This is a genomic window from Clostridia bacterium (assembly GCA_017438525.1).
Taxonomy (GTDB): Bacteria; Bacillota; Clostridia; order Oscillospirales; family RGIG8002; genus RGIG8002.
This window is the reverse complement of record JAFRVI010000048.1, coordinates 1-42,571: the sequence shown is the minus strand read 5'-3', so window position 1 is coordinate 42,571 and position 42,571 is coordinate 1. Positions and strand designations below refer to the sequence as shown.

The window sequence follows — 42,571 nt, the reverse complement described above, 5'->3', positions numbered from 1 at the left end:
TTTTGCGCGCAAAAAACGACGGAGGGAGGGAAAAGCCGCCGCGCGCTCCGCGGCGGCTCTTTGCCGCGCTCACGAAAAAACTTCTCAAAAAATCAAAAATATCCTTCAATATGGGTTGCATATTTATAGTAGAGATGATAAAATAATACCGTATATATTCCAGAAGGTGAAATGGATGAAAAATGTACTCGTTCTCTTCGGCGGAAGGTCGACTGAATACCACATCTCGCTGCTTTCGGCGGCGTTCGTGCTGGACGGCTTCCCGCGCGACAGATACAACCCCGTGCCCGTCGGCATCGCGCACGAGGGCGACTGGCTGCTCTACCGCGGGAGCACCGATAAGCTCCGCGACCAGAGCTGGATAAACGACGAAGGGAACCTGCCCGTCAATCTCTCCATGTCAAGCGCGCGCCCCGGCCTTATCACCGCGGACGGCGAATACATACGCATCGACGCTGCGTTCCCGATCCTGCACGGCTCGGGCGGCGAAGACGGCTCCGCCGCCGGACTGCTCGACCTCGCGGGGATCCCCTGCGTCGGCTGCGGCGTAGGCGCGTCCGCCGTCTGCATGGATAAGTATTACGCCAACTGCGTTATGGACCGCGTCGGCATCCCTCACGCGAAGTGGGATTCCTTCACGCTCTCCGAGTGGCGCGCCGATACCGGCATAACGAAGCGCCTCATCGGCAAGCTCGGCATGCCGGTCTTCGTCAAGCCGTCCAACGGCGGCTCCTCCGTCGGCGTCATCTGCGCGAAGGACGAGACCGCGCTCGCCGCTGCGATCGAAACGGGCTTCACCTATAACGAACGCGTCGTCTGCGAAGAGGCGATAGACGGCATGGAGATCGAGGTCGGCGTGCTGGGCGATCCGCCCCGCGCCTCCGTCTGCGGCCAGGTGCCGAACACCGGCGACCTTTACGGCTACGCATCCAAGTATTTCGACGGCACCGAGGTCATCGTGCCCGCGCTCATCCCGAAGGAGAAGGCGGACGAGGTCCGCGCACTGGCCGTTCGCGCCTTCAACGCGCTCGGCTGCAAGGGCATGACGCGCGTCGACTTCTTCATCAGGCGCGGCGGTCAGGTCATAGTCAACGAGCTGAACACCATCCCCGGCTTTACGAGCGCGAGCATGTATCCGCGTATGTGGGCGGCGGCGGGCGTTCCGCTTGCGGAGCAGATAACCGAGATAATCGAAGAGGGCCTTCGCCGCGAGAGGCCGAAATACGACTTCCCCGACCCGATGGGCGAATAGGAGAGACTGATGGACGACAGAGCTATCGGCGTATTTGACTCCGGCATAGGCGGCCTGACGGTCGCCGCGGAGATAAAGAAGCTCCTCCCGAACGAAAAGATAATATACTTCGGCGATACCGCGCGCGTGCCCTACGGAACACGCGGCGACGGGATAATCAGGGAATACGCGCGGCAGGACTGCCGCTTCCTGATGAAGCGTTCCGTCAAGGCCGTCGTCGCCGCCTGCGGCACCGTCAGCTCGGTCGCGCTCGACGCTGTCGCCGCCGAAGCGGACGTGCCCGTCTACGGCGTAACCGAGCCGGCGGCGAAGTACGCCGCGGAGAAGTATCCGCGCGGACGCGTCGGTGTCATCGGCACCCCCGCCACCGTCGAAAGCGGCAGCTTCGCGAAGCTGATAAAGCGCTTCGCGCCGGAGTGCGAGGTCGTTTCGGCGGCCTGCCCGCTCTTCGTGCCGCTGGTCGAGAGCGGAATGCTCGGGGGTCCCGCCGTGGAGCTTATCGCGAAGGAATATATCCTTCCGCTCGGCAGTCCGGACGCGCTCATCCTCGGCTGCACCCATTTCCCGCTGCTCGCTCCCGTCATCTCGCGTCTGCTGCCGGATACGGAGCTTATCAGCACCGGCGAATGCCTCGCGCGGCGTCTCGCTTCCGAGCTTGAGACCGGCGTCGGCGGCGCGGACGAGTATTACGTCAGCGACATCGGCAGAGGAACACGCGAGCTTGCCTGCCGCATAATGGGCGGCGAGGTCGAGCTCATCACCGCTTCGGCGGAATAACCTACCCTTAAGGAACACCTATGAAAAACGATTACATACTCACCCTTACCGGCGCCCAGAACTGGGACGGCGACACGGATACGACGGAAATGCGTACCGACTGCTCGCTCTCGGCGGAGGACGGCGGCTACGTCATAAGATACGAGGAGATCGCGCCCTTCGGCGACAAGGTCACCACGGAGTTTTCCGTCCGCGGAGACGTCGTCACGATGCAGCGCGGCGCGGACGAGGCGGGCAAGATGGTCTTCGAGAAGGGCCTGCGCCACACATGCTGGTACTCCACGCCGGTCGGCCCGTTCATGGTCGGCATCTGCACGCAGTCCGTCGAGTCGGAGCTTTCCGGCGAAGGCGGCTTCATCGACCTCGGCTACACGATAGACATAAACTCCGCTCTGCGCGCGCAGAACAGGATAAGCATAAAGCTCAGAAAGGCAGCAAGAGATAATGAACGCAATTTCAAAAGCTGAAGCGCAGGCGGTATCGCTTATAAACTCCGCGGCGGCGCTGGCGTTCCCGGAAGCGCCGGAGCTGCCGGCGTTCTCCGTCGAGAAGCCCGCCAACGCCGCGTTCGGCGACCTCTCGGTCAACGCCGCGATGGTGTGGGCGAGGGCGCTGCACGCGTCTCCCCGCGACATAGCCGCGAAGCTGATAGATAAGTCCGATTTATCGGACACGTTTTTTGATACCATAACGGTCGCCGGAGCCGGCTTCATAAACTTCACCTACTCGCCCGCGTTCTTCCGCGCGGTGCTCGCCGAGGCGCTCACGCAGGGCGCCGGCTACGGCAGGAGCGAGCGTATGAAGGGGCTGAAGATCATGGTGGAGTTCGTCTCCGCCAACCCGACCGGCCCGATGCACATCGGCAACGCCAGAGGCGGAGCCGCCGGCGACGTGCTCGCGGAGCTGCTTTCGCGCTGCGGCGCGGAGGTGACGCGCGAGTTTTACGTCAACGATTCGGGCAACCAGATCGAGCGCTTCGGGCTCTCGCTTGAGGCGCGCTACCTTCAGCATTTCGGGCAGGACGTTCCGGTGCCGGAGGACGGCTACCACGGCGACGACATCACCGCGCGCGCCGGGGAGTATATCGCGCTTCACGGCGACGACGTGCTGACCGCCGAGCCGCAGCTGCGCCGCGACGCGCTCGTCGCATACGCGCTCGAGAAGAACATCGACCTGATTCGCGAAACGCTCCACGGCTACCGCATCGACTACGACGTCTGGTTCCGCGAAAGCTCGCTCTACCGCGACAAAATAACCGACAAGGTCATCTCGATACTGACAGAAAATGGCCTGACTTACGAGAAGGACGGCGCTCTCTGGTACGCCGCCTCCCGCCATTCGCCCGAGGAGTGCCCGGAGGACAAGCGTCTGAAGGACGAGGTGCTCATCCGCACGAACGGCAACTGCACCTACTTCGCCGCCGACGCGGCCTACCACTACAACAAGTTCGCCCTGCGCGGCTTCGATAAGGTCATCAACGTCTGGGGCGCAGACCACCACGGCCACATCGCGCGTCTGAAATACATCCTCGACGACCTCGGCCTGAACGGCAGCGAAAACCTCGAAGTCGTGCTCATCCAGCTCGTCCGGCTGATGCAGGACGGCAAGCCGGTGAAAATGTCCAAGCGCACCGGCAAGGCGATATCGCTTTCCGACCTGCTCGAAGAGACCTCCGTCGACGCGGCGCGCTTCTTCTTCAATATGAAGACGCCGGCGACGGGCATGGATTTCGACCTCGACCTCGCGATCGAGCAGTCGGCGCAGAACCCGATATTCTACGTGCAGTACGCGCACGCGCGCATATGCAGTCTGCTCGCCACCCTCGCGGGCGACGGCTACGTCCTCGCGGAAGGCGAAGTCCCCGCGGCGGACGGACTGACCAGCCCGGAGGAAAAGGCGCTGCTGATGCTGCTCGCGGAGTTCCCGACCGTTATCTTCGACGGCGCGGAGAGCCGCGATCCGTCCGGCGTCACCCACTACGCGACGCAGCTCGCGTCCGCGTTCCACAGCTTCTACAACGCCCACCGCATCCGCAGCGGCGAGAAGGAGCTGATACTCCCGCGCCTCGCGCTCGTCACGGCGGTGCGGCAGGTGCTTGCCAACGCGCTCGACATCCTCAAGGTCGACGCGCCGGAGAAAATGTGAGGACGATATGAAACAAACCCCTATGATACTTGACGGCGGCAGCGGCGCCTGTCTGATACAGGCGGGAATGCCCGCCGGCGTCTGCCCCGAAAAGTGGGCGCTCGACAACCCCGCCGCGCTGACGCAGCTCCAGCAGAACTACGTCGCCGCCGGCAGCGACGCCGTCTACAGCTTCACCTTCGGCGGCAACGCCGTGAAGCTCGCCGCGCACGGACTTGAAGGCGAGTGCGAGCGGCTCAACGAGGAGCTCGTGAAGCTCTCGAAGAACGCCGTCGGCTCCGCCGCGCTCGTCGGAGGCGATATCGGCCCGACCGGACTGCTGCCCAAGCCCTTCGGCGACGCGGATTTCGACACGCTCTACTCCGTCTTCGCGCAGCAGGCGAAGGCGCTCGAACGCGGCGGCGCGGACTTCATCGCCGTTGAGACGATGATGTCGCTGACCGAAGTCAAGGCCGCGGTGCTCGCCGCGAAGGCGTCCACCGACCTGCCCGTCTACGCCTCGATAACCTGCGGCTCCAACGGCCGCACGCTGACCGGCTGCACGCCTTCGGCGGCGCTCGTGACGCTGCAGGCGAACGGCGCGGACGCGTTCGGGCTCAACTGCTCGCTCCCGCCGGAGCAGATGTACGCGCTTTTCCCCGAGCTGATAAAGCTCGCGAAGATACCGCTGACCGCCAAGCCGAACGGGGAGTACCCCGACTCCGACGGCGTCAGACACAGCGTCGCGCCGGAGGCGTTCGCCGCCGATATGAAGCGGCTCGCCGAGCTGGGCGTCGCCGCGATGGGCGGATGCTGCGGCTCGACTCCGGAGCACATTTCCGCGCTCTCCGCCGCCGTCTGCGACGTCGAGATAGAGACGGCGAAGGGCGAGGGCGAATACCTCGCACTCGAGCGTCAGATATATCCGCTGCCGTCCGCTGAGGAGCTCGCCGCCTGCGGAGTTTACTCCGCGATGTCGCTGCTCGACGCGGTGGACGCGGGCGAGAAGATCATCCGCGTCAGGATCGACTCGCCTTCGGACGCGGAAACGCTCTCCGATATGCTGCTTTACGCGAACGCGCCGGTCTCGGTCGTTGCTTCGGACGTCGAATCCGCGCTCCGCGCCGCGGGCGTATGCCCCGCGAGATTCCTGCTCGATCCGTCGGGCACGGTCTCTTCGCAGGAGGCCGCGCAGCTCACGCGCCGCCTCTTCGCTTCGATAGCGTAAAATAATATTTGAATATACAAAAGAAGGGAATGGTAGGAATGATCAACGCGGATTTCTCGCAGAAGTTCGGCAAAGAAGCGCTCACGTTTGACGACGTTCTGCTTATACCCGCCAAGTCCGAGGTGGTGCCGAAGGAGGTCAGCGTTTCTACGCGTCTGACCAACGCCATCCGCCTGAACACGCCGCTTATCAGCGCGGCGATGGACACCGTCACCGAGGCGCGTATGGCGATAGCCATGGCGCGTGAGGGCGGCATAGGCATAATTCATAAGAATATGACGATCGAGGAGCAGGCGGACGAGGTCGACAAGGTGAAGCGCAGTGAAAACGGCGTCATCGTCAACCCGTTCTACCTCTCTCCCGACCATTACGTTTACGACGCGGACGAGCTTATGGCGAAGTTCCGCATCTCCGGCGTGCCTATCGTCAAGGCGGGCAAGCTCGTCGGCATAATCACCAACCGCGACCTTAAGTTCCTGAAGAACTACAATATGCGCATCGAGGAGGTCATGACGAAGGATAACCTCATCACCGCGCCCGTCGGCACGACTCTCGAGCAGGCGCAGGAGATCCTCTGCGCGCACAAGGTCGAGAAGCTGCCCCTCGTCGACGAGGAGGGACGCCTCAAGGGCCTTATCACGATAAAGGACATCGAGAAAGCGGTGCAGTACCCGAACTCCGCGAGGGATTCGCAGGGCAGACTGCTCTGCGGCGCGGCGATAGGCGTCACCGCGGACGTGCTCGACCGCGCCCGCGCGCTGATAGAAGCGGGCGTCGACGTGCTTGTGCTCGACTCTGCGCACGGGCATTCCAAGGGCATTCTCGAATGCGTCGGCAAGGTCAAGGAAGCGTTCCCCGACTGCCAGCTCATCGCCGGCAACGTCGCCACCGCCGAAGGCACCGAGGACCTCATCAAAGCGGGCGCCGACTGCGTCAAGATCGGCATCGGCCCCGGCTCGATATGCACCACCCGCGTCGTCGCGGGCATCGGCGTTCCGCAGATCACCGCGATCTACGATTCCGCCTGCGCCGCCGCGAAATACGATATCCCCGTCATCGCCGACGGCGGTATCAAGTACTCCGGCGACGTCGTCAAGGCGCTCGCTGCGGGCGCGTCCGTCGTAATGATCGGCTCGCTGCTCGCGGGCTGCGACGAGAGCCCCGGCGAGAGCGAAGTCTTCCAGGGCAGACGCTTCAAGGTCTACCGCGGCATGGGCAGTATGGCGGCGATGTCGAAGGGCAGCTCCGACCGCTACTTCCAGCAGGGCTCCACGAAGCTCGTGCCGGAGGGCGTCGAGGGCCGCGTCCCCTACAAGGGACCCGCCGCGGACACCGTCTTCCAGCTCATCGGCGGCGTGAAGGCCGGCATGGGCTACTGCGGCTGCAGGGACATCCCCGCGCTGCACAGCGACAGCCGCTTCGTCCGCATCACCGGAGCGGGCCTCAAGGAGAGCCATCCCCACGATATTTATCTGACCAAGGAAGCGCCTAACTATTCGGTCAATCCGCAATAAGTGATATTAAGAAGGAGGAAGAATATAAATGGATAAGAATCAGGCGTTGAAATACACTCTCGAGCAGATCGAGAAGAAATGCGGCAAGGGAGCCGTCATGAAGCTGGGCGACACGCCCGCGATGAACGTTGAAGCCATCTCCACCGGCTCGCTCGGGCTCGACCTGGCGCTCGGCGTCGGCGGAATGCCCCGCGGCAGAATAATAGAAATATACGGACCGGAATCCTCCGGCAAAACGACTCTGGCGCTGCACGTCATCGCCTCCGCGCAGAAGGCGGGCGGCGAAGCGGCGTTCATCGACGCGGAGCACGCGCTCGATCCTGTTTACGCCAAGGCGCTGGGGGTCGACACCGACAACCTCCTCGTTTCTCAGCCGGACTACGGCGAGCAGGCGCTCGAGATCGCCGAAATGCTCGTCCGCAGCGGCGCGATCGACGTCATCGTCGTCGACTCCGTCGCCGCGCTCGTTCCGCGAGCCGAGATAGAGGGCGATATGGGCGACGCGCATATGGCGGTGCAGGCGCGGCTTATGTCTCAGGCGCTCCGCAAGCTCGCCGGCGTAATTTCCAAGACGAACACGATACTTATTTTCATCAATCAGCTGCGCTCTAAGGTCGGCGTGGTCTACGGCAACCCCGAGGTGACGACCGGCGGCGCCGCGCTGAAATACTACTCCACCGTCCGCATCGATATCCGCCGCGCCGAGCAGATAAAGAACGGGCTTGAGCTCGTCGGCGCGCACACGAAGGTGAAGGTAGTCAAGAACAAGGTCGCCCCGCCGTTCCGCAACGCCGAATTCGACATACTCTACGGCAAGGGCATCTCCAAGGAGAGCGAACTCGTCGATATCGGCGTGCGCGTCGGCGTAGTCGAGAAGAGCGGCACCTGGTTCTCCTATAACGGCGCCCGCATCGGCCAGGGCAAGGACAACGCGAGGATATTCTTCGTCGAGCATCCCGACATGGCCGCCGAGGTCGAAGCGAAGATCCGCGAGAAGATCCTCGAGGGAGCTTCTCCCGTGGCGGAGGAGTCCAAAGCGCCGCTGGCTCCCGTTTCCGGCGGGATCGGAGCCGGCGTTGAAGAAGAGTAATCAATGATATGAGAGTTTCTCTCAAACGCCTCGGCAAAAAGCCGTTTTTCGCCGTGCTGACCGAGGAGGGCGAACCGCTCGGGCTCGTCGACTTCGAGAGCAAGGGGCGGCTGCGGCTTTCAGACGGCTGCGAAGCGGACGGGGCGGAGCTCGAGGCGGAGATCGCGGAGAGCGAGAAGCGCATCGCGCGCTCCCACGCTTATTTCCTGCTTTCGCGGCGGGACTACTCCACCGGCGAGCTGATCAAGAAGCTGACCGAGCTGCCCGTCAGCGAAGAAGCGGCGGAGCACGCCGCGGCGCATCTGACCGAGCTCGGCTACGTTCGCGACGGCGAATACGCCGCGCGCGTCGCCGCGCACTACGCGGCGGCAGGCAACGGACCGCTGAAGGTTTCCGCGGAGCTGCGCCGGCGCGGCTTCGACTCCGCGACGGCGGAGGAGGCACTGGCGGCGCTCGAGGAGAGCTTCGACTATCCCGAAAGCGCCCGCGCCGAAGCGGAAAAGAAATTCGGCCCGCTCGGCGAGCTTTCATGGGAGCAAAAAGGGAAGATAACCGCGTTTCTCGCCCGCAGGGGCTTTACCTACGACCAGATAAGCCGTGCGCTTGGATGACCGTGAGAGGCTGAAAAAATCACAAAAGGTGATACTATGAACCTTCCGAATAAACTGACGGTGTTGAGAGTGATACTGATACCGGTCTTCGTCGCAGTGATCTTCATCACGGCGATACCGTATCGTTTTCTTATTGCGGCGGCGCTCTTCGCGCTCGCGTCGCTGACCGACCTGCTGGACGGCAAAATCGCGCGCAAGCGCGGACTCGTTACCGATTTCGGCAAGCTGCTCGACCCGCTCGCCGACAAGGTCTTCGTGACCGCGGCGCTTTTCTGCATAATATGCATAACGGAACATCCTACTTGGCGGATGCTGCTGACGATAGCGACGATAATAATCGTCGCGCGCGAATTTCTCGTCACGTCGCTGCGCCTGCTCGTCGCGAGCAGGGGAGTCGTCATCCCCGCCGCATATATGGGCAAGGTGAAAACGACGCTTCAGATGATCGCGATAATCTGCATCCTGCTCGAAACGCAGTTCGCCTGCGAATTGAGGGGGCTGATGTGCTTCGAGCACTGGATCGGCTATATCACGCTCGCCGCGGCGGTCGTTGCGACGATAATTTCCGGCTGGCAGTACGTTGCCGCCTACGGTTCATATCTTGACCCTCGGAAGTAGGGTTCAGATAGATAATTGTAATTTTGCTTCCATGGAAGCGGAAGAGGAGCTGACAACATGGCACAGAAAATCAGAACGGCGATAATCGGCACCGGCGGTATCGCCAACGGCAAACACCTCAAGGGCCTCAGAGCAGTAAAGGACGTCGAGGTCGTCGCGATCTGCGACATTATCCCCGAGAGAATGACCGAAACGAAGCAGAGATATCCCGAGCTCGCGGGCGCTGCCGAGTACGTCGACTACAAAGAGCTGCTGAAGGACGAGAGCATCGACTGCGTACACGTCTGCACGCCGAACCGTTCTCACGCGTTCATCACCATCGACGCGCTGAACGCCGGCAAGCACGTCATCTGCGAGAAGCCCATGGCGACCTCCTATGAGGAAGCGGTCGCGATGTGCGAAGCGGCTAAGAAGAACGGCAAGCTGCTGACCATCGGCTATCAGAACAGACAGACCAAGGAGCAGATCTACGCTCACAGGCGCGTCGAAAACGGCGAGCTCGGCGAGATCTACTTCGCCCGCGCCCACGCGCTGCGCCGCAGAGCGATCCCGAACTGGGGCGTTTTCCTCAAGGAAGACGAGCAGGGCGGCGGACCGCTGATCGACATCGGCACCCACGCGCTCGATCTGACGCTGTGGCATATGAATAACTACCGTCCCGTCATGGCGGTCGGCCAGACCTTCAAGAAGATCTGCCGCGACGGCAAGAACACCGGCAACATCTGGGGCGGCTTCGACGCCTCCGAGTTCACGGTCGAAGATTCCGCGTTCGGCTTCGTCAAGATGGAGAACGGCGCGGTCATCAGCATCGACTCCTCCTGGGCGATCAATATGCTCGACACGCGCGAAGCGATCTGCACCCTTTGCGGAACGAAGGGCGGCATCGACTTCACCGACGGCGTCCGCATCAACAAGGTCGTCAACGACGCCATGACGATCGAGAAGCCCGACCTCAGCGAGGGCGGCGTCGCCTACTACGACGGCTTCGCGGGCTTCGGTCCGGACGAGGCGGAGTCCAACACCTTCTACGGCGCTGTACGCGGTGAGAACGAGCTGCTGGTCAAGCCGGAGCAGGCCGCGGTCGTCACCCGCATCCTCGAGGGCATCTATAAGTCCGCGGAGACCGGAAAGCCCGTCTTCTTCACCTACGACGACTAAAGCGAGGTAGAGATATGTATCTTGGCATTATCGGATGGTTTGATGAAAACAGCTTCCGCAACGCTGCGGAAAAGGGCATCTCCGCCCTTGAGTTCGATATCAACGACAACTACAGAGTTCCCGAATTCACCGCCGCCGTTCCGCAGATAAACGAGTGGATAAAGAAGTACGGCGTTTCAGTCGCCGCCGTCGGTCAGTGGGGGACCGAGCGTCTCCTGCCCGACAGGACGCTGAACGAGGCGCAGATCGAGATCGAGAAGGAGCTTATGCGCTCCGCCGCCGCCGTCGGCTGCGGCGTTTACATCACCGGCTGCAACCGCGGACAGACTCTCTGGGACGACGACGCCGACTTCGCCGCCGCGGCGAAGTATATGCGCCGCCTTGTCGAATACGGCAACGAGATCGGCGTAAAGGTCTGCCTCTACAACTGCGACTGGAACAACTTCCTCGACAACGCCGGCGCGTGGAATCGCATAATCCCGATGGTCCCCGGCCTCGGCATCAAGTTCGACCCGTCGCACGCCGTCGTTCACGGCAGGGACTGGCGCGAGGAGATGCGCAAGTGGGCGAAGCATTTCTACCACGTTCACGTTAAGGGAACGCTCTATCTCGGCGATAACTGCTGGGACTTCCCTCCCGCGGGACTCGACGATTTCGACTGGCATTCCTTCATGGGCTATCTTTACGCCGCCGGCTACGACGGCTGCGTTTCGCTGGAGCCGCACTCAGCCGTCTGGCAGGGAGAGCTCGGCGAGAAGGGGATCCAGTACACCGTCGACTATCTCAAGCCCATGCTTCTGTAAGTTGAATAAGCATTGTAAACATAATGAAAACGCCTCCCGCGAGGGAGGCGTTTTTGCATACTTGAGAGGGGTAGAAGGGATTTGGACCCTTACGCCGTCATTATCGCGAGCAGGCAGACGCGCTCGCCGGTGGAGCCCTTGTTCTTCTCCGCGGACATATAGATCTCGACGGTGTGCGTCGCGTATTCGCTGCCGGCGTAGACGGTGGCGTAGCCGGCGCAGTCCTCGCCGCCGTCGATGAAGTCGCATTCGAGCGTCGCGGCGTGCGCGCCGTCGACGTAGACCTCGAGGCGTCCGCCCGTGCGGTTGACGACCTTCCAGTACATCAGCGTGATATACTGCGCGTCCACCTGATAGACCAGCGGAGCGCCGCCGGGCGCAGCGCACTCCCAGCCGGCGCGGTCGAAGATATCGTAGCGCAGGCCGTAGCGGACGAAGCTGCCGAAGCTTACCGGGCGCTTGTAGTTCGTGAAGAGCCAGCCGTTCATATAGCGGCAGGGGGTGAGTCCGACGGCGGGGACGGGGATATCCGCGTCCGTGTTTATTTCGCCGAGCTGCCGGCGGACGTTTTCGAGGAAGTTCGCGACCAGCTCGCCGAAGAAGGCGTGGCCGTTAAGCCCGAGATTGAAGCCGTCGTCGGTCAGCGATGAGAAGAAGAACTTGCCCGCCGCGAGTTCCTGCGCGACCGCGTGGCGCAGACTGATGACCGGACAGCCGTACGCGCGGGCAATTTCGAGCTCGTTCGCGTAGTCGGATTTGCCTGAGGCGTCCATCGTGCAGAGTATTACAACGGCGATGGGTTTTTCGGCAGTCAGCAGACGCCGGACGATGACCTCGAAGGTCTCCTTCGCTTCGGGGTTTTTCATATCCGCGACCGAGTAGTCGATAAAGACGATGTCCGCACCCTCGTTTATGAGGTTTCTGCCGACGTCGTGCGCACCGTAGCGCGAATCACTTTCCGAAACGGCTTTGAAGAGGAAGTTGAAATTATCGCTGCCGTAGGTGTCGGCGAACCAGCGCCGTATCGCGAAGGGATAGGCGTCCTTCATGTATTCGACGCCCGCGCCCGCCATCGCGCCGCTGCCGCAGAAGCCGACCGTAACGGGTGAACGGTCGACCGTCGGGTCGGGCGGCGTCTGCTTCGGCGCGCTGTCTTCGCTCGAGAAGTAGGGAGGCGTCTCTTCTTTAATAAAGGCCGCCTCGCAGCGCTTGAGCACGCGGGCAAGGCGTATGAGGTTGCCGGCGTAGAGCGTTCCGCCCTCAATGCGCTCGGGAGTCAGCTGCGTTGCCGCGCTGAATGAGCGCGCGCGCAGCTCGATATTCGTCAGCGGCGCGTCGCTGATCTTGTTGCCGTCGTTATCATAAAGCGGCTCGTATTTCGTATCCGGCGTTTCCTCCTTCTCGTTGGAACCGAAGTCGAGCCGTTCGGATTCCGGATAGAATATTCCTTCGAGCCAGCTGCAGCCGCAGAGCTGAGTCAGAGACAGGAGCAGCGCCGCAAGAATTATTATTGAAAGGGATCGTTTCACGACGTTCACCTCCTGCGTTGTTTCAGGGACTTTCCATCTGAATTATAACGCCGCGGCGGCGCAAAGTCAAGTCGTTCGGGATTCCAAACGCTCCTTTTTGCCGGTTTGGGATATATTACATATGAAAATAATTTAAAAAACTTTTCAATAATATCACAAATTCGTAATAATATCACAAACCGACAAGAAAATTAGTATATTAGGAAATATAATAATAATACCTATCGTATGTTGTGTAACTATGGGTAGTTATCTCTGCCTCTGAGGCGGAGAAGAGAAAATCCTGATTCCGGAGGTCACATCATGATTAAGAGATCGATTAAAAAATCGGTCGCGGTCGCGGTGCTTGCAGGGCTTATTATGACCATGTTCACGGCGGTCATACCCATGCTCGCTTCAGCCGCGCAGGACTACGGCATCGAGAACGTGCAGATGTATGCGCTCGAGAGCTGGTCCGCCGACGACTTGACGAACGTCGCTGCGACGAACGCGACTCTTTCCTTTGATATAGGAAGGAAGCCCTCCGTCACAAGCGGCACGACGAAATTCGCTCCCACAAAGAGTCTTCTGATCACCGCTAACGAAGACGGAGACGCGGCGTTCTCGAACTTCGACGCGGACGGCAACGCTGTCGTGCCCGAGTTTACCAATCGCTACGACGAGAGCGCAAAATCGTTCTCGATCGCTTCTCCCGGCACCGGCACCTTCGAGGGCCTCTGCCTCTGGGTGAACACGAATATGCTCGGCGCGGACGCGGCGGGCTGCTGGCTTGAGATGACGCTTTCCGACGGCGACAAGAAGGCCGTCATGAAAGACGCTTCCAAGACCGGAGCGCTCGGCTCGGTAGCGGACGGCGGCGACTATATGTACTTCAAGTTCACCGACTTCAACGTTGACGACGGCTTCGATCCGCTCGCCTTCACCCGCATGGATATCACCGTCCACGGCACGAAGGCGGGGATGCAGCTGCTCATCAGCGATTTCCGTTTCTTCAACTTCACCGAGTCCTATCTTGAGGCGATGGCCGCGGTCAACGCCCTCTACGGCGCGGACGAATACGACCCCGACGCCTACGAGGAGTACACCGCCGCTTACGAAGCTTACATCAAGGAAACGCTGAACGGCAAGAAGTCCAGCGTCAACAGCAAGAAGGCCGCCCTCGACGCCGCCATCGCGAAGCTGGGCGAGCCGCAGCTGAAGCTGTTTGACATCAAGGGCTTCCGCGCGTACAAGACCGAGGACATAAACGAGATGTACGAGCAGCTTTACTGCCGCGCCTCGCTCGTCACCAACAACCAGAAGGATTTCGTTTACGACTACGACGACGTCGAAGACGTTTATACCCTCGAATACAATTCCAGCACGAAGCAGTGGGAGCGCGCCGCGGGCCCGAACGCTTCGCTGAAGCTCCTCAAACTCGTCTGCACCGAGGTCGAGGGCTGGATGGAGTTCATGAACTACGACCGTGAAGAGAAGATGGAAGACGGTCAGCCGATCCCGATCAACGACGATTTCTTCGGCAAGGATATGAGTGGCTACACCGGCCTCCGCTTCTACATGAACTTCAGCAACATCCCCGAGAGCCGCGCCAAGTCCGTTGACGTCATCATCGGTACCTACGGCGAAGAACCCAACCAGATCTTCACCGCCCGCATCGACGACGTCAAGGAAAGCGGCTACTATCTCGTACCTTTCTCCTCATTCGATAATCAGGATAAACTCCCCGAATATATGGATAAGCTCGATACCTTCGGTCTGAAGTTCAACGAGATCACCAACGGCGTCGAGGTCGCGATAACCGACGTCAAGGCGTACATCATCGTTGACACGAAGGCCGAGAAGGCGAAGCTTGTCAACCTCATTGAAGAGATCGAAAACGAATATGAAGAGAGCTTCTGGTCCAGACAGTCCTGGGAGAAACTCATCAACGAAAAGAACGCCGCGCTGAAGATCGCCGGCAAGCAGAACGTCACCCAGGCGGAGATCGACGCCGAATACGAGAAGCTCTCCTTCGCGGTCGCCAACCTCAAGAAGCCGCAGTACGCGCTGCTCCGCTTCCCCGGCTTCGCGCCCTGGACCGCCGACCAGCTCAAGCAGATGGTCAGTAACGGCGGCAACTTCTCGATCACGAGAGATCAGGCGTATCTCGCCAAGGACGAGAACGGCAACGACGTCACCGACGCCGGCCTGCTGATCGAATACAAGTCCGGCGCGATCCAGCTTTACAGCTACTCCAACGCGAACTCCGGCGAGAGCGCTGAGTATAAGCGCCTCGAAGCCGTAACAACGCCGTTCGGCGGCAGGAACGCCACCGGCTACGACGGCATCCGCGTTTACCTCTATATGCCGAAGGGCGGCACTCCGACCCGTATGTCCATGACGATCGGCAACTGCAACGCGTTCATGCCGATACTGACCGCGACCTGCACCGTCGACACGTCCGATATGAAGGAGAGCGGCTACGTTTACTTCCCCTTCAACAGCTTCAAGCTTTCCAACAACAACTACTCGCTCGACTACGAGTTCCTGGATTACTTCGCGATCAATATCCAGGGAAGCTATCTCGTTCAGGAAGCGTTCTACTGCCTGTCCGACATAGCGGCGTATAAGATCCTCGACGACGAGGGTAACCCGCTCGACGGCGACCTGCCCGGATCCGAGGAGCTCGTATCGCTGCTGCCGACGATAGCCGTCAGTCTGCTCGCGTTCGCCGCCTGCATGCTGATGATGACCAAAAAGGCCTCCCGCGCTAAGCGCAGCGGTCGCTGAGCGCGTGTCGGGAAAAGGAGGAAATGACCTATGAAAAAGATCCTTACGTTCATACTCGTTATCTCCCTTGTCGGAGCGCTTTTCACCGGGCTCTTCCCGATAGGCGCTTCCGCGGAAGATGACGAACCGTACTACGAGGCGTTCGTCTCCACGAAGCTCAAGGGCTTTGCCGCCTGGGGAGCCATCGCGAAGACGGCGACTCCGCCAGTCGGTATGACGATGGGCAACGGCGGCAGCGTCACCAACAGCGAAGCCGGCGTTCTGACCATCTCGCCGAAGAAGGCGTCGAGCGGCAACGTTTTCACCGCCGTTTCGCAGCTTGCGGACGCGTCGCTCGGTGCCGACGTTACCGAGCTCGCCGGCAACCCCTTCACGCTTGAGGACGGCAGCGCGGACCTCTCCGCCTTCGACGGAATGCGCGTGCAGCTCAACTCCAAGAGCATCACGCAGAACATCACGCTGACCATCGGCGCGCAGGGAACCGACCACGACTTCACCGCGAGCGTCAAGTTCAAGTACGCCGACCGCGAAGCGAACAACAACATCTACGTTTTCTTCGACATCCCCGAGAGCGAGGAGGAGAAGGCGGCGTATAAGTACTTCGTCAACACCGCCGACTCCACCGTCGGCATCACCGACGAACAGCTTACGGAGATAAACTTCATCTCCGTAGACGTCGGCAGAACGACCGTCGGCACCGGCTTCCTTACGATGTCCGACCTCGCCTGCTTCAGCAAAGAAGGCGGCGTCTCCTACTCCAAGGTAATGGCGGACGGCGCCACGAAGCGCTGGGCCGAATACACCTCGAGCTCATGGAAGGCCTTCAAGAAGGTCTACGATCAGGCGAAGGCCGCCACCAGCGCGACCCAGAAAGAAAAGTTCGCCGTTCAGCTCCAGGAAGCGATCGACCAGCTCGTTCCGCTGACCATCTCCAGCAAGAAGCTGCCCGGTATCGAGAACTGGACCGACGAGGATCTCGCCAAAGCGTACGCCAAGAACGGCACGATGACGCTTGTCACCGACGAAGCCGAGATCGCCAAGTTCGGCGCCGAGGGCTCAAAGCAGATCATCAAGGTAGTCGGCAAGAGCGACACCAGCTCGATCATCTTCCAGAACTTCCGCCCCAACACCACCAGCTTCACGAGAATGCCCTCCGACATCTTCGGCGGCATCGCGCATACCGGCTACACCGGCATCCGTTTCTACGTATCCTCTCCCGACTACTCCAAGTTTAAGAGATACGACAGCGCGACCAAGACGACCACCGGCTTCAAGATCACCCTCGGCGGCAACGCCGACATAACGACCGCCTGCGAGCAGAAGATAACCATCGACGGCGCGGGCAAGGGCGATCCCTACGTCATCACCTTCGATGGCCCCGGCTACGTCTACGTCCCGTTCTCCGAGCTCTCCGGCGAGGAGAAGATGCCGAACCCCGGCTACATCTTCCAGTTTGAAGTCGTAATGCCCTCCGCTGGCGCGACCTTCTACATCTCCGACTTCGAGTATTATAAGAAGGAGACCAACGACAACGCGGTCAGTCTTTCGGAGCTCGCCGCTCTGATAGGCGAAGCGCAGAACGTCGACGAATACGAATTCAGCGCCGCCTCCATGAAGGCGCTCGACCGCGCGCTGCTTTCCGCGCAGACGACCTTCAACTCCTCCTCCGCCGAGGTCGAGGACGTCAACGCCGCCTGCGAGAAACTCCGCAAGGCGCTGGACGGACTTGAGAAGGGCGAGATCAAATACGTCAACCTCAACTCCTTCAAGAGTTGGGACAACATCACCGGCAACCCCGGTATCACCCTTGAGAACGCGGTCGCGTCCGTCACCGAAGACAAGGCGTTCATAGACACCGAGGCCGACTTCGGAATTCAGTTCAAGCTGAACCGCGGCAAGACCAACTTCTCCTTCTCGAACTACAACGGCAACGCCGTTTACAACAACCCCTTCGGCAGCGAGTATAAGTACATCTCCGGCATCCGTATGTACGTCGCCGTCGAAAAGGAGGAGTACGCCCGCGGCAAGTATCTGCAGCTTGCGCTCAGCAACGTCAACTACACCTGGGAGAGCGCGGCGACGAACTCCACCAAGCCCTACGACGGCCCCGGCTGGTACTACTGGCAGATCTCCGACATGGAGCTCGCCGAGAAGTACTCCGAGCTGAAGGTCCCCACCGCCTCCTTTGAGGAGCAGCTCGAGAACGAACAGGCGATCATGAGCGGCAGTCATCCGATGATTCCGGCGCCCGACGCCTTTACGCTGTCGGTCAACATCTCCGGCTCCACCTCGATCTACATCTCCGATCTGCAGGCGTATCAGAAGCTCGACGCCGACGGCAACCCCGAGGGAATGAACAAAAATTCCAAGACGGGCGACATCGGCAGAGATATGACTCTGACCTTCGTCTTCGTCGTCACGGCGCTCATCTCCGGATGCGGCCTCGCGCTGACGAATAAGAAGAGCAAAAAGCGCGCGTAACGCTTAAACGAACGAATCCGGCTGAAGCGGGTCTTCAGCCGGATTTTCTTTTCCGCCTTTGAGCGCGCATACGGAAAAAGCCGCCGTATAAACGGCGGCAGTTCCCGGAAAGGAGCAACTGACTATGAAAACCAACAACAGCGAAATCAAAACGCCCGAATTCAAAGCGGGCAGATACAGACACTTCAAGGGCGGGGAATACCGCGCCCTTTTCGTCGCGAAAAACTCCGAAACGCTCGAGGACGAGGTCGTCTATCAGGCGCTTTACGGCGAGGGCGGCTACTGGGTGAGGCCGCTCTCTATGTGGGACGAAACCGTCGAGCGCGGCGGAAAGACCTTCAAGCGATTCACGTATATCGGGGAATAACGCGTCAGAACTCGTCTTCTAATTCCTCAAACTCGTCAAACTCATCAAGTGCGTCGAGTCTGTTGCGCTCCTCTTCCTCTTCGTCGAGCATCATCTCGAAAAGGATACAATCTTCGACGTCGAACCCGCCGCCGTTTCCGAAAAAGAAACCCATAGTATCCTCCTTTTTGCCCTCGGTTTTTCCTTGCGATTATATAATAGCATCATAGTTGTCCGATAAAACGGACTTTTATTCGTTTTTTCGGATTTTTTGCAAAAAACGGACCGTGCCGGCACGGTCCGTTTTCATTAAATGCGAAAAGTTATTGCTGATTCGGATTCTGCTGCCTGTTCTGCGCGGAGTAGTAGACGTTCTGCGCGATGTTGGAGACGCGGTTGAGCATCTCCTCGTTGGACTGTTTCAACTCCGAGACGTTGTCGACCATATCGCCGAAGCCGTAGAGCATGAAGCTTGATACCCACGCGAGCAGGGGGAGCAGCACGAGCAGGATTATACCCGCTACGACCAGCGCCATTCCGCTGACGAAGCTGGATGAGCCGTTGCTGTTGACGGTGATCCCGCTTCCCGCGGCGCCGACCGCGATAAGCGAAAGGCCGGATATAATGCCGCCGATGATGCCGAGCCAGCAGACTACCTTTGCGAGAGTTTTGATTTTTTTGCCGATGTTTCTGAACATTTTGTTTCCTCCTTGTTTTTTATGATTCGGTTAAACGGTTTATTTCCGTGTCGCGAACTCGAGTATATCCGCGGTGGCTTCGCCGCGGCAGGTGTCGTTGAGTATCTCGTGGCGGCAGTTTTCGTAGAGCTTCATCTCGACCTGCGCTCCCTCGGCTTTCAACCGTTCGTAAACGGTCTTGACGCCCTCGCCGTAGTTGCCGACGGGGTCTTCGGAGCCGGACACGAGCAGTATCGGCAGGGACTTGTCGATGTTTTTGAACCACTTTTTGCCGTTGCAGAAGGAGGTCAGGCGCATCAGGTCCTGATACGCGCTGACGGTGAAGCGGAAGGTGCAGAACTTGTCCTGCGAGTAGGTCGCGCGGACGCCCGTGTCCTTCGTCAGCCAGCTGCGCGGGTCGTTTTCGCCTGCGAAGCGGTCGTTATACTTGCCGAACGCGAGCTTTTCCGCGAGGCCGGAATAGGCGTGTCCGCCCTTGAACGTCTTCATCACGCCCATCATCGCGGAGCCGGCCTTCGCTGCGGGATTCGGGCCGCCGGTGCCCATTACGACGAGGCGGTCGGGGATAAAGGTCGTTTCGGCGGCGGTGCGCACGACGAAGGAGCCCATGCTGTGCCCGAGCAGGATATAATGCAGGTCGTCGCCGTATTCCTTCTTCATCGCGTCGGCGAACTCGGCGACGTCCTGCGCGAGCAGCTTCCAGCCGTTCTTCTTCGCAATGTAGCCGAGCTCGGAGTCGTCCTTCGCGGTGTGTCCGTGCCCGAGGTGGTCGTAGCCGAAGCAGACGAAACCCGCCTCCGCGGCGGCGCGCATGAAGGCGTCGTAGCGCCCGATGTGCTCGGTCATTCCGTGCACTACGTGAAAGAGACCTTTGGGCTCGCCTTCGGGCAGATAGACCTTGCCGGCGAGCTCGTGTATACCGTCGCACGACGGGACTTTTTTCTCGATAACGGTTATCATTGCTGCACCCTCCTATTTATCGAAAGCGCGGCAGGCGGCGACGGCGCGTTTCCAGCCGTCGAGCAGCCGCGAGCGTTCGTTTTCGCTCATGGCGGGAGAGTATCGCGTTCCGCCGCCGAGCTTCTCCTTGATTTCCGCGCGGCCGCGCCAGACTCCCGCCGCGAGGCCCGCGAGCAGCGCCGCGCCGAGCGCGGTCGCCTCCGGGGACGGCGGAAGCAGCACTTCCACGTCGGATATATCCGCCTGGAACTGCATCAGGAAGCGGTTCTGCGAGGCGCCTCCGTCGGCCTTCAGACAGGTCAGCGGGAGGCCGGCTTCGCGAAGCACGCGGATTAGGTCGTCGGTCTGGTAGGCGATGGATTCGAGCGCGGCGCGGCATAGTACGGCGCCGTCGGTGCCGCGCGTCATGCCGAATAGAGCGCCGCGAGCGCGCATATCCCAGTACGGTGCGCCGAGCCCGACGAACGCGGGCACAAGGTAGACGCCGCCGTTATCCGGCACGCTGAAGGCGAGTTTTTCGCTGTCCGCGGATTTCTCGATCACGCGCAGCTCGTCGCGGAGCCACTGTATCGCGGCGCCTCCGACGAAGATGCTGCCCTCGATCGCGAACTGCCGCGGCGCGCCCTTCTCGCCCGCGGCGGCGGTGACGATGAGGCCGTTTTTCACGTCCGGCCGCGTCTCGCCGACGTTGGCGAGCAGGAAGCAGCCGGTGCCGTAGGTGTTCTTCGCCTCGCCGGATTCGAAGCAGCCCTGTCCGAAGAGCGCGGACTGCTGATCGCCCGCGATGCCGCAGACGGGCACCTGCGTTCCCATAACGTCGGTATAGCCGTAGACCTCGCCGCTGCTGCGGACTTCCGGCAGTATGCAGGCGGGTATGTCGAGCGCTTGGAGCAGTCCTTCGTCCCAGCGGTCGGCTGAAATATCATAGAGCATCGTGCGGGATGCGTTGGTGCGGTCCGTTGCGTGCACCTTGCCGCCGGTGAGCTTCCAGAGCAGCCAGCAGTCGACGGTGCCGAAGAGCAGCTCGCCGCGCTCCGCGCGTTCACGGGCGCGGGGAACGTTGTCGAGTATCCATTTGAGCTTGGTGCCGCTGAAATAGGCGTCTATGCGCAGTCCGGTCTTCTCCGCGACGTAGTCGCCCAGCCCCTCCGCCTGCAGTTTCTCGCAGACGTCCGCGGTGCGGCGGCACTGCCATACGATCGCGTTGCAGACGGGTTCGCCGGTGCGTTTGTCCCAGACGACCGTGGTTTCACGCTGATTAGTGATGCCGACGGCGGCGATGTCGTCGGGGGAGACTCCGCTTTTCGCGACGCATTCCGTCATCGAGGCATACTGCTTGGCGTATATCTCCACAGCGTCGTGTTCGACCCAGCCGGCGCGGGGGTAAATCTGTGTGAATTCGTGCTGTGCTATCGCGACCGCGCGGCATTCCTCGTCGAAGAGGACAGCGCGTGCGCTTGTCGTGCCTTCGTCGAGCGCGAGAACGTATTTCATCATACGGCACCGCCTTTCATAATACATTTTACCATAGAATGAAGGAAAACGCAAGAAGCATAATAACACTTGCAATATCACGCGTGTTGTTATATAATATAAATTGGAAGTTTGCGGAGACGGAGAAGATTAAATGAAGGACATTTCCATCGTAATACCGAGTCTGGACCCCGACGAAAAGCTCGTCGAGGTCGTTCGCGGACTGCGCGAAGCGGGCTTTGAGGATATAGTGATTATCAACGACGGCTCCGCCGCGGAAACGCTGCGCTTTTATGACGAAGCGGCGGCGCTCGGCGGCGTTACGATGCTTGCGCATGAGGAGAATCGCGGCAAGGGCAGGGCGCTGAAGACCGCGCTCGAGTGGCTTATCGCGAACCGCCCGAATATCGCCGGTGCCGTGACCGCCGACAGCGACGGACAGCACACTGTCGAAGACATAACCGCCGTCGCGCTGGAGCTCGCCGCGCATCCCGACAGCATCGTCATGGGCTGCCGCGACTTTGACTCGAAGGACGTTCCCGCCCGCAGCCGCTTCGGCAACAAGGCGACGCGCACGGTGCTGCGTATGTCCACCGGCCTGCGCCTTACAGACACACAGACGGGGCTTCGCGGACTGCCGTCGTGTCGTTTCGCGGAGCTGCTTCAGATCGACGGCGAGCGCTACGAATTCGAGATGAACGCGCTCGTCTGCGCCGGCAAGAAAGGCATTCCGATACGCGAAGTGCCGATCAGGACCGTCTACATCAACGGCAACGTCGGGTCGAAGTTCCGCGTCGTCGCGGACTCGGTGCGTATCTACCGCGTTTTCGCGTTCACGCTGAACTCTGTGCTCTCCACCCTGCTCGAGCTTGCGATATTCACGCTGCTCAACTGGCTGCTCGATATGACGGGCGTACCGACCTCGGTCAAGCTGCTTATCTCTACGGTGGTCTCGCGTATCTGCTCGTCGATCGTCAACTACACGATAAACAAAAAAGCGGTATTCCGCAGCGGCGGAAAGGCGAGTATGCGCCGCTACTACACTATGTGGCTCTGTCAGATGGGCGCGTCCTACGGCCTCGTGTACCTCTTCGTTAGGTTGACCGGCGCGACCGGACTGCTCAAGACCGTCGTGAAGATGGCGGTCGATACGACGCTCTTCTTCGTCGGTTACTTCGTGCAGAAAAACTGGGTTTTCAAAGACGACGGCAAATAAGCGTATAAACAAACCGATATAAACGGAGGAAATACAAATGAAAAAGCATCTGACAAAGATCCTTTGTCTCGTGCTCGCGGCGTTTACGCTCGCGCTTTGCTGCAGCTGCGGCAAGGGCGAGGAAAGCGTTACGCCCGAGTCGCAGGACGTCGCGCCGGTCTTCGAGCCGGTCGCGGCTAATATGACCGACCTGGCGTACGTCGGCGGCGGGCTCGTTTCCTTCAAGGACGCCGCGACCGGCAAGCTCGGCCTCATCAATTCCGCGGGCGAAACGGTCGTCGAGGCGGAGTATTCGAAGGTCAAATACTGCGCGATGCAGCTCTTCTTCGTGCTGACGAAGCCGGACGGCAGCGAATGCACCTATAATCCCGAAGACAAGACTTATACCGACGGCAACCTCTGCGCTCACGGCGGACCCGCGACATTCGTCTGGGACGCCGCGAATCAGCAGGCGGTCTACTATGAAGTCGACGCTTACCCCGTTCCTGAGGAGGATCTTCCCGCGGAGGGCAAAGCGGAGATAATATTCGACCTCGAGACCCGCAAGGTAGGCCTTGTCGGTCACGACGGCAAGCTTATCGTCGAGCCGATCTACGACGAAGGTCTGCCCTTCGCCAACGGCTTTGCGGCAGTGAAGAAGGACGGCAAATGGGGCTACGTCGATATGCAAGGGACCGTGATAATCGGTTTCTATTATGACGACGCCTACGTAGGCGCCGCCTGCACCGATCTCGGTCAGGGAATGCCGTACGACGCTGACGCGAACGGAATGATCGTCCTCAATCATGAAGGGCTTTACGGTATGTACAACGGCGCCGGCGACATTGTCTGCGCATTCCAGTATAGAGATATAATCCCCTTCGGCGACGGCACCTATGCCGCGCTTACATGGGGCGAAGAATGGCGGATCGGCAATATCGGCGGGATTTCCTCATACCGTTGATCGAGGCGAAAGGTAAAATTCATGCTCATCAGAAACGGAACGGTACTGCGCGGGGATTTCACACTCGCGCGTGAAGACGTAGCGGTCGAGGGCGAAAGCATCTCCGCGGGCGCGGGCTCCGGCGAATGCATCGACGCCTCCGGCCTGTTCGTCCTGCCAGGGCTTGTGGATATCCACACCCACGGCGTCGGGGAGCACGAGTGCTACGACGGCGACGGCGCCGCGCTGAAGGTAGCGCGCTCGCTCGCCGCGGGCGGCACGACAGCGTTTCTCCCGACCTGCCGCGGAATGGATATCGAAAAACTCGTTTCCGTTACCGGCGAGATCGCGGAGCTTATCGAAGCCGGCGTCCCCGCCGGCTGCGCCTCGCCCGAGGGGATAAACCTCGAGGGCCCCTTCCTTTCGGAAGCGAAGCGCGGCGCGCACCCGGTCGAATACCTCTCGAAGCCGGATACCGCGCTCTACGCCCGCCTTCGCGAAGCGGCGAAGGGGCGCGTCAAGCTCGTCACCGTCGCGCCCGAATGCGCAGGCGCGGACGCGCTAATTGAAGAAATAACCGGTACCGCCGTCGCGTCGCTCGGGCACTCCGCGGCGGATTACGAAACGGCGAAACGCGCCTTCGCGCGCGGAGCGTCTCACGTCACGCATCTTTTCAACGCGATGCTCCCGATGGGGCACCGCGAACCCGGGCTCGCCGGCGCGGCGCTGGACAGCGAAGGCGTCACCTGCGAGCTTATCTGCGACGGCGAACACGTCCATCCGGCCGCCGTCCGCCTCGCCTTCAAAGAGCTCGGCGCGGAACGCGTCGCGCTTATCAGCGACTCCGTCGCCGGAGCCGGACTGCCGCGGGGGGAATACGTCTTCCGCGGCATAAAGCACAGGCGCGACGGGGGAAAGGCGGTGCGCCTCGCCGACGGGCAGCTCGCCGGAGGAGGCGGCTTTCTGCTGGATAACGTCCGCAGCGCCGTGGAGTTCGGCGTGCCGCTCGCGGACGCCGTCCGCGCGGCCTCGCTCACTCCCGCCCGCGTCATCGGCGCGGAGGGGCGCATCGGCAGCATCGCCACCGGCAAGCGCGCGGACCTCATCCTCGTCGACGCGGAGCTGAAACTCAAAGCAGTCGTCCTGCGCGGCATACTTCTCTCATAAAGGAGACGAAAATATGGGATTTCTCGACAACATGATGTCAAACAGATATAACCGCAAGGAGATCAAGCGGGCGCAGGCCTTCACCGACAGGGCGCTCGCGCTTGCGGACCGCTTCAGCGCCATGAGCGAAGCGGAGCTGAAGGGTATGACCGCGCAGTTCAAGCAGCGCATAGCCAACGGCGAGGAGCTCGACAGCATCCTGCCGGAAGCGTTCGCCACCGTCGCGGAGGCGTCCTGGCGCGTGCTGAATATGCGCCACTACCCCGTGCAGATGATCGGCGGCGTCGTGCTCCACAAGGGCAAGATCGCGGAGATGAAGACCGGCGAAGGCAAAACGCTCGTCGCCACGCTCCCCGCGTATCTGAACGCGCTGACCGGCAACGGCGTGCATATAGTCACCGTCAACGACTACCTCGCCAAGCGCGACAGCGAATGGATGGGCAAGGTCTACCGCTACCTCGGGCTTTCCGTCGGCCTCGTCATTCACGACGTCGATCCCGCCGAACGCCGCCCGATGTACGAGGCGGACATAACCTACGGCACGAATAACGAAATGGGCTTCGACTACCTGCGCGATAATATGGTGACGTATAAGGAGCGTATGGTACAGCGCGGCCACAGCTACGCGATAGTCGACGAGGTCGACTCCATTCTCGTCGACGAGGCGAGAACGCCGCTCATCATTTCCGGCCCCGGCGACAAATCGACGGAGCTCTATCAACTCGCCGACCGCGTCGCGCAGACGCTTCACGCCGAGCGCTTCGTCGAACTCAGCGACAAGGAGAACCACGACGATATCGACGCCGACTACATCATAGACGAAAAAGCGCGTACCGCGACGCTGACTCCCCGCGGAGTCGAGAAGGTCGAGCGCGCCTTCAACATAGACAACCTCAACGACCCGGAGAATATGACGCTTTCGCATCATATCAACCAGGCGATCCGCGCGCGCGGCATAATGAAGCGCGACGTCGACTACGTCGTCAAGGACGGCGAGGTCATCATCGTCGACGAATTCACCGGCCGCCTTATGTACGGCCGCCGCTACAACGAAGGCCTCCATCAGGCGATCGAGGCGAAGGAGGGCGTGACCGTCGCCAAGGAGAGCAAAACGCTCGCGACCATCACCTTCCAGAACTACTTCCGCCTTTACGATAAGCTCGCCGGCATGACCGGTACCGCGATGACCGAAGCCGCCGAGTTCCGCGAGATCTACGACCTCGACGTCGTCGAGATCCCCACGAATAAGCCGATGATCCGCGACGACAAGCCGGACGTCGTCTACAAGACCGAGGCGGCGAAGTATAACGCCGTCATCGAGCAGATATCCGAGTGTCACGAAAAGGGCCAGCCCGTCCTCGTCGGCACGGTCACGATCGAGAAATCCGAGCTGCTTTCCAAGATGCTCAAAAGGCAGGGGATACAGCATCAGGTGCTGAACGCGAAGCATCACGAGAAGGAAGCGGAGATCGTCGCGCAGGCGGGCAAGCTCGGCGCCGTCACCATCGCCACGAACATGGCGGGCCGCGGAACCGACATAATGCTCGGCGGCAACGCCGAATACCTCGCCAAGGCACGTATGCGCAAGGAGCAGGTGCCGGAGGAGCTCATCGTAGAAGCCACCGGCTACGCCGAAACGGAGGACCCCGACATCCTCGGCGCGCGCGCGAAGTTCCGCGAATACTACGACGAATACCGCGCCGAGACCGCGAAAGAAGCGGAGCAGGTCGTCAAGGCGGGCGGCCTCTTCATAGTCGGCACGGAGCGGCACGAAAGCCGCCGTATAGATAACCAGCTTCGCGGCCGAAGCGGCAGACAGGGCGACCCCGGCGCGAGCCGTTTCTTCCTCTCCGCGGAGGACGAACTCGTCCGTCTTTTCGGCGGCGACCGCATAAAGGCGACGCTCGAAATGCTCCGCGTGGACGAGAATATGCCCATCGAATCCAAGATGCTCTCCAACGTCATCGAGAGCTCGCAGAAGCGCGTCGAGAGCCGCAACTTCTCGATCCGCAAGAGCGTCCTGCAGTACGACGACGTCATGAACCGCCAGCGCGAGATAATCTACGATCAGCGCGGCAAAGTGCTCGCCGGCGAGGATATCCACCCCTTCATCGAGAAGATGAAGGAGGATACCATCAACGCCGTCTGCGATATGTACCTCGGCGGGAACATACCGGACGAGTGGAACCTTATGGGCCTGCGCGACCACTACCTCGGCGTTCTGACGGACGAGAACACATTCAACTACACCCGCGAGGAGCTTCAGGAGCTCGACCGCAGGGACGTAATAAACGAGCTTATGCGCCGCGCGGACGAAAAGATGGAGTCGCAGCGTGAAATCTTCGGCGAGATGTTCCCCGAGCTCGAGCGCATCGCGCTGCTCCGCTCGGTCGACTCGCGCTGGATGGACCACATCGACGCGATGGAAGACCTCAAGCGCGGCATCTACCTGCGCTCCTACGGCCAGCAGGATCCCGTCAACGCGTATAAGCAGGAGGGCTTCGATATGTTCGACGAGATGATCGAGGCCATCAAGGAGGATACGATCAAGCGCGTCCTCGCCGCGAAGATAGTGAGGCAGGAGAAGATGGTGCGCGAGCAGATCGCCAACCCGATCCACTCCTCCCACGGCGGCGACGGCTCCGTCAAAAAGCAGCCGGTCGTCAAGAAAAAGAAGATCGGCCCGAACGATCCCTGCCCCTGCGGCAGCGGCAAGAAGTACAAAAACTGCTGCGGATAAGCCGAAGCAGCCGAATAATCCCGACAGGAGAGAGCGCCATGTTCGATTGCCGCATAACCGTGATGCGCAGGACCTTCTACAAGGACCTTGCGGGGAAGTATGAAAACCCCATAGAGCACGCCTGCGATATGGAGATAGGAAAAGTATTCGTCAGCAAGGGAGGCAGGCGCCCGGAGGGCTTCTGCGAGAGCGCGTGGTATTCGCTGCGCCCCTTCGTCGAGGAGCTCGCCGCGGGCGGCGGCAACTTCTACGACGGCTGGATGAAGGATCCGAAGTCCGCGATGATCTCCTGCAACGACGGCTTCCGCCCCGTCAGCTTTTACGTCGAGGCGATAGAGGAATAAAGCGAGAAAAAAACGGCACGCATTGAACGATTTGTTCAATGCGTGCTTTGTTATATGCCGTGCTGATCACGTGTTTTTTGGTTTGAAAATGTCTCCGTCCTCGTCGATGAGCTGAAGCATGACGTCGGCGAAGCGCGGGTCAAACTGCGTTCCCTTACCCTTGACGAGCTCTTCCTTCACCGCTTCGATCCGCAGCGGTTCGCGGTAGCTTCTCATCGAGGTCATCGCGTCGTACGCGTCGGCGACGGCGATTATCCGCGCGATCTCCGGAATATCCTCGCCGGCGAGCCCGTCCGGATACCCTGTGCCGTCGTAGCGCTCGTGGTGGTGGCGCGCGCCGAGGCGCAGGAACGGCGCCTGCTTAATGCTGGTGAGTATCTGGTCTCCCATAGCAGGGTGCTGTTTGATCTGCTCGAATTCCTCGTCGGTGAGTCTTCCGACCTTGTTAATGATATTGATCGGCACGCCGATCTTGCCGACGTCATGCAGAAGGGCGGCGAAATACACATCTTCGCAATCCCGCGCCGGCATCCCGACTTTTTTTGCTATCTCGCGTGAATAGACGGCGACGCGCGCGGAATGTCCGCGCGTATACCCGTCCTTTGCGTCGATCGCGTTTGCCAACGCCTCGGTAATCTGCCCGAACATGGCGGATTCCCTTTCGCGCGCTTCTTTGTAGAATTCGAGTTCGCGTGTCCTTGCGCGCTCAACGGATTCACCCATATCGATCAGTGTGTAGGTGTAGAAGACGGCGACTACGACGACCATCGTCAGATTCGCCAGCGATATTCCGTAAAAGAAGATCTGCAGCACCGAGGATATGGTAGGCAGGGCGATGCAGACGAGCATCGAAACGGTGAGTCGCTTTTTCAGCCGATTGCGGTTTTGAATTATCGTCCATTCCTGCAGCAGAACGATGAGAAACGGGAAGACGTAGCAAAGCGGGAACCACGCCGCGCGTTGGTAGTTGTTCTGTGTATCGAAGGTGTAATACAGGCCGATGAACTGAGAAACGATCAGCAGCCCGACGCCGAGCGCGAACAGACAGATGCAGACCTTCAGCTGTTTCGGAACCGCGCGCAGCTTGCCTTCGTTCAGGTAAAGGTCGATCAGGTAGAGCGTCACAAGGAGCGGTATCAGCAGCGATATGAAAAAGACCATAAAGTTGCCGACCCTTACCATTACGGAGCCGAGTTCGCTGACGTCGCCTTTATAAATATACGAAAAGCGGTCGAACACGAGCAGCATCAGCGCGGACGTTTCCATAAAGAGCAGAATTGACTTGCGCTTCCGTGACAGAGCTTTTGTCAGCAGAGTCAATACCGCAAGCGCAAAGCATATACCGCACAGTATCAGCATTATGCTAAGTTGGTATTTCTTTAAGAACTCCATATAATGACCTCGTAATTGTCCCGGGGAATCTATATTTATTCATCCGACGCTTATATTATACAACAGCGCGCGGCAGTTTGCAATGGCTTTTTTACCGAAAAAATGAGGCGCCGAGGATATTACCGCGCCGCCGTGTTTTTTGCGTGGATTGTTCATTCAACTCAGTCGTTTGCGGTGAAAAAACGGAGAGACATCCGTCTCTCCGCAGGGGCATATCCTTTTCAATAGCAGAAGCCGCTTTCGGTCTTCATCAGCTGGTAGCTTCCGCTTTTCAGCACGTCGACCAGCTCGCGTTCGGAGCGGATGGGGAAGTCGGTCGCGATGCCGCCTCTGGCGAGCATTCCGGGGTGATGGAAGTCGCTGCCGGAGGTCTGTATCAGTCCGTGTTCCTCGGCGAAAGCGAGCGCCATATCGTTGCGCGAATTATGCCACGGATGCCCGTTATAGACCTCCACGCCGTCGAGGAACCACGGCTCCGCCGGCGTGCAGCTCCCGCGGAAGGGGTGCGCCTGAACAATCAGCAGCCCGTGCTCGTCCGCCCAGTCGCGCAGCTGCCGCTTGTCGTAAAGGTCGATGTCCGGCGAGGCGGTCAGCAGCTCCGGCGTTATGCCGAAGATGAGGTAGTCGTTCGGCGAATCGTGGAAGCGGAACTCCAGCCCGAGCATAACGGTGAAGCCGTCGCGCGCGAGCTCCTTCATTTTGCGGTAGCCGGTCATATAGCCGTAGGCGCGCTCCTCCCATACGCGGCTGTATCGGTCGTTGAGCGCGTCGGTGTAGAAATGGTCGGTTATCACGATGCCGTCGAAGCCGGCGCTTTCGTGCATACGGTAGCTTTCGGCGGCCGGGACTTCCGCGCAGCCGCTGACTTCGGAGGTGTGCGAGTGGAGCTCGTAGGTGTATTTGTTTATCATTTCATCGCGTCCGTTTAAACTTGATTTTACAGGTATTATAATAACATATCGGACGCCGTAAAGCAATAGCCGCAGAAGACTTTTGTCGCGGAATAATTCGGAAAGAAATATTGACAATCGCCGCCCGAGGATATATAATAGCATTTGCAAAACGAAACCGAATACGCCTCTTATGCTAAACGGATATAACAAGCTCCTCATAAGCGAAGGGGCGGACGTTCGATTCGTTTCAGGCGCGCCGGCGGGCATATTTTATTCAGACGCAAAAACACTTGAAATCGGCGTAAGATAATATATCACTGAACAGCCGAAGAGGGAGTTGCATTATGAAAAAAGCCGTCGTTATATTGCTTGCACTCGCCATGATCGCCGGCGTATTTGCGGGATGCGCTGAAAACGCGCCGCCCGAGGAGCCTGCCGTCGGAGGAACCAGAATCGTAAATATCGGCATTTCCCTGCCCACCGAAGACGACGATGTGTGGAACCGCGCGGGAGACCTGATGAAAGAGGGGCTGTCGGAGCTTGGATACGCGGCAGTTCTCGATTACGCGTCAAACGATGTCGCGACGCAGGTGGAGCAGATAGAGAATATGCTTAATTCCGGATGCAACTATCTGATAATCGCGCCGGTAGAGGGCGAGGCGCTCGGGACCGTCCTTGACGCAGCCAAAGGAAAAAACGTTCCCGTCATATCTTATGACAGAATGCTGATGAATTCGGACGCGGTATCCTATTACGTCGCGTTTGATTCGTATATGACAGGTCATAAGCAGGCGGAATATATCAGAGATAGTCTGGACCTTGACGCGACCGCCGGTCCGTATAATATCGAGTTTGTCGCCGGAGATCCGAGCGACGGAAAAGCGAGTATGATGTTTTCGGGCGCGATGGATGTGCTTACTCCCTATATAGACGAGGGCAAGCTTAACGTCCGTTCCGGTAAGGTCGATTTCAAAGAAGTCGCGACGGCGGCGTGGGCCGGTGAAGCGGCGATGTCGAGAATGGACGCTGTCATTTTCGCAAATTATTCGGACGGCACGACGCTTCACGCGGTATTGTGTTCAAGCGATTCCTGCGCAAGCGGCGTCGTGAAATCGCTCGAATACAATTATAGAGGCGCGTGGCCGATCATAACCGGCTCGGGATGCGAAAAAGAAAACGTTAAATACATTTTGAGCGGCAAGCAGTCGATGTCCCTCTTCTGCGATACGGAAACGCTCGCTTCAAGAGCCGTGGAGATGATGAAGTCGCTTGTCAATGGCGGAACCGTGATGATAAACGACAGTGAAAGATATGATAACGGCGTTTTAACCGTCCCGGCGTTCGTCTGCGAGCCCGAAGTCGTGGACAAAGACAGTTATACAGAGATACTCATAGATTCCGGATTTTACACCGAAGACGAATTGAAATAATAAAAGCCGCGCGAAAACCGAATACGCCTCCTTAGTTAAATGGATATAACAAGCCCCTCCTAAGGGCTAGTTGTGAGTTCGATTCTCGCAGGGGGTGCCATGCAAAAGAGCGATGCGAAAGCATCGCTCTTTTGCAATGATATCCGTTCCTTTCGGAACGGATGATATATGCTCCGCATATGATATCCGCTTGCGCGGATGATATACGCCTGCGGCGTATTAAGGAACGGATATATCATTTTGTAATACTCTCGGATTTGCGGCTTCGAGCGATAATCACAGCAAAGTGAGGATCAGCGGAACAGGGACAGACTGCTTTTGACGATGCGGTTGACAAAGGAGATCACTTCGTCCCGGCTGTATTTGTCATACCCGTCAAGCACAACGTTCATAAGACCGCTTGACAGATGTGTATAGAGCATTTCGAGCTCGGCGTCGGACGCATGGTGAAGCTGCTGCCTCCAAGCTGCAATGCTCGATTCTCTGGCAAGGTCGATCATCTTGCCGAGAACGGAAGGGCTTGCGCCGTTGAAGATCAGAACGCGGCAGGATTCTTCATGCTGTTCCGCTATCGAGTAGATCGCCGCGATCAGCGCGCTAACGTCAAAGCCGTTGATCAGGCGCAGAGACTGCCTGAATGCTTCGAGAAGCTCCTGCTCGATGCTTTCCATCAGCGCAAAGCAATCGCTGTAGTGCGCATAGAAGGTCGCTCTGTTCAACTCAGCCGATTCGCAGACCTCTTTGACGGTGATCTTATTGACGGGTTTCTCCATCAGCAGAGATAAAAACGATTCTTTCAATACGCGCTGCGTATAGCGCACTCTTGCGTCGCTCCTTTTCATCAAACCACCCCGCACACAAATAGTTTTAATTCTTAGCAACACAGTATGACCTTCTGTTGCTTTTCTTTCTTATTGAAAAACACTGTTGGTTGCTTTCTCTGCGCATATATATTATACTATAAGAGTGAAAGATAATCAACACATGTTTATTAAAAAGGGAGGGGAGCATTATGTTCGAGAAATATTTAGTTACGGGAGCAAGCGGCTTTCTCGGCCGCGCGGTTCTCGCCGAGCTTATAAAGAAGGAGGCGGAGATCAGGGTTCTGGTATTAAAAAACGATCCGCTGGCCGCCGATTTGCCGCAGGAAGCCGCTGTCGTTTGCGGCGACGTGTGCGACGATGCTTCGCTGGAGCGTTTTTTTGCCGGCGCAGGCGGCGATACCTGCGTCATTCATTGCGCGGGTATCGTTTCGGTGGCCTCTGATCCGGGAGATCGGATCTATCGGGTGAATGTCGGCGGCACAAACAATATACTGCGCCATTGCGAAAAAAACGGCGTAGGCAAGTTGGTATATGTCAGTTCCGTCCATGCGATTCCCGAAAAGCCGAAGGGAACGGAGATCACGGAGGACGCGGTCTTTTCACCCGATATGGTGAGAGGCGATTACGCTAAAAGCAAAGCCATCGCCACCTCTCTTGTTCTTGAAGCAGCCGGCCGCGGCCTGAATGCCAGTGTGGTTTTCCCTTCCGGTATCATAGGTCCCGGGGACGTCGGGAAGGGCAGTATTACAAATATGCTGATGTCTTTCCTTGCCGGAAAGCTTCCTTTTGCCGTGAGGGGCGGTTATGATTTTGTGGATGTGCGCGATGTCGCGGCAGGTATCGTCTCCTGCGCGGAGCACGGACAAGCCGGACGCGGCTATATCCTCTCCGGGCAGTATGCGTCCATACGCGACATACTTGACGCGGCGAAGAAAAACCTCGGGCTAAAGCGGATGGTTTCATTCCTGCCGATTTGTTTCGCGAAGCTGGTGGCGCCTGTCTATGAAAAGCGGAGTTTGAGGAAAAAGCAGACGCTTTACTTTACTCCTTATTCCGTCGCCGTGCTCGATTCCAACAGCCGCTTCAGCAGAAAAGCCGCGGCCGCGGCTTTCGGATATGCTCCCCGTCCTCTGAAAAACAGTATTCGTGATACTGTGCTGTGGCTGAAGAAACGCACGAAGGTTAATTGACGATCCTGAAGCGGCGTCTTGTGCACAGCATTTCGGCCGGCTCGGTTGTTCCCCGTTTTTTAATAGCGGACTAATGACCGATTGCCGCGGATATTCGCCTCCGGCAAAAACTCCTTGCATTCCGCGCGGCTATCTGCTATAATCTTCACATATAATGAATGACGCTGCGGCGGATCGCGTTACGCGGCGTACGAATAACAGGAGGCGATAACATGAAGAAGCTCACGGCAATAATCCTCGCGGCGCTGCTCGTATTCGCGCTCGCCGCCTGCGGAAACGAAAACCGGCCCGCGCATGGCGGGGATCAGACCGACATCTTCGGCTGGAACAGGGGTTCCGAAGAGGGAAGTTCCTCCTCGGGAAGCGGAAACGGCGGCTCGACGCTTTTCGGCCCGTCCTCCGAGTCGTCATCGTCATCGTCCTCCTCCGAGCCGGCGGAAGCTCCGCCGGAGTCCTCGCCGGAGCAGCCCGCTTCCTCCGAAGCGTCCGCGTATGACCCGAACAACTACTTCAAGAGCAGCAACACCGCCGCCGATCCCGGCAAGGTCACCATGAGACTGCGCTACGTCTGCTGGAAGCAGGACGGCAGTCTTTACGCCGAGTGCTTCATCATCAACGGGCGCGACAAGGCGGTCTATAACCTCGAGATCAATGAGCTGACAATAAGCAGCAACGAGGCCGGCACCATCGCGACCGGCAGCTTCGGCAGCATTGACGGCGTCCGCATCGAGGCGGGGCAGTACGCCGTTCACGCCTTCACCTTCAGCGGCGCGGCGATGGTGATTTCGCCCGGCGCGAAGCTCAACGTCGGTCTCGGCTGCAGGTCGTCGATCACCTACTCATACGATAATTAAACGGACGAAAACAAATAATAAAAACGGAGCGCGGGTATTGAACTGCGCTCCGTTTTTTGTTATAATATATTACCGCCTTGAATGCGCGGGAGAAGGGGAGGCGAAAAAATGAACGAAATAAAGTTCTGCACGTTTGCCGACCTGCATTATCACCCCGGCATATTTTACACCGACGCGGAGAAGCGCCTGGACGCGATAATCGCGCGCGCGGAGGCCTCCGGCGCGGAGTTTATCGTCCAGCTCGGCGACCTCTGCCACGCGCCGCACGAACGCGCCGACATAATAGAGCGCTTCGAGTCGGCGCCGATGCCGGCGTACCACGTCCTCGGCAACCACGAGTTCGAGGACAGCACCTTCGAGCAGGCGCTGGAGGCGTACGGGCTCGAGCGCGGCTACTACTTCTTCGATCGCGGCGGTTTCCGCTTCATCGTGCTCGACCTGAACTACGCGCGCGTGGACGGCGAAGCGGTGCACTACACCCTCGGCAACAGCGTCAGGATGCCCGCCGGCACGGCGCTCGCCACCTTCGAGGAGCGCCAGCGCGAGTGGTTTGTCGAAGCCGTAACGGGCTCGCCTTACCCCTGCGTGCTGTTGAGTCACTTCAGCCTTGAGCGCCCGAACAACCGTATGTCCGCGGCGGAGCACGACGAGGTCTTCGCCCTGCTCGGTGAGCTCAATCGCGACAAAAGGCGTATATTCATGGCGATAAACGGACACCACCATATGGACGGACTGGTCGTCGAGAACGGCATCGCCTTCCTCGACCTCAACTCCGCGTCCTACCACTGGATAAGCAAGCCGCACGACCTCTTCCCGCCGGAGCTGCGCGAGAAATACTGCCTCGTCGGGCACACGCTGATATACGAGGATCCGTTGAGCGCGATAATCACCCTCCGCGACGACGGATATATAAAGATCGACGGCGCGGAAAGCCGCTTTCTCTACGGCGTCGACCGCGAAAAAGCGGGACTTTCGCCCTGCGACTCCGCCGGACGCGCCTGCACCGCGTGCATACTTTCCGCGGAGCTGAAAATATAAAACTGCACTCACCACACCGCGAAGGGAGGCGGGGAAATGAAATACGACTGTGTCATATGGGACTGGAACGGCACGCTCATCGACGATATGGGCGTATCGCTCGGCTCGGTCAACCGCATCCTCGCCGACCGCGGTATGCCGCCGATAACCGAGGCGGACTACTACGACTACATCGATACGCCGATAACGCGCTTTTACGAGCGCCTTTTCGACCTTGAGAAGACCGACGTCACGCAGCTTCTGCGCGAGTTCAACGTCAACTACGACGCGCTGCTTGACGGCGGCGAGGTGCGCGAAGGCACCCGCCTCGCGCTGAAGGCGGCCGCGGACGCGGGCGTGCGGCAGATAGTGCTCTCCGCCTTCGAGCAGAACAAGCTCCGCCGGATGCTGCGCGAATACGGCGTCGACGGCTGCTTCGCCGCCGTGCTCGGCGCGGATAACATCCACTGCGGCGACAAGACCGACCGCGCGCGCGAATACTTCGCGGCCGAGGGGCTTTCGCCAGAACGCGCCGTCGTCATCGGCGACACGCTCCACGACGCGGCGGTAGCGAAGGCGGTCGGCTGCGCCTGTGTGCTCGTGCGCGGCGGCCATCAGGGCGACAGGGAGCTCGAAGCAAGCGGCGTTCAGCTCGCGGACTCCGCCGCGGACGCGGTGAAGCTCGCGCTGGGGATAGAATTCTGAAGGACGTAAAAACGAGGTGTTACAATGCTCGAACTGAAAAATATAACCTATGAGGTCTCCGAAAACGGAGCCGTGAAAAGGATACTTGACGACGTTTCGCTGACGGTGGAGAGCCGCCGCTTCGTCGTCATCACCGGCCCGAACGGCGGCGGTAAATCCACCCTCGCGAAGATAATCATGGGCGTCGAAAAGCCGACCTCCGGCCGCATCTTCTTCGACGGCACTGACATAACCGACCTGAACGTCACCGAGCGCGCGAAGCTCGGTATCAGCTTCGCGTTTCAGCAGCCGGTGCGCTTCAAGGGCATACAGGTCAAGGACCTGCTTCGCATGGCGTCCGGCAGGGAGTTGAGCATATCCGAGGCGTGCGAATACCTCTCCGAAGTCGGCCTCTGCGCGCGCGACTACGTCGACAGGGAGATAAACGCGTCCCTCTCCGGCGGCGAGCTGAAGCGCATCGAGATCGCGACTCTGCTCGCGCGCAACACGCGCCTGAGCGTCTTCGACGAGCCGGAGGCGGGCATCGACCTCTGGAGCTTCCAGAACCTTATACGCATCTTCGAGAAGATGCGCGCCGAGATAAAAGACAGCTCCATCGTCATAATCTCGCATCAGGAGCGCATCCTGCAGATCGCGGACGAGATAATCGTCATCGCGGACGGGAAGCTCTCCCGCCGCGGCGGAACGGAGCTTCTGACGGAGCTGACCGGCGCGTCCGCGCCGGAATCCGCCTGCGAGAAGCTGCAGTAGGGAGGGGATCGGAATGGTAAAGCTTGACGAGATACAAAAACGCCTTATCGGCGAAATAGCCGACCTGCACACCATGCCGGAGGGCGCGTATAACTTCCGCGCCAACGGCGAGCTCGCGGGCAGGAACAGCACCGCGAATATCGAGATCGTCTCCAAGCCGGACGGCACCGGCATCGACATACACATCAAGCCCGGCACGAAGCGCGAGAGCGTGCATATCCCCGTGGTGCTCAGCAACACGGGCTACAAAGAAACTGTATATAACGACTTTTATATCGGCGAAGACAGCGACGTGCTTATCGTTGCCGGCTGCGGCATAGACAACTGCGGCGCGGGCGATTCGCAGCACGACGGCGTCCACCGCTTCTTCGTCGGCAGGGGCGCGAAGGCGAAGTACGTCGAGAAGCATTACGGCTCCGGCGACGGCTCCGGCAAGCGCATCCTCAACCCCGTCACCGAGGTCTATATGGAGGAAGGCAGCTCCATGGAGATGGTGATGGAGCAGATAAAGGGAGTCGACTCCACCGAGCGGAAGAACTACGCGGAGCTGAAGAAGAACGCCCGCCTCGTCGTAAAGGAACGCCTGATGACGCACGGGAAACAGCACGCGGTCAGCGACTACGTCGTGGAGCTGAAGGGCGAGAACTCCTCTGCGGACGTCGTTTCGCGCTCCGTCGCGCGCGACGATTCCTCCCAGACCTTCAACGCGCGCATCACGGGCGAAGCCCCCTGCAGCGGACACACCGAGTGCGACGCGATAATCATGGATAACGCCCGCGTGCTCGCGGTCCCGTCGCTCGACGCGAAAAACGTCGACGCCGCGCTCGTTCACGAAGCGGCGATCGGCAAGATCGCCGGCGAGCAGCTCACGAAGCTTATGTCCCTCGGTCTGACGGAAAAGGAAGCCGAGGAACAGATAATCAACGGATTTTTGAAATAAAATGCCTTCCCCTTGAGGGGAAGGTGGATTGCCGCCGAAGGCGGCAAGACGGATGAGGTGTCATCCCGAATACAACAGTAAAAAACCGATAACGCAGATCATAACAGGAGGAAAAACAACCATGAGCAAATCCGCGAAAAAAGTCGTATTCACCGTTCTGCCGCTGCTCGTGGCGGCGTTCCTGCTGTCGTCGTGCGATATAGTGTTCGGAAGTCTTGATTCTATAAAAACGGGGGATTATTTAAGGTCGTATGATTCTCCCGATGGACGTTATACTCTTGAGATTTATCACGGTGTCGGCGGAGCAACGGTAGATTTTTCCATTGTCGGCGTGCTCATTGATAATTCTACCGAGAGCAAAGATAAGAAAAACATATATTATCGTTACCACGAATCTGAAGCAACTGTAGTTTGGGATTCCGACACGGTTGTTACGATAAACGGTATACGACTGGACGTATCAAAAAACGAGACTTACGACGGTCGATACGAAGATTAGCAAGACGGACAGTAGGGTGATATTATGGGAATGGAGAGTTATTTCTTTACGCTTGAGGTAAAATGCGCGTTAACACCGGATACTATCAGACGTGCTTTTGAGAATAAGTACAGCGTCAGCAAATATTCTAGACCGTCCGGATGCCTTTTCAAACGCAGAGTCGTCGATGACGATCGCTTTGTGATAGACAAAAAAGCCGTTGTCGATATCGCTTCGGTGCAAGAAACGATAAAGGTTGTTTTTGAATTGTGCTTCAGCAATTTTGAACGCAATTTGGGCTATATTTTCGACGTGTCCAAATGGGTATCTTCGTTTGGCAGCGAAACAAAACTGACGGTACTGAATTCGCAATGCGATTTTGACATGCTGGATATAGACGGATTCAAGGCCGTGATAAATAGGGAATATTCCGAAAAGCTGCGTCTTTTCCGCGATGAATACGGGGAGACGGATGAAGATATCCTGCCGCACGATTTCTATGACGGCAAAAAACGAAAGAGGTACTGAATTATGTGGAATGAGATAAACAGCCTTGATGATTTGACAAACTTTATCGGTTCCAAAGAAGTGTATTAAAGAATAATCAACGGATTCTTGAAATAAAAAGCCTTCCCCTTGAGGGGAAGGTGGATTGCCGCCGAAGGCGGCAAGACGGATGAGGTGTCATCCCGAATACAAACAGTAAAAAACCGATAACACAGATCATAGCAGGAGGAACAACAACCATGAGCAAATCCGTGAAAAAAGTCGTATTCACCGTTCTGCCGCTGTTTATAGCGGCGACGCTTCTGCTGTCTGCGTGCGCGACGATGGGCAGACTGTTCGGCAAAGTCATAGGCATTCCGGACGGCGTGTTCGTGAAATCCGCCGACTCGATCAACGGGCATTACACCGTCAATATTTATCTTGTGCAGGACGAGGACACGGGCGAATTCTGCATCAGGGGCGAGCTTGTCGACAACGACTCGAAGGACAAGGATAACAAGGATACGAAGAATATCTACTGGAGCCATAACGAGTCGGAAGCGGAGGTCGTCTGGAAATCCGACTCCGTGGTCACGATAAACGGCAGAGAGCTGCACGTCGCGAGAAACCAGACCTACGACTGGCGCATCGACGATTAGCGGCGAAAATGATTTTGTATAACGGGGCAAAAACGAGCGAGGCGGGTGAGTTTTCTCACCCGCCGTTAATTATTTCTCTTTCTCTTCTCTCTTACTCTTACTCTATCTCTTCTCTTTTATCTCTATCTATAACTCTATCTCTATCTCTATCTCTACGCTACAAACGCGTTACACATGCGTTGCGTTTTGTTACATTGAAACAAACCCGTGTTACACACGCGTTACATTGTGACGAGCAGCAAAAATCCGCACCCGACGGGTGCGCCTTAGGGATACCGTATAGATTACAGTATTAACCTGCGACCTTCAAGCGAGTGTGAAAAGAAAAACGGCGGTATCAATTAAACGATACAGCCGTTTTTTATGAATACTCAATACACAAAGAGGGTATTTATTCAGGAACACTTTTCTGTTTTCCATATACTTCACCGGCCGTTTTCACAGCGTCATCAAGCATAGTATTACCCGCTTCGTCTTTGTAGTTCAATAATATTTTTGCTTTCTCGGGCGTTACAAGTAGTCTGCCGTAAGTCTTGCCGTTGTCAATGTCCGGTCTATTCTCTCCGATCCTTTTTATCTTTGCAATCATTCTTACCTGTGCATACTGCTCGCCGTTATCATCGTTTACCAAAAGATAACCGAGATAACGGCAGTTTTTAAGCTCGACGTTCACTTCTTCGAGATACTCGCGAATCAACGTTTGCTCATAAGTTTCGTCGCCTTCCGGTTTTCCTCCGGTTAGTTTATACTTGCCGTCTTCGATGCGCAGAAGGATTCTGCCATCATCTGAAAAGACGATCCCGTAAACTTGCCTCACTTCGATCCCGCGCGGAACGTCTCCTTTGGTCCATTTGTATTCCGTCATCTTGATTTCTTTGAAAATGTTCAACATCTTCTGACAATCCCCGCAGAAGTGATAGTTGTTTCCGTTCTTGCTTTCTCCGATGCTCTCAAGCCCGAGATGCTTCAGTATGCCCTGTGATTTCAGATTGCTTTTGTGAGCGTACGCTTCAACAAGCGGAATATTCTGTGGGATGATCTCTGCAAGATGCGCGTACAGTTTTTGAAATACGCCCTTGCCTTGATATTCCGGCAAGAACTGTATCTCTTCCATCATAAAAGTCGAGTCGTTTACGTAATACTGGAAGAACCCGACTGTTTTATCGCCGTCTGAAATCAGTATTATCTGCCTCGGATCTTTTTCGAGCGCTGGTGCTACTGCGCCGATCCATTCGTTTAAGTCTTCCTCATAAGTCATACCCGTCGGCGCAATATGATTCATATTGACGTGAAGTATGTCGAACAGCTTTGGCAAAAAAACGTTTGCCCTTTCTTTCGGGAGAAAAGAAAACGAAATCATATCAATACTCATACCTAACTATGGCGATTCTTCTTTTAGGGAGCTACATCCCTAATCCGCACCCGAGGGTGCGGATTTACTTATAACCATTTTCACTATTCGTCCAGCTTGAGAACCGACATAAACGCTTCCTGCGGGATCTCGACGGTGCCGAGCTGGCGCATCTTCTTTTTGCCTTCCTTCTGCTTTTCAAGCAGCTTCTTCTTGCGAGTGATGTCGCCGCCGTAGCACTTGGCGAGTACGTCCTTGCGCAGCGCCTTGACGGTCTCGCGGGCGATTATCTTGCCGCCTATCGCCGCCTGGATAGGCACCTCGAAGAGCTGGCGCGGGATGTTTTCCTTCAGCTTTTCGGTTATCTTTCTGGCGCGTCCGTAGGCGCGGTCGGAGTGGATGATGAAGCTGAGCGCGTCCACCATCTCGCCATTGAGCAGCACGTCGAGCTTGACGAGGTTCGCGCGCTGATAGCCCTTCAGCTCGTAGTCGAGGGAGGCGTAGCCGCGCGTGCGGGATTTCAGCGCGTCGAAGAAGTCGTAGATGACCTCGTTGAGCGGCAGGTCGTAGTGTATCTCCACGCGGCTGCCGGCGACGTGCTGCATATCCTTATAGACTCCGCGGCGCTCCTGGCAGAGATCCATGACCGCGCCGATGTATTCGTTCGGGCAGAGGATCGTCGCCTTGATTACCGGCTCCTCGCAGTAGTCTATCTCCGAGGGGTTGGGGTAGTAGGTCGGGTTGTCTATGCTGCGGACGCTGCCGTCGGTCATGTGCAGCTTATAGACGACGCTCGGTATCGTCATTATCAGGTCGAGGTTGAACTCGCGCTCGAGGCGTTCCGCGATTATCTCCATATGGAGCAGGCCGAGGAAGCCGCAGCGGAAGCCGAAGCCGAGCGCGACGGAGTTCTCCGGCTCGAAGGTGAGCGCCGCGTCGTTGAGCTTGAGCTTGTCGAGCGCGTCGCGCAGGTCGCCGTAGCGCGCTCCGTCGACGGGGTAGATGCCGCAGAAGACCATCGGCAGCGCTTCGCGGTAGCCCTTCAGCGGCTCGGAGGCGCCCTTTTCCGCGGTCGTCACGGTGTCGCCGACGGTGGTGTCCTTTACCGTCTTTATGCTCGCGGTGAAGTAGCCGACGTCGCCGCTGCGCAGCTCGCTGAGCGGCTCGAGCGAGGTCGCGCGCATATTGCCGACTTCCACGACGTCGAACTCCGCGCCGGTCGCCATCATCTTTATGCGCGCGCCCTTTTTCAGCACGCCGTCCATCACGCGGATATAGACGATAACGCCCTTGTAGCTGTCGTAGTAGCTGTCGAATATCAGCGCGCGGAGCGGCGCGTCGTCGTCGCCCTTCGGGGCGGGTATGTTTTTCACGACGGCTTCGAGCACGTCGCGGACGTTCTGCCCCGTCTTCGCGGAAACGAGGGGCGCTTCGTCGGCGGGGATGCCGATGACCTCCTCGATCTCTTCTTTAACGCGGTCGGGGTCGGCGGCGGGCAGGTCGATCTTGTTTATGACCGGCACGAGCTCGAGGTCGGCGTCGACGGCGAGGTAGGTGTTCGCCAGCGTCTGCGCCTCGATGCCCTGCGCCGCGTCCACGACGAGCAGCGCGCCCTCGCAGGCGGCGAGGGAACGGCTGACCTCGTAGTTGAAGTCGACGTGGCCGGGGGTGTCTATGAGGTTGAAGATATACTCCTGTCCGTCGTCCGCGTGGTAGTTGAGCTTGACGGCGCGCGCCTTAATCGTGATGCCGCGCTCGCGCTCCAGCTCCATGTTGTCGAGG

Annotated in this window: 39 protein-coding genes and 1 tRNA gene; 30 read left to right on the top strand and 10 right to left on the bottom strand. The window is 58.6% G+C overall.

The genetic code is table 11. The features are described 5' to 3' along the window. Nucleotides 1-175: 175 nt before the first annotated feature. From IJL83_04715 to IJL83_04665, 11 genes are read left to right on the top strand one after another with little or no spacing between them, the layout of a single operon-like run. Nucleotides 176-1,252, top strand: coding sequence for a D-alanine--D-alanine ligase (locus IJL83_04715; protein MBQ6552899.1), 1,077 nt, complete (start codon nt 176-178; stop codon nt 1,250-1,252). A gap of 9 nt (nt 1,253-1,261) precedes the next feature. After that, entirely contained in the window at nt 1,262-2,029 is a 768-nt protein-coding gene (murI, locus tag IJL83_04710) for a glutamate racemase (GenBank protein ID MBQ6552898.1), read from the top strand. Between the two features lie 20 nt (nt 2,030-2,049). Then, the gene (locus IJL83_04705) at nt 2,050-2,496 is read left to right on the top strand and encodes a DUF1934 domain-containing protein (GenBank protein MBQ6552897.1); all 447 of its coding nucleotides are present in this window, start codon (nt 2,050-2,052) and stop codon (nt 2,494-2,496) included. After that, nucleotides 2,474-4,174 carry an arginine--tRNA ligase gene (locus IJL83_04700; GenBank protein ID MBQ6552896.1) on the top strand — a complete coding sequence of 567 codons (1,701 nt, stop codon included), beginning with the start codon at nt 2,474-2,476 and terminating at the stop codon, nt 4,172-4,174. The genes IJL83_04705 and IJL83_04700 overlap by 23 nt, the downstream gene beginning before the upstream one ends. 7 nt (nt 4,175-4,181) lie before the next feature. Next, nucleotides 4,182-5,381, top strand: coding sequence for a homocysteine S-methyltransferase family protein (locus IJL83_04695; protein MBQ6552895.1), 1,200 nt, complete (start codon nt 4,182-4,184; stop codon nt 5,379-5,381). A gap of 38 nt (nt 5,382-5,419) precedes the next feature. Then, entirely contained in the window at nt 5,420-6,895 is a 1,476-nt protein-coding gene (gene guaB / locus IJL83_04690) for an IMP dehydrogenase (protein MBQ6552894.1), read from the top strand. 28 nt (nt 6,896-6,923) lie between these two features. Then, nucleotides 6,924-7,985 carry a recombinase RecA gene (gene recA, locus IJL83_04685; protein ID MBQ6552893.1) on the top strand — a complete coding sequence of 354 codons (1,062 nt, stop codon included), beginning with the start codon at nt 6,924-6,926 and terminating at the stop codon, nt 7,983-7,985. A gap of 8 nt (nt 7,986-7,993) precedes the next feature. Continuing rightward, complete coding sequence (locus tag IJL83_04680) at nt 7,994-8,596, top strand: RecX family transcriptional regulator (GenBank protein ID MBQ6552892.1); 603 nt, start codon at nt 7,994-7,996, stop codon at nt 8,594-8,596. 36 nt (nt 8,597-8,632) lie between these two features. Beyond that, nucleotides 8,633-9,214, top strand: coding sequence for a CDP-diacylglycerol--glycerol-3-phosphate 3-phosphatidyltransferase (gene pgsA / locus IJL83_04675; GenBank protein MBQ6552891.1), 582 nt, complete (start codon nt 8,633-8,635; stop codon nt 9,212-9,214). 57 nt (nt 9,215-9,271) lie between these two features. After that, entirely contained in the window at nt 9,272-10,372 is a 1,101-nt protein-coding gene (locus IJL83_04670; protein MBQ6552890.1) for a Gfo/Idh/MocA family oxidoreductase, read from the top strand. A gap of 14 nt (nt 10,373-10,386) precedes the next feature. Beyond that, a complete protein-coding gene (locus IJL83_04665) occupies nt 10,387-11,175 on the top strand; it encodes a sugar phosphate isomerase/epimerase (protein MBQ6552889.1) in 789 nt (262 codons plus the stop codon). A gap of 89 nt (nt 11,176-11,264) precedes the next feature. On the opposite strand, the gene IJL83_04660 is transcribed toward IJL83_04665, so the two are convergent. Further along, nucleotides 11,265-12,704: an SGNH/GDSL hydrolase family protein gene (locus IJL83_04660; GenBank protein ID MBQ6552888.1), complete on the bottom strand. Its 1,440-nt coding sequence runs from the start codon at nt 12,702-12,704 to the stop codon at nt 11,265-11,267. A gap of 303 nt (nt 12,705-13,007) precedes the next feature. Here IJL83_04660 and IJL83_04655 point away from each other — a divergent pair, with 303 nt between their 5' ends. The 3 genes from IJL83_04655 to IJL83_04645 all read left to right on the top strand — a co-directional run bounded on the left by IJL83_04655 (nt 13,008) and on the right by IJL83_04645 (nt 18,321). Beyond that, on the top strand, nt 13,008-15,473 hold the full coding sequence (locus IJL83_04655) for a hypothetical protein (protein MBQ6552887.1): 2,466 nt from the start codon (nt 13,008-13,010) through the stop codon (nt 15,471-15,473). 30 nt (nt 15,474-15,503) lie between these two features. Then, nucleotides 15,504-17,954: a hypothetical protein gene (locus IJL83_04650; GenBank protein MBQ6552886.1), complete on the top strand. Its 2,451-nt coding sequence runs from the start codon at nt 15,504-15,506 to the stop codon at nt 17,952-17,954. Between the two features lie 124 nt (nt 17,955-18,078). Next, a complete protein-coding gene (locus IJL83_04645; protein MBQ6552885.1) occupies nt 18,079-18,321 on the top strand; it encodes a DUF1653 domain-containing protein in 243 nt (80 codons plus the stop codon). A gap of 4 nt (nt 18,322-18,325) precedes the next feature. Here the strand turns inward: IJL83_04645 and IJL83_04640 are convergent, their stop codons facing one another. From IJL83_04640 to glpK, 4 genes are all read right to left on the bottom strand, one after another. Next, the gene (locus tag IJL83_04640; GenBank protein MBQ6552884.1) at nt 18,326-18,475 is read right to left on the bottom strand and encodes a hypothetical protein; all 150 of its coding nucleotides are present in this window, start codon (nt 18,473-18,475) and stop codon (nt 18,326-18,328) included. A gap of 148 nt (nt 18,476-18,623) precedes the next feature. Further along, entirely contained in the window at nt 18,624-18,998 is a 375-nt protein-coding gene (locus IJL83_04635; GenBank protein ID MBQ6552883.1) for a hypothetical protein, read from the bottom strand. Nucleotides 18,999-19,037: 39 nt separating this feature from the next. Continuing rightward, nucleotides 19,038-19,958, bottom strand: a complete 921-nt coding sequence (locus IJL83_04630; protein MBQ6552882.1) for an alpha/beta fold hydrolase — start codon at nt 19,956-19,958, stop codon at nt 19,038-19,040. A gap of 12 nt (nt 19,959-19,970) precedes the next feature. Continuing rightward, the gene (gene glpK / locus IJL83_04625; protein MBQ6552881.1) at nt 19,971-21,455 is read right to left on the bottom strand and encodes a glycerol kinase GlpK; all 1,485 of its coding nucleotides are present in this window, start codon (nt 21,453-21,455) and stop codon (nt 19,971-19,973) included. Between the two features lie 130 nt (nt 21,456-21,585). Here glpK and IJL83_04620 point away from each other — a divergent pair, with 130 nt between their 5' ends. The 5 genes from IJL83_04620 to IJL83_04600 are packed head-to-tail and all read left to right on the top strand — an operon-like array spanning nt 21,586 to nt 27,820. Then, on the top strand, nt 21,586-22,647 hold the full coding sequence (locus IJL83_04620) for a bifunctional glycosyltransferase family 2/GtrA family protein (protein ID MBQ6552880.1): 1,062 nt from the start codon (nt 21,586-21,588) through the stop codon (nt 22,645-22,647). 37 nt (nt 22,648-22,684) lie between these two features. Then, nucleotides 22,685-23,590, top strand: coding sequence for a WG repeat-containing protein (locus tag IJL83_04615; GenBank protein MBQ6552879.1), 906 nt, complete (start codon nt 22,685-22,687; stop codon nt 23,588-23,590). Nucleotides 23,591-23,611: 21 nt separating this feature from the next. Continuing rightward, nucleotides 23,612-24,736: an N-acetylglucosamine-6-phosphate deacetylase gene (gene nagA, locus IJL83_04610; GenBank protein MBQ6552878.1), complete on the top strand. Its 1,125-nt coding sequence runs from the start codon at nt 23,612-23,614 to the stop codon at nt 24,734-24,736. Between the two features lie 13 nt (nt 24,737-24,749). Continuing rightward, nucleotides 24,750-27,476: a preprotein translocase subunit SecA gene (gene secA, locus IJL83_04605; GenBank protein ID MBQ6552877.1), complete on the top strand. Its 2,727-nt coding sequence runs from the start codon at nt 24,750-24,752 to the stop codon at nt 27,474-27,476. Between the two features lie 38 nt (nt 27,477-27,514). Next, nucleotides 27,515-27,820 carry a TIGR04076 family protein gene (locus tag IJL83_04600; protein MBQ6552876.1) on the top strand — a complete coding sequence of 102 codons (306 nt, stop codon included), beginning with the start codon at nt 27,515-27,517 and terminating at the stop codon, nt 27,818-27,820. 66 nt (nt 27,821-27,886) lie between these two features. Here IJL83_04600 and IJL83_04595 read toward each other — a convergent pair whose 3' ends face one another. Both IJL83_04595 and IJL83_04590 read right to left on the bottom strand, forming a co-directional pair. Beyond that, complete coding sequence (locus IJL83_04595; protein MBQ6552875.1) at nt 27,887-28,669, bottom strand: HD-GYP domain-containing protein; 783 nt, start codon at nt 28,667-28,669, stop codon at nt 27,887-27,889. 764 nt (nt 28,670-29,433) lie between these two features. After that, nucleotides 29,434-30,123, bottom strand: a complete 690-nt coding sequence (locus tag IJL83_04590) for a PHP domain-containing protein (GenBank protein MBQ6552874.1) — start codon at nt 30,121-30,123, stop codon at nt 29,434-29,436. Between the two features lie 323 nt (nt 30,124-30,446). Between IJL83_04590 and IJL83_04585 the strand changes: the two genes are divergently transcribed. After that, nucleotides 30,447-31,535 (top strand): substrate-binding domain-containing protein, encoded by a 1,089-nt coding sequence (locus IJL83_04585; GenBank protein ID MBQ6552873.1) that lies wholly within the window; start codon nt 30,447-30,449, stop codon nt 31,533-31,535. A gap of 25 nt (nt 31,536-31,560) precedes the next feature. Continuing rightward, nucleotides 31,561-31,635 (top strand) — tRNA-Arg (locus tag IJL83_04580). A gap of 193 nt (nt 31,636-31,828) precedes the next feature. Here IJL83_04580 and IJL83_04575 read toward each other — a convergent pair. Beyond that, a complete protein-coding gene (locus IJL83_04575; protein ID MBQ6552872.1) occupies nt 31,829-32,377 on the bottom strand; it encodes a TetR/AcrR family transcriptional regulator in 549 nt (182 codons plus the stop codon). A gap of 170 nt (nt 32,378-32,547) precedes the next feature. On the opposite strand from IJL83_04575, the gene IJL83_04570 reads away from it, so the two are divergent. The 9 genes from IJL83_04570 (at nt 32,548) to IJL83_04530 (ending at nt 39,438) form a co-directional block, all read left to right on the top strand. Then, the gene (locus IJL83_04570) at nt 32,548-33,549 is read left to right on the top strand and encodes an SDR family NAD(P)-dependent oxidoreductase (protein MBQ6552871.1); all 1,002 of its coding nucleotides are present in this window, start codon (nt 32,548-32,550) and stop codon (nt 33,547-33,549) included. 212 nt (nt 33,550-33,761) lie between these two features. Continuing rightward, nucleotides 33,762-34,403: a hypothetical protein gene (locus IJL83_04565; GenBank protein ID MBQ6552870.1), complete on the top strand. Its 642-nt coding sequence runs from the start codon at nt 33,762-33,764 to the stop codon at nt 34,401-34,403. Between the two features lie 108 nt (nt 34,404-34,511). Then, nucleotides 34,512-35,441, top strand: coding sequence for a metallophosphoesterase (locus IJL83_04560; GenBank protein MBQ6552869.1), 930 nt, complete (start codon nt 34,512-34,514; stop codon nt 35,439-35,441). Between the two features lie 36 nt (nt 35,442-35,477). Continuing rightward, nucleotides 35,478-36,125, top strand: coding sequence for an HAD family hydrolase (locus tag IJL83_04555; GenBank protein ID MBQ6552868.1), 648 nt, complete (start codon nt 35,478-35,480; stop codon nt 36,123-36,125). Nucleotides 36,126-36,149: 24 nt separating this feature from the next. Then, a complete protein-coding gene (locus IJL83_04550; GenBank protein MBQ6552867.1) occupies nt 36,150-36,875 on the top strand; it encodes an ATP-binding cassette domain-containing protein in 726 nt (241 codons plus the stop codon). A 13-nt stretch (nt 36,876-36,888) separates the two neighbouring features. Further along, on the top strand, nt 36,889-37,815 hold the full coding sequence (locus IJL83_04545; protein ID MBQ6552866.1) for a SufD family Fe-S cluster assembly protein: 927 nt from the start codon (nt 36,889-36,891) through the stop codon (nt 37,813-37,815). A 121-nt stretch (nt 37,816-37,936) separates the two neighbouring features. After that, nucleotides 37,937-38,314: a hypothetical protein gene (locus IJL83_04540; protein MBQ6552865.1), complete on the top strand. Its 378-nt coding sequence runs from the start codon at nt 37,937-37,939 to the stop codon at nt 38,312-38,314. 24 nt (nt 38,315-38,338) lie between these two features. After that, nucleotides 38,339-38,821: a hypothetical protein gene (locus IJL83_04535; protein MBQ6552864.1), complete on the top strand. Its 483-nt coding sequence runs from the start codon at nt 38,339-38,341 to the stop codon at nt 38,819-38,821. A gap of 218 nt (nt 38,822-39,039) precedes the next feature. Next, nucleotides 39,040-39,438 (top strand): hypothetical protein, encoded by a 399-nt coding sequence (locus IJL83_04530; GenBank protein ID MBQ6552863.1) that lies wholly within the window; start codon nt 39,040-39,042, stop codon nt 39,436-39,438. Nucleotides 39,439-39,829: 391 nt separating this feature from the next. Here the strand turns inward: IJL83_04530 and IJL83_04525 are convergent, their stop codons facing one another. Together IJL83_04525 and lepA are read right to left on the bottom strand one after the other, a co-directional pair. Further along, complete coding sequence (locus IJL83_04525; protein ID MBQ6552862.1) at nt 39,830-40,810, bottom strand: GNAT family N-acetyltransferase; 981 nt, start codon at nt 40,808-40,810, stop codon at nt 39,830-39,832. A gap of 83 nt (nt 40,811-40,893) precedes the next feature. Then, the coding region (lepA, locus tag IJL83_04520) for a translation elongation factor 4 (GenBank protein ID MBQ6552861.1) at nt 40,894-42,571 on the bottom strand (1,678 nt) is incomplete at its 5' end.

What these genes read in the sequence shown, in the direction of transcription:
- IJL83_04715 (MBQ6552899.1), top strand. Translation starts at nt 176, where the DNA reads ATGAAAAATGTACTCGTTCTCTTCGGCGGAAGGTCGACTGAATACCAC.
- murI (MBQ6552898.1), top strand. Translation starts at nt 1,262, where the DNA reads ATGGACGACAGAGCTATCGGCGTATTTGACTCCGGCATAGGCGGCCTG.
- IJL83_04705 (MBQ6552897.1), top strand. Translation starts at nt 2,050, where the DNA reads ATGAAAAACGATTACATACTCACCCTTACCGGCGCCCAGAACTGGGAC.
- IJL83_04700 (MBQ6552896.1), top strand. Translation starts at nt 2,474, where the DNA reads ATGAACGCAATTTCAAAAGCTGAAGCGCAGGCGGTATCGCTTATAAAC.
- IJL83_04695 (MBQ6552895.1), top strand. Translation starts at nt 4,182, where the DNA reads ATGAAACAAACCCCTATGATACTTGACGGCGGCAGCGGCGCCTGTCTG.
- guaB (MBQ6552894.1), top strand. Translation starts at nt 5,420, where the DNA reads ATGATCAACGCGGATTTCTCGCAGAAGTTCGGCAAAGAAGCGCTCACG.
- recA (MBQ6552893.1), top strand. Translation starts at nt 6,924, where the DNA reads ATGGATAAGAATCAGGCGTTGAAATACACTCTCGAGCAGATCGAGAAG.
- IJL83_04680 (MBQ6552892.1), top strand. Translation starts at nt 7,994, where the DNA reads ATGAGAGTTTCTCTCAAACGCCTCGGCAAAAAGCCGTTTTTCGCCGTG.
- pgsA (MBQ6552891.1), top strand. Translation starts at nt 8,633, where the DNA reads ATGAACCTTCCGAATAAACTGACGGTGTTGAGAGTGATACTGATACCG.
- IJL83_04670 (MBQ6552890.1), top strand. Translation starts at nt 9,272, where the DNA reads ATGGCACAGAAAATCAGAACGGCGATAATCGGCACCGGCGGTATCGCC.
- IJL83_04665 (MBQ6552889.1), top strand. Translation starts at nt 10,387, where the DNA reads ATGTATCTTGGCATTATCGGATGGTTTGATGAAAACAGCTTCCGCAAC.
- IJL83_04655 (MBQ6552887.1), top strand. Translation starts at nt 13,008, where the DNA reads ATGATTAAGAGATCGATTAAAAAATCGGTCGCGGTCGCGGTGCTTGCA.
- IJL83_04650 (MBQ6552886.1), top strand. Translation starts at nt 15,504, where the DNA reads ATGAAAAAGATCCTTACGTTCATACTCGTTATCTCCCTTGTCGGAGCG.
- IJL83_04645 (MBQ6552885.1), top strand. Translation starts at nt 18,079, where the DNA reads ATGAAAACCAACAACAGCGAAATCAAAACGCCCGAATTCAAAGCGGGC.
- IJL83_04640 (MBQ6552884.1), bottom strand. Translation starts at nt 18,475, where the DNA reads ATGGGTTTCTTTTTCGGAAACGGCGGCGGGTTCGACGTCGAAGATTGT.
- IJL83_04635 (MBQ6552883.1), bottom strand. Translation starts at nt 18,998, where the DNA reads ATGTTCAGAAACATCGGCAAAAAAATCAAAACTCTCGCAAAGGTAGTC.
- IJL83_04630 (MBQ6552882.1), bottom strand. Translation starts at nt 19,958, where the DNA reads ATGATAACCGTTATCGAGAAAAAAGTCCCGTCGTGCGACGGTATACAC.
- glpK (MBQ6552881.1), bottom strand. Translation starts at nt 21,455, where the DNA reads ATGATGAAATACGTTCTCGCGCTCGACGAAGGCACGACAAGCGCACGC.
- IJL83_04620 (MBQ6552880.1), top strand. Translation starts at nt 21,586, where the DNA reads ATGAAGGACATTTCCATCGTAATACCGAGTCTGGACCCCGACGAAAAG.
- IJL83_04615 (MBQ6552879.1), top strand. Translation starts at nt 22,685, where the DNA reads ATGAAAAAGCATCTGACAAAGATCCTTTGTCTCGTGCTCGCGGCGTTT.
- nagA (MBQ6552878.1), top strand. Translation starts at nt 23,612, where the DNA reads ATGCTCATCAGAAACGGAACGGTACTGCGCGGGGATTTCACACTCGCG.
- secA (MBQ6552877.1), top strand. Translation starts at nt 24,750, where the DNA reads ATGGGATTTCTCGACAACATGATGTCAAACAGATATAACCGCAAGGAG.
- IJL83_04600 (MBQ6552876.1), top strand. Translation starts at nt 27,515, where the DNA reads ATGTTCGATTGCCGCATAACCGTGATGCGCAGGACCTTCTACAAGGAC.
- IJL83_04595 (MBQ6552875.1), bottom strand. Translation starts at nt 28,669, where the DNA reads ATGCTCGTCTGCATCGCCCTGCCTACCATATCCTCGGTGCTGCAGATC.
- IJL83_04590 (MBQ6552874.1), bottom strand. Translation starts at nt 30,123, where the DNA reads ATGATAAACAAATACACCTACGAGCTCCACTCGCACACCTCCGAAGTC.
- IJL83_04575 (MBQ6552872.1), bottom strand. Translation starts at nt 32,377, where the DNA reads ATGAAAAGGAGCGACGCAAGAGTGCGCTATACGCAGCGCGTATTGAAA.
- IJL83_04570 (MBQ6552871.1), top strand. Translation starts at nt 32,548, where the DNA reads ATGTTCGAGAAATATTTAGTTACGGGAGCAAGCGGCTTTCTCGGCCGC.
- IJL83_04565 (MBQ6552870.1), top strand. Translation starts at nt 33,762, where the DNA reads ATGAAGAAGCTCACGGCAATAATCCTCGCGGCGCTGCTCGTATTCGCG.
- IJL83_04560 (MBQ6552869.1), top strand. Translation starts at nt 34,512, where the DNA reads ATGAACGAAATAAAGTTCTGCACGTTTGCCGACCTGCATTATCACCCC.
- IJL83_04555 (MBQ6552868.1), top strand. Translation starts at nt 35,478, where the DNA reads ATGAAATACGACTGTGTCATATGGGACTGGAACGGCACGCTCATCGAC.
- IJL83_04550 (MBQ6552867.1), top strand. Translation starts at nt 36,150, where the DNA reads ATGCTCGAACTGAAAAATATAACCTATGAGGTCTCCGAAAACGGAGCC.
- IJL83_04545 (MBQ6552866.1), top strand. Translation starts at nt 36,889, where the DNA reads ATGGTAAAGCTTGACGAGATACAAAAACGCCTTATCGGCGAAATAGCC.
- IJL83_04540 (MBQ6552865.1), top strand. Translation starts at nt 37,937, where the DNA reads ATGAGCAAATCCGCGAAAAAAGTCGTATTCACCGTTCTGCCGCTGCTC.
- IJL83_04535 (MBQ6552864.1), top strand. Translation starts at nt 38,339, where the DNA reads ATGGGAATGGAGAGTTATTTCTTTACGCTTGAGGTAAAATGCGCGTTA.
- IJL83_04530 (MBQ6552863.1), top strand. Translation starts at nt 39,040, where the DNA reads ATGAGCAAATCCGTGAAAAAAGTCGTATTCACCGTTCTGCCGCTGTTT.
- IJL83_04525 (MBQ6552862.1), bottom strand. Translation starts at nt 40,810, where the DNA reads ATGAGTATTGATATGATTTCGTTTTCTTTTCTCCCGAAAGAAAGGGCA.